Origin of the sequence: Enterobacter cloacae complex sp. IR5458, assembly GCF_049238025.1 — a bacterium.
GTDB classification, from domain to species: domain Bacteria; phylum Pseudomonadota; class Gammaproteobacteria; order Enterobacterales; family Enterobacteriaceae; genus Enterobacter; species Enterobacter kobei.
Genome location: NZ_JBMKIF010000019.1, coordinates 1 through 56120, shown reverse-complemented (window position 1 = coordinate 56120; position 56120 = coordinate 1). Strand labels below are relative to the sequence as shown.

57 protein-coding genes, 3 tRNA genes and 3 pseudogenes are annotated in these 56120 nt (G+C 51.1%); 31 read left to right on the top strand and 32 right to left on the bottom strand.

Translation table 11 applies throughout. The features are described 5' to 3' along the window. Positions 1-122 precede the first annotated feature (122 nt). The 3 genes from ACOTYN_RS16030 to dgcQ all read left to right on the top strand — a co-directional run bounded on the left by ACOTYN_RS16030 (position 123) and on the right by dgcQ (position 3072). On the top strand, positions 123-1037 hold the full coding sequence (locus tag ACOTYN_RS16030) for a DUF808 domain-containing protein (RefSeq protein WP_349675177.1): 915 nt from the start codon (positions 123-125) through the stop codon (positions 1035-1037). Positions 1038-1115: 78 nt separating this feature from the next. Next, positions 1116-1298 (top strand): YodC family protein, encoded by a 183-nt coding sequence (locus ACOTYN_RS16025; RefSeq protein ID WP_008500307.1) that lies wholly within the window; start codon positions 1116-1118, stop codon positions 1296-1298. A 73-nt stretch (positions 1299-1371) separates the two neighbouring features. After that, positions 1372-3072 carry a cellulose biosynthesis regulator diguanylate cyclase DgcQ gene (gene dgcQ, locus ACOTYN_RS16020; RefSeq protein WP_071922095.1) on the top strand — a complete coding sequence of 567 codons (1701 nt, stop codon included), beginning with the start codon at positions 1372-1374 and terminating at the stop codon, positions 3070-3072. Here the strand turns inward: dgcQ and ACOTYN_RS16015 are convergent. Further along, the gene (locus tag ACOTYN_RS16015) at positions 3057-3857 is read right to left on the bottom strand and encodes a mannosyl-3-phosphoglycerate phosphatase-related protein (RefSeq protein ID WP_045135289.1); all 801 of its coding nucleotides are present in this window, start codon (positions 3855-3857) and stop codon (positions 3057-3059) included. The two genes, dgcQ and ACOTYN_RS16015, sit on opposite strands and share 16 nt — an antisense overlap. Before the next feature lie 301 nt (positions 3858-4158). Beyond that, the gene (gene yodD, locus ACOTYN_RS16010) at positions 4159-4386 is read right to left on the bottom strand and encodes a YodD family peroxide/acid resistance protein (RefSeq protein WP_014884403.1); all 228 of its coding nucleotides are present in this window, start codon (positions 4384-4386) and stop codon (positions 4159-4161) included. A 129-nt stretch (positions 4387-4515) separates the two neighbouring features. Here yodD and dsrB point away from each other — a divergent pair, with 129 nt between their 5' ends. After that, complete coding sequence (dsrB, locus tag ACOTYN_RS16005) at positions 4516-4704, top strand: protein DsrB (protein ID WP_013097741.1); 189 nt, start codon at positions 4516-4518, stop codon at positions 4702-4704. Between the two features lie 102 nt (positions 4705-4806). On the opposite strand, the gene rcsA is transcribed toward dsrB, so the two are convergent. From rcsA to fliF, 14 genes and pseudogenes are all read right to left on the bottom strand, one after another. Further along, complete coding sequence (gene rcsA, locus ACOTYN_RS16000) at positions 4807-5430, bottom strand: transcriptional regulator RcsA (protein WP_008500313.1); 624 nt, start codon at positions 5428-5430, stop codon at positions 4807-4809. Between the two features lie 278 nt (positions 5431-5708). Then, positions 5709-6510: pseudogene (gene fliR / locus ACOTYN_RS15995) on the bottom strand (flagellar biosynthetic protein FliR). Positions 6511-6517: 7 nt separating this feature from the next. Beyond that, on the bottom strand, positions 6518-6787 hold the full coding sequence (fliQ, locus tag ACOTYN_RS15990; RefSeq protein ID WP_008500315.1) for a flagellar biosynthesis protein FliQ: 270 nt from the start codon (positions 6785-6787) through the stop codon (positions 6518-6520). 9 nt (positions 6788-6796) lie between these two features. Beyond that, positions 6797-7534 carry a flagellar type III secretion system pore protein FliP gene (fliP, locus tag ACOTYN_RS15985; RefSeq protein ID WP_014884401.1) on the bottom strand — a complete coding sequence of 246 codons (738 nt, stop codon included), beginning with the start codon at positions 7532-7534 and terminating at the stop codon, positions 6797-6799. Beyond that, entirely contained in the window at positions 7534-7908 is a 375-nt protein-coding gene (fliO, locus tag ACOTYN_RS15980; protein WP_014884400.1) for a flagellar biosynthetic protein FliO, read from the bottom strand. The genes fliP and fliO overlap by 1 nt, the downstream gene beginning before the upstream one ends. A gap of 2 nt (positions 7909-7910) precedes the next feature. Beyond that, positions 7911-8324, bottom strand: a complete 414-nt coding sequence (gene fliN, locus ACOTYN_RS15975; RefSeq protein WP_014884399.1) for a flagellar motor switch protein FliN — start codon at positions 8322-8324, stop codon at positions 7911-7913. Further along, positions 8321-9325 (bottom strand): flagellar motor switch protein FliM, encoded by a 1005-nt coding sequence (gene fliM / locus ACOTYN_RS15970; RefSeq protein WP_014884398.1) that lies wholly within the window; start codon positions 9323-9325, stop codon positions 8321-8323. Before fliM ends, fliN begins: the two co-directional genes overlap by 4 nt. 4 nt (positions 9326-9329) lie before the next feature. Further along, positions 9330-9800: a flagellar basal body-associated protein FliL gene (fliL, locus tag ACOTYN_RS15965; protein WP_014884397.1), complete on the bottom strand. Its 471-nt coding sequence runs from the start codon at positions 9798-9800 to the stop codon at positions 9330-9332. A 106-nt stretch (positions 9801-9906) separates the two neighbouring features. Beyond that, positions 9907-11136: a flagellar hook length control protein FliK gene (fliK, locus tag ACOTYN_RS15960; RefSeq protein ID WP_071922096.1), complete on the bottom strand. Its 1230-nt coding sequence runs from the start codon at positions 11134-11136 to the stop codon at positions 9907-9909. Then, positions 11133-11576, bottom strand: coding sequence for a flagellar export protein FliJ (gene fliJ / locus ACOTYN_RS15955; protein WP_014884395.1), 444 nt, complete (start codon positions 11574-11576; stop codon positions 11133-11135). Before fliJ ends, fliK begins: the two co-directional genes overlap by 4 nt. A 21-nt stretch (positions 11577-11597) precedes the next feature. Further along, the gene (gene fliI, locus ACOTYN_RS15950; protein ID WP_014884394.1) at positions 11598-12968 is read right to left on the bottom strand and encodes a flagellar protein export ATPase FliI; all 1371 of its coding nucleotides are present in this window, start codon (positions 12966-12968) and stop codon (positions 11598-11600) included. Continuing rightward, positions 12968-13675: a flagellar assembly protein FliH gene (fliH, locus tag ACOTYN_RS15945; protein WP_071922097.1), complete on the bottom strand. Its 708-nt coding sequence runs from the start codon at positions 13673-13675 to the stop codon at positions 12968-12970. Before fliH ends, fliI begins: the two co-directional genes overlap by 1 nt. After that, on the bottom strand, positions 13668-14666 hold the full coding sequence (gene fliG, locus ACOTYN_RS15940; protein ID WP_008500327.1) for a flagellar motor switch protein FliG: 999 nt from the start codon (positions 14664-14666) through the stop codon (positions 13668-13670). Before fliG ends, fliH begins: the two co-directional genes overlap by 8 nt. Further along, positions 14659-16338: a flagellar basal-body MS-ring/collar protein FliF gene (fliF, locus tag ACOTYN_RS15935; RefSeq protein WP_023330812.1), complete on the bottom strand. Its 1680-nt coding sequence runs from the start codon at positions 16336-16338 to the stop codon at positions 14659-14661. Before fliF ends, fliG begins: the two co-directional genes overlap by 8 nt. A gap of 228 nt (positions 16339-16566) precedes the next feature. Here fliF and fliE point away from each other — a divergent pair, with 228 nt between their 5' ends. Further along, complete coding sequence (gene fliE / locus ACOTYN_RS15930; protein WP_014884391.1) at positions 16567-16881, top strand: flagellar hook-basal body complex protein FliE; 315 nt, start codon at positions 16567-16569, stop codon at positions 16879-16881. 72 nt (positions 16882-16953) lie between these two features. Further along, positions 16954-17367 (top strand): lipoprotein YedD, encoded by a 414-nt coding sequence (gene yedD, locus ACOTYN_RS15925; RefSeq protein ID WP_014884390.1) that lies wholly within the window; start codon positions 16954-16956, stop codon positions 17365-17367. A 93-nt stretch (positions 17368-17460) separates the two neighbouring features. On the opposite strand, the gene amyA is transcribed toward yedD, so the two are convergent. The 4 genes from amyA to fliD all read right to left on the bottom strand — a co-directional run bounded on the left by amyA (position 17461) and on the right by fliD (position 21270). Next, entirely contained in the window at positions 17461-18948 is a 1488-nt protein-coding gene (gene amyA, locus ACOTYN_RS15920; RefSeq protein ID WP_045135352.1) for an alpha-amylase, read from the bottom strand. 97 nt (positions 18949-19045) lie between these two features. After that, entirely contained in the window at positions 19046-19417 is a 372-nt protein-coding gene (gene fliT / locus ACOTYN_RS15915) for a flagella biosynthesis regulatory protein FliT (RefSeq protein ID WP_014884388.1), read from the bottom strand. After that, positions 19417-19827, bottom strand: a complete 411-nt coding sequence (fliS, locus tag ACOTYN_RS15910) for a flagellar export chaperone FliS (RefSeq protein ID WP_047027682.1) — start codon at positions 19825-19827, stop codon at positions 19417-19419. The genes fliT and fliS overlap by 1 nt, the downstream gene beginning before the upstream one ends. Before the next feature lie 30 nt (positions 19828-19857). Beyond that, positions 19858-21270, bottom strand: coding sequence for a flagellar filament capping protein FliD (gene fliD / locus ACOTYN_RS15905; RefSeq protein ID WP_071922098.1), 1413 nt, complete (start codon positions 21268-21270; stop codon positions 19858-19860). 268 nt (positions 21271-21538) lie between these two features. On the opposite strand from fliD, the gene ACOTYN_RS15900 reads away from it, so the two are divergent. From ACOTYN_RS15900 to sdiA, 8 genes are all read left to right on the top strand, one after another. Then, the gene (locus ACOTYN_RS15900) at positions 21539-23179 is read left to right on the top strand and encodes a FliC/FljB family flagellin (RefSeq protein WP_071922100.1); all 1641 of its coding nucleotides are present in this window, start codon (positions 21539-21541) and stop codon (positions 23177-23179) included. A 163-nt stretch (positions 23180-23342) separates the two neighbouring features. Further along, the gene (locus ACOTYN_RS15895) at positions 23343-24062 is read left to right on the top strand and encodes an RNA polymerase sigma factor FliA (RefSeq protein WP_014170714.1); all 720 of its coding nucleotides are present in this window, start codon (positions 23343-23345) and stop codon (positions 24060-24062) included. Between the two features lie 54 nt (positions 24063-24116). Continuing rightward, the gene (gene fliZ / locus ACOTYN_RS15890) at positions 24117-24668 is read left to right on the top strand and encodes a flagella biosynthesis regulatory protein FliZ (protein WP_045269606.1); all 552 of its coding nucleotides are present in this window, start codon (positions 24117-24119) and stop codon (positions 24666-24668) included. Between the two features lie 86 nt (positions 24669-24754). After that, positions 24755-25552, top strand: coding sequence for a cystine ABC transporter substrate-binding protein (gene tcyJ / locus ACOTYN_RS15885; protein WP_332957402.1), 798 nt, complete (start codon positions 24755-24757; stop codon positions 25550-25552). A 109-nt stretch (positions 25553-25661) separates the two neighbouring features. Beyond that, positions 25662-26648 (top strand): D-cysteine desulfhydrase, encoded by a 987-nt coding sequence (gene dcyD / locus ACOTYN_RS15880; RefSeq protein WP_332957400.1) that lies wholly within the window; start codon positions 25662-25664, stop codon positions 26646-26648. Positions 26649-26669: 21 nt separating this feature from the next. Then, positions 26670-27338 carry a cystine ABC transporter permease gene (gene tcyL / locus ACOTYN_RS15875; protein ID WP_332957398.1) on the top strand — a complete coding sequence of 223 codons (669 nt, stop codon included), beginning with the start codon at positions 26670-26672 and terminating at the stop codon, positions 27336-27338. Beyond that, a complete protein-coding gene (gene tcyN / locus ACOTYN_RS15870; RefSeq protein ID WP_176260790.1) occupies positions 27335-28087 on the top strand; it encodes an L-cystine ABC transporter ATP-binding protein TcyN in 753 nt (250 codons plus the stop codon). Before tcyL ends, tcyN begins: the two co-directional genes overlap by 4 nt. 221 nt (positions 28088-28308) lie before the next feature. Continuing rightward, positions 28309-29031 (top strand): transcriptional regulator SdiA, encoded by a 723-nt coding sequence (sdiA, locus tag ACOTYN_RS15865; RefSeq protein WP_176260791.1) that lies wholly within the window; start codon positions 28309-28311, stop codon positions 29029-29031. Between the two features lie 66 nt (positions 29032-29097). Here sdiA and ACOTYN_RS15860 read toward each other — a convergent pair whose 3' ends face one another. Next, positions 29098-29322, bottom strand: coding sequence for a DUF2594 family protein (locus ACOTYN_RS15860; RefSeq protein ID WP_014832453.1), 225 nt, complete (start codon positions 29320-29322; stop codon positions 29098-29100). Between the two features lie 25 nt (positions 29323-29347). Then, positions 29348-29416 (bottom strand): annotated as a pseudogene (locus ACOTYN_RS15855) (hypothetical protein); the annotation flags it as partial. 370 nt (positions 29417-29786) lie between these two features. Here ACOTYN_RS15855 and uvrY point away from each other — a divergent pair. The 6 genes from uvrY (at position 29787) to ACOTYN_RS15825 (ending at position 33323) form a co-directional block, all read left to right on the top strand. Continuing rightward, positions 29787-30443, top strand: coding sequence for a UvrY/SirA/GacA family response regulator transcription factor (gene uvrY / locus ACOTYN_RS15850; RefSeq protein WP_332957397.1), 657 nt, complete (start codon positions 29787-29789; stop codon positions 30441-30443). Further along, the gene (gene uvrC, locus ACOTYN_RS15845; RefSeq protein ID WP_332957396.1) at positions 30440-32272 is read left to right on the top strand and encodes an excinuclease ABC subunit UvrC; all 1833 of its coding nucleotides are present in this window, start codon (positions 30440-30442) and stop codon (positions 32270-32272) included. The genes uvrY and uvrC overlap by 4 nt, the downstream gene beginning before the upstream one ends. A 56-nt stretch (positions 32273-32328) precedes the next feature. After that, entirely contained in the window at positions 32329-32877 is a 549-nt protein-coding gene (gene pgsA, locus ACOTYN_RS15840) for a CDP-diacylglycerol--glycerol-3-phosphate 3-phosphatidyltransferase (protein ID WP_008500348.1), read from the top strand. Between the two features lie 152 nt (positions 32878-33029). Further along, positions 33030-33105: transfer RNA gene (locus ACOTYN_RS15835), tRNA-Gly, on the top strand. A gap of 46 nt (positions 33106-33151) precedes the next feature. Continuing rightward, positions 33152-33225, top strand: a tRNA-Cys gene (locus ACOTYN_RS15830). A gap of 11 nt (positions 33226-33236) precedes the next feature. Continuing rightward, positions 33237-33323 (top strand) — tRNA-Leu (locus tag ACOTYN_RS15825). A gap of 241 nt (positions 33324-33564) precedes the next feature. Here the strand turns inward: ACOTYN_RS15825 and ACOTYN_RS15820 are convergent. Further along, a complete protein-coding gene (locus ACOTYN_RS15820; protein ID WP_049017464.1) occupies positions 33565-34305 on the bottom strand; it encodes a hypothetical protein in 741 nt (246 codons plus the stop codon). 80 nt (positions 34306-34385) lie between these two features. On the opposite strand from ACOTYN_RS15820, the gene ACOTYN_RS15815 reads away from it, so the two are divergent. From ACOTYN_RS15815 to ACOTYN_RS15795, 5 genes are all read left to right on the top strand, one after another. Next, positions 34386-35588: a site-specific integrase gene (locus tag ACOTYN_RS15815; RefSeq protein WP_001721489.1), complete on the top strand. Its 1203-nt coding sequence runs from the start codon at positions 34386-34388 to the stop codon at positions 35586-35588. Between the two features lie 376 nt (positions 35589-35964). Next, the gene (locus tag ACOTYN_RS15810) at positions 35965-36336 is read left to right on the top strand and encodes a hypothetical protein (RefSeq protein ID WP_228037377.1); all 372 of its coding nucleotides are present in this window, start codon (positions 35965-35967) and stop codon (positions 36334-36336) included. Positions 36337-36361: 25 nt separating this feature from the next. Then, positions 36362-36877: a hypothetical protein gene (locus tag ACOTYN_RS15805; protein ID WP_104726895.1), complete on the top strand. Its 516-nt coding sequence runs from the start codon at positions 36362-36364 to the stop codon at positions 36875-36877. Positions 36878-36964: 87 nt separating this feature from the next. Continuing rightward, positions 36965-37399, top strand: a complete 435-nt coding sequence (locus tag ACOTYN_RS15800; RefSeq protein WP_021536921.1) for a DUF2787 family protein — start codon at positions 36965-36967, stop codon at positions 37397-37399. A gap of 699 nt (positions 37400-38098) precedes the next feature. Continuing rightward, the gene (locus tag ACOTYN_RS15795) at positions 38099-38491 is read left to right on the top strand and encodes a hypothetical protein (protein ID WP_113787988.1); all 393 of its coding nucleotides are present in this window, start codon (positions 38099-38101) and stop codon (positions 38489-38491) included. A gap of 62 nt (positions 38492-38553) precedes the next feature. On the opposite strand, the gene ACOTYN_RS15790 is transcribed toward ACOTYN_RS15795, so the two are convergent. From ACOTYN_RS15790 to ACOTYN_RS15750, 9 genes are all read right to left on the bottom strand, one after another. After that, positions 38554-39015, bottom strand: a complete 462-nt coding sequence (locus ACOTYN_RS15790; protein WP_021536924.1) for a hypothetical protein — start codon at positions 39013-39015, stop codon at positions 38554-38556. A 170-nt stretch (positions 39016-39185) separates the two neighbouring features. Beyond that, positions 39186-40073 (bottom strand): GTPase family protein, encoded by an 888-nt coding sequence (locus ACOTYN_RS15785; protein WP_049017468.1) that lies wholly within the window; start codon positions 40071-40073, stop codon positions 39186-39188. Then, complete coding sequence (locus tag ACOTYN_RS15780; protein ID WP_021536926.1) at positions 40066-40473, bottom strand: hypothetical protein; 408 nt, start codon at positions 40471-40473, stop codon at positions 40066-40068. The genes ACOTYN_RS15785 and ACOTYN_RS15780 overlap by 8 nt, the downstream gene beginning before the upstream one ends. After that, entirely contained in the window at positions 40466-41392 is a 927-nt protein-coding gene (locus ACOTYN_RS15775; RefSeq protein WP_023314385.1) for a helix-turn-helix transcriptional regulator, read from the bottom strand. The genes ACOTYN_RS15780 and ACOTYN_RS15775 overlap by 8 nt, the downstream gene beginning before the upstream one ends. 262 nt (positions 41393-41654) lie before the next feature. Then, positions 41655-44255, bottom strand: a complete 2601-nt coding sequence (locus ACOTYN_RS15770) for a DNA polymerase (protein ID WP_049017469.1) — start codon at positions 44253-44255, stop codon at positions 41655-41657. A 59-nt stretch (positions 44256-44314) separates the two neighbouring features. Further along, positions 44315-44917 carry a hypothetical protein gene (locus ACOTYN_RS15765; protein WP_049017470.1) on the bottom strand — a complete coding sequence of 201 codons (603 nt, stop codon included), beginning with the start codon at positions 44915-44917 and terminating at the stop codon, positions 44315-44317. Positions 44918-44941: 24 nt separating this feature from the next. Next, positions 44942-45130: a helix-turn-helix transcriptional regulator gene (locus ACOTYN_RS15760; protein WP_049017471.1), complete on the bottom strand. Its 189-nt coding sequence runs from the start codon at positions 45128-45130 to the stop codon at positions 44942-44944. Between the two features lie 138 nt (positions 45131-45268). Beyond that, complete coding sequence (locus tag ACOTYN_RS15755) at positions 45269-46390, bottom strand: tyrosine-type recombinase/integrase (RefSeq protein WP_049017472.1); 1122 nt, start codon at positions 46388-46390, stop codon at positions 45269-45271. A gap of 148 nt (positions 46391-46538) precedes the next feature. After that, positions 46539-47666: a hypothetical protein gene (locus ACOTYN_RS15750; RefSeq protein ID WP_049017473.1), complete on the bottom strand. Its 1128-nt coding sequence runs from the start codon at positions 47664-47666 to the stop codon at positions 46539-46541. Positions 47667-47996: 330 nt separating this feature from the next. Here ACOTYN_RS15750 and ACOTYN_RS15745 point away from each other — a divergent pair, with 330 nt between their 5' ends. The 6 genes and pseudogenes from ACOTYN_RS15745 to ACOTYN_RS15720 form a co-directional block, all read left to right on the top strand. Beyond that, entirely contained in the window at positions 47997-49520 is a 1524-nt protein-coding gene (locus tag ACOTYN_RS15745; RefSeq protein WP_049017474.1) for a type I restriction-modification system subunit M, read from the top strand. Next, positions 49510-50754, top strand: a complete 1245-nt coding sequence (locus ACOTYN_RS15740) for a restriction endonuclease subunit S (RefSeq protein ID WP_049017475.1) — start codon at positions 49510-49512, stop codon at positions 50752-50754. The genes ACOTYN_RS15745 and ACOTYN_RS15740 overlap by 11 nt, the downstream gene beginning before the upstream one ends. Next, the gene (locus tag ACOTYN_RS15735) at positions 50751-51434 is read left to right on the top strand and encodes a YecA family protein (protein WP_000779013.1); all 684 of its coding nucleotides are present in this window, start codon (positions 50751-50753) and stop codon (positions 51432-51434) included. Before ACOTYN_RS15740 ends, ACOTYN_RS15735 begins: the two co-directional genes overlap by 4 nt. A 52-nt stretch (positions 51435-51486) precedes the next feature. Next, positions 51487-54771 carry a type I restriction endonuclease subunit R gene (locus ACOTYN_RS15730; RefSeq protein WP_049017476.1) on the top strand — a complete coding sequence of 1095 codons (3285 nt, stop codon included), beginning with the start codon at positions 51487-51489 and terminating at the stop codon, positions 54769-54771. Beyond that, the gene (locus ACOTYN_RS15725) at positions 54768-55523 is read left to right on the top strand and encodes a M48 family metallopeptidase (RefSeq protein WP_113787987.1); all 756 of its coding nucleotides are present in this window, start codon (positions 54768-54770) and stop codon (positions 55521-55523) included. The genes ACOTYN_RS15730 and ACOTYN_RS15725 overlap by 4 nt, the downstream gene beginning before the upstream one ends. An 86-nt stretch (positions 55524-55609) precedes the next feature. Beyond that, positions 55610-56120: pseudogene (locus ACOTYN_RS15720) on the top strand (IS1 family transposase); the annotation flags it as partial.

Below are 56120 nucleotides of genomic sequence, written 5' to 3'. Positions count from 1 at the left end.
TGCTGGCGAGCCCTTTAATTGTGTAGTTGATGTGAATTTTTTGTTGACGTGAGGTGCCTGTTTCCGCGTTTGCGCTTTTGCTCCATACTATTCACTTAATTACCAAAAAAAGAAGGATCACGATTTTGGCAGGAAGTAGCTTATTAACATTGCTGGATGATATTGCCACCTTACTGGATGATATTTCCGTGATGGGGAAACTGGCGGCGAAGAAAACCGCGGGTGTGCTGGGGGATGATTTATCGCTTAACGCTCAACAGGTGAGCGGTGTACGGGCTAACCGCGAACTGCCGGTGGTGTGGGGCGTGGCAAAAGGCTCGTTTCTGAATAAAGTGATCCTGGTGCCGCTGGCGCTGCTGATCAGTGCATTTATTCCCTGGGCTATCACGCCGTTGCTGATGATTGGCGGGGCATTTTTATGCTTTGAAGGCGTGGAGAAAGTCCTGCACTCCTTCAGCGCACGCAAGCATAACGACACGCCGGAGATGCGCCAGCAGCGTCTGGACGCGCTGGCCGCGCAGGATCCGAAAACCTTCGAGCGCGATAAAGTCAAAGGCGCCATTCGGACCGACTTTATTCTCTCGGCAGAGATCGTCGCCATTACGTTGGGCATTGTCTCCGATGCGCCGCTGCTCAATCAGGTGTTGATCCTCTCCGGCATCGCCATTCTGGTCACCGTCGGCGTGTACGGTCTGGTCGGATTGATCGTGAAGCTGGATGATATCGGCTACTGGCTGGAGGAGAAATCAAGCGCGGTGGCAAAAGGCATCGGTAAAAGCTTACTGACGCTGGCACCGTGGTTGATGAAGAGCTTGTCGGTGGTTGGCACCCTGGCGATGTTCCTGGTGGGGGGCGGTATTGTGGTCCACGGCATTGCTCCGCTGCACCATGCGATCGAACAGTTCTCCTCGGCGCAGGGGAGCGTGGTGGCCGCTATTCTGCCGACGCTGCTTAATCTTGTGCTGGGCTTTATCGTTGGCGCTATCGTGGTGGCGGCGGTGAAACTGGTCGAAAAAATGCGCGGTTCTGCGCACTAATTGTTACCTGTTGTGGTATGCAAAAAGACTATTCCTCGTCTAAATTGAAACAGTTTCACCCTGATACAGGAGGCAGGTATGGTCTTTTTGGTCAGTGATGAAGTTAAGCCTAAGAAAGGTGGCCCACGTATGATTGTCACAGGCTATTCCAGCGGAATGGTGGAGTGTCGGTGGCACGATGGCTATAGCATCAAGCGGGAAGCATTTCGTGAAGATGAGCTTCAGCCGGGCGACGGGCAGCACAAGCGGGACAAGGCTTAATCACATAACGCCCGGCTTTGCCGGGCGTTTTTATCTCATGTACCGGGTGTAAGGCAGTAATCAGGGAGTGTGTGTGCAGCGCGATACCTTTGTTGTAAAACAATCTTTTCTGCAATGGCTGCATAAGCGTAGCAATCCGGGGTTAATCGTTAATCTCTGTTTTCTTGTCGTCCTTGTCTTTTCCACCCTCCTGACCTGGCGTGAGGTGGTGGTCCTGGAGGAGGCGTATATCTCCAGCCAGCGTAACCATCTCGAAACGGTCGCCACGTCGCTGGACCGTCAGCTGCAGTACAGCGTGGACAAAATGCTGTTTTTTCGCACCAGCATGCATGATGCCTTACAGACCCCCCTGGGGTTTGATGTCCTGCACGATGCGGTGTCTCGTTTTAGCGCCGTGCGGACGGATGAAACCTGGCAGCTGGCCGTTGATAAAAAACGCACCCTTCCCCTGAACGGCGTGTCAGATGCCTTCGTTGCAAAGTCCACGCTCCTTAACCGTGATAGTGAGCGTATCAGTAATGAGATTTCTGCCGCGCTGGAAGTGGGGTATTTACTGCGCCTGGCCTCGTCGGGTGTGCAAAGTGAAGAGCGGATAATCTACGTTTCCCGCGCGGGGTTTTATCTTTCGACAGACACGCCTGACATGGCTGACGATATCAGCGCCCGCTATTACTTTCTGGTGACTCAACCCTGGTTTACCTTACACTCAGAACGCCACAATCGCGCGCGCGCGGTGCGCTGGTTTATTTCGGCGCCGTCGCCCTGGAGCAATGGGGAGCGCACGATAACGGCGAGCGTGCCCATCTATTTTGAGCATTACTGGTATGGCGTGGTAGCGATGGATTTCTCCATACACACCATGAAACGCCTGCTGACTGAGGCGACGCAGGACCGGACGGAGGGCGAGTATCAACTGTATGACACGCGTCTGAACATGATTGCCACGTCAGAAGTGGACGGCAGTCAGGTGAACCGCTTTGACGAGGTTGAAACGGCGCAAATTGCTCACGCGATTGAGCACGACACCCGAGGCGGTATTCGCCTTGGAAGCCGTTTTATTAGCTGGGAGCGACTCGATCATTTTGACGGGGTGATCTTACGCGTTCATACGTTGCACGAAGGCGTACAGGGTGACTTTGGCAGTATCAGTATTGTGCTGGCCCTGCTGTGGGCGCTCTTTACCGCCATGCTGCTTGTTTCATGGCTGGTCATCCGCAGGATGGTCAGCAATATGTACACCCTGCAGCACTCCCTGCAGTGGCAGGCCTGGCACGATCCCCTCACGCGTCTGAATAACCGCGGCGCGCTGTTTGAGCGCGCAAAAGTGATTGCGGAGAACTGTCGACAACAGGGTCAGCCGTTTACGGTGATACAGATCGATCTTGACCATTTCAAATGCATTAATGACCAGTATGGGCATCAGGCGGGTGACAAAGTGCTGTCCCATGCCGCAGGGTTGATTGCCAGCGTGCTGCGCAAAAATGACGTTGCCGGGCGCGTGGGCGGGGAAGAGTTTTGCGTCGTCCTGCCGGGGAGCAGCCTGGAAGAGGGGAGAAGGGTCGCGGAGCGCATCCGGTCACGCATCAATAGCAGGGAGATCCTGGTGAAAAAGAGCACGACTGTACGCATCAGCGCCTCGCTGGGCGTCGCCAGCGCGCAGGAAAAAGAGAACTATGTTTTTGAACAGCTGCAGTCTGCCGCGGACGACAGGCTGTATCAGGCCAAGCAGAGCGGGCGTAACCGGGTGTGCTGGAGCGATCAGGAGAAAAAGTGATCCATCCCTTCCCGCCAGCCTAAGGGACCGCTCTGCTGCGTGTGATAAGCCCGTTCAGGGCTATCATTCTGTAGCGTAATGCCCTGGCGGTTTATGCTTTTAATCACCACGGCGAAGTCGACGCTGTCCAGCAGCGGCGCATCGTTTGGGCCATCCCCCAGCCCCAGAGTGGTGGGGACACAATCTTCTTGCTCGCGGTACTGCGCAATCAGCCAGTTAACCGCCACGTCTTTACCGCAGCGTGCATCCAGAATGTGCCAGAAACGGGCCCCCTGTAAACATTTCAGACCCCTTTGCGCCAGCGCCTCTTCAAAGCGGACCATTGCGTCGTCGGTATCACGCCAGATGAGCGTGACAGAGGCGTCGTGTTTGCGTGCGAGCGCCGCACGGTAGCGCGTCAGCCCGGTCCATTCGCTGATGACGCGTTCGTTCACGTCATCAAACGTGACGAATTTAAAGCCTGCCTGCTGGCGGATTTGCTCAATAAGCGGATGAATTTCCCGATGCGTCATCCCTGTGATCTGGCGCTGCCCCCTCTCCCAGCGCACATCAGGCTGAATGACCGCGCCGTTCTCAGCAATAAAAGGTAACCCCTCCAGGCCCAGATCCTGTTGGATATCCAGCATCTCTGCGGCACTCTTGCTGCTGCACAGAATCACCGGCACCTGATAATCCTGCAGTTTGTCCAGCCATGGCATAGCGGGTTGCCACTCGTAGGTATGAATGTCCAGAAGCGATCCATCCAGATCGGAAAAAACCAGCAGGGGACCCTGAAGTGAAAGCATGATGACTCCTGAAAGCGCACGCGCCTCTACCTAAGAATATTCTTAAAAAAATACTGAAGGGAAAACCGTCTTTATAAGACGCGATTCAGCCAAAGCCGCATTCACCGTGCGTTATTGCTCATAACAAAAATGATTATGTTAAAAATATTATATTCGCCGTAAGAATATATGCTTGTCAGACAAAATCGTTGGGGATAGTGTGGTTTGTACATCAGATTTCCTGGTGTAACGAATTTTCAAGTGCTTCTTGCATAAGCAAGTTTTGATCCCGGCCATCCCCATGACCGGGATTTTTTTCGCGCTATCGATTGGCTTCAGACACGCTAAAGTCGTGTATATCAAGCTCGAAGGCCTCCGCCAGTTCGCGGTAGGTATGGTAATCCCTCCCGTTCACCATCACCCTCTCGGAATCATCCTCTGCACGACGTACTTCGGATTCACTGATCTCATTGATGGCGGCCAGCAGGGCATCGACATCCACTTCGACTTCGCGCTTGATGGTGTCGCTATACGCTTTGTTGGTCTTCATTACGGGGTACCTCATATAAACGTGTCCACGGTTAAGTATAGACCGCACACAAAAACGGCATTCGCATCCGTCAGCGATGTCAGCGCATGCGTTTTGTTCTACACTGGCTCAAAACCAGAGGAGGAATGTATGAAGGTCAACGATCGGGTTACCGTTAAAACGGACGGTGGGCCGCGCCGCCCGGGGGTGGTACTGGCAATTGAAGAGTTCAGTGAGGGGACAATGTACCTGGTATCACTGGAAGACTACCCGCTCGGCATCTGGTTTTTTAATGAACTGGGGCATCCGGACGGCATTTTTGTCGAAAAAGCGGAGTAACACAGCGTCGGGTGGCATTGCGGTTGCCCGACAACGCCCACATAAGCAAAAATCTCTGGCCTGGCCAGAGATCAAAGGTAGGGTGCAAAGGGGTTTAAGCCACTAACGCATGTTGACGAAAATCCCGTTCGTCACATTATCGGTCAAACGTACCACGTGATAGATCACTTGCTTATTATGCGTTTTAATTTTCCTTTTAATATTTCCTTTATGTGATGAAACGGTTTTTGCTTTAATATTCATCTGGTCAGAGATCTGAATAGTTCCTTGTCCTGCCATCCACATTCGCAGCATACTTGATTCAGTCCTGCTTAATGATAGGGTGGGTAAGTTAACCGCTCCTACATTTTTAACTTCTTTATTCAAATAATCACCCAGAATGTCATCCAGCGACTCGGGCTTAATCGACTTAGAACTGATCAATAAATTTTTACGGACCAACAAATACTCATCGAAATGGATATTCGCGATCGCCATAAAAACAATAAACAGAGTTTTTGGATGCTGATTAATGATTTGCTTAATGTGCTGACTGTTGGCTGGATCGTGAATGAAACAGTCCTCATTAATAAACACCACGCCTGGTTTTAGTTCGTCACAAGCGGCTGCGAGTTCGTCAACGGTGTGTGCATCGTTGATGTCTCTCTTTCTTACCCCTCTGCTTGCCAGGTACCCGGTTAACCCTAGCCGGGTGTAGCTGCATAAATCCATAATGATCGTTGACATGGCATACCCTCACTCAATGCGTAACGATAATTCACCATCTGCCTGAGAGCTCAAAACAGCCATACGGGATGGAAAAAAATAATAAACCTGTGAGCATGACAAAGACTTTCAGGCGGACTCACTATCCCGTAAAGTTACGTATAATTTGCCAGGAATCTTCTTAAAGTAAAGTAAATATTAAGTATTGTGAGGTGGTTAGAAACAATTAAACCCCGTCAGATATATCCTGGAAGATGTTTTTCATGTTTTATTTTAGGAATATCCTCAGAAAGACAATATCAATCGTGAGGACTATTATTTACGTGGCAGCTCGCTGACAATATCTGCTAACAGATTGAATATCTCGCCGAATAAGTGTTCACAGAAGGGGGCGATAAGGGGCATCAGTAATGACATTAATAAAATTCCGACCGTCAACGTCAGCGGAAAACCGATCACAAAGATGGAGAGCTGCGGTGCCATGCGGTTCAACAGACCTAATGCCAGGTTGACGGTCAGGAGCAGGGTGATAATCGGCAACGCCAGCATCAGGCCGTTGAGGAAGATCAGCCCCGCCGCGCGGGTGAGCGCGAGAAAGGCATTGCTGTTGACCGGGTTTTCACCAATCGGCAGCGTATGAAAAGTATCCACCAGCATGGAGATAAGCCACAGATGACCGTTAAACGACAGGAACAGCAGCATGGCGAGCAGATCGATAATGCGCGCCAGCACCGGCATATTGAGGTGGCTGCCGGGGTCAACAAACGTGGCGAACGATAAGCCCATCTGCAGGCCAATCAGTTCCCCGGCCGTGCGAACGGCGGCAAAGGCGAGCTGCATGGTAAAGCCTACGGCAACGCCAATCATCACCTGCTGTAATGCCACCCACACCGCATTCGCCGAGAAGATCGGAATATCCACCGGGGGAAGGGAAGGGGCGACGATGATGGTGATGATAATGCCCAGCCCCACTTTGACACGCTTGGGGATCGATTTCTCGCTGAAAATCGGGGCGGTGGTAATCAGCGCCAGAATGCGCAGCATCGGCCAGAAATAGACGCCGAGCCACTGAACCCACTGGTCGCTGGTGAAGTGCAGCATCGTCAGGTCAGCCGATGATATACGGAAGATTGGTAAACAGGTTGCGCATATAGTCCAGCAACAGGTTCAGCATCCACGGTCCGGCCACGATAATCGCCACAAATACGGCGATGATTTTCGGAATGAAGGACAGCGTCATTTCGTTAATCTGCGTGGCGGCCTGCAGAATACTGATAATCAGACCGGTAACCAGCGCGACAAGCAGCAGGGGAGCGGCAACGGCAATGGCGATTTTCATCGCTTCCGTGCCCATCATCATGACCGATTCGGGTGTCATTGCCGTTCCTTAACTGTAAAAACTCTGCGCCAGCGAACTGACCAGCAGCTGCCAGCCATCGACCAGTACAAAGAGCATGATCTTAAAGGGCAGGGCAATGGTTGCGGGCGGCACCATCATCATCCCGAGCGCCATCAGGACGCTGGCGATCACCAGGTCGATAATCAGGAACGGAATAAAGATGGTAAAGCCAATCTGAAACGCCGTTTTCAGCTCGCTGGTGACGTAGGCAGGCAGCAGAACGCGCATGGGTACCGCTTCCGGCCCCTGCAATTCGCCGGTATTGGACAAGCGGACAAAGAGTGCCAGATCCGCTTCGCGCGTCTGGCGCAGCATAAATTCCCGCAGCGGCTGTGCGCCTTTATCCAGCGCCTCCTGCATGGAGATTTTATCTTCGCTGAACGGCTGGTACGCGTCGGTATAAATCTTATCGATGACCGGCGACATAATGAAAAAGGTCAAAAACAGCGCCAGCCCCAGCAGCACCTGGTTTGGCGGCGCGGAAGGGGTACCGAGCGCGTTTCGCAGCAGACCAAAGACGATAATGATGCGGGTGAAGCTGGTCATCATCAGCAGGATGGCCGGGATAAAGGTCAGCGAGGTGATGAATACCAGCGTCTGCACCGGGAGCGACCAGCTCTGACCGCCACCGGCAATGGGCGTTGAGACCAGACCGGGCAGTTGCGCATAAACCGCGGGAGCAAACAGGCCAATGCCCGCAAGCGTAAGGGATAACAAACGGCGCATCAGGATCTCCCGGAACGCTTAAGCAAACTCTTCATGACGGACTGAAAATCCGCAGGGGCTTGTGCGCGCTCCTCCACCGTGACAGGGGCGGGCGGCAGTTTATGTAATACGTTGATGTTCGAGGCGGTGACACCCAAAACCAGACGCGCATCGTCCACCTCGACGATAACCACGCGTTCACGCGGCCCCAGCGTGGTGCTGGCGCTCACCTTCAGGCCGCGGGTGCCGGCGGTTTTACCCGCCAGACCAAAACGCTTCGCCAGCCAGGCGGCGATAAGAATAAAGGCAATAATACCGAACAACGCCCCGCTCACCTGGAGCAGCGGGGAACCGGGAACGGCAGACGGTTGCGATAGTGTTGCCTGGGTTTTCATACTTATCGGCTCAGACGACGCATACGTTCAGACGGGGTGATGATGTCCGTGATACGCACGCCGTATTTATCGGCAACCACCACTACTTCACCCTGGGCAATCAGATAACCGTTGATCAGAATATCCAGCGGCTCACCCGCCAGACCGTCAAGGGCCACGACGGAACCCTGCGTCAGGCGCAGCAGCTCTTTAATGGTCATCCGGGTGCGTCCCAGTTCAACGGTCAGCTTGACCGGGATGTCCATAATCAGGTCGATATCCTGCAGCGTGCCGCTGACGTCACCGCCGCCGAGTTGCTGGAATACCGCATCCGCTGCGCTTTTCGTTGGGGTCGCTTTTTGTTCGTTTAACGCGTCAGCCCACAGATCGTCCAGTGCTCCGCTGTTTTCATCGGACGGATTGTTCATGTCACTCATTTGGGCTGTTCCTCATTCAGCGAATTCAAAATCGGGTTGATCAAGTGCTCAACGCGTAACGCATACTGACCGTTAATCGTGCCGTACTGGCTTGTCAGCACGGGGACACCATCCACATGGGCAATAATGCGGTCGGGTTTGTCTATCGGCAAAACGTCGCCGGGTTGTAATTTCAGGATCTGGGATAACCGCATTGAGATGTCGGCAAAGTTAGCCACCAGCTCAAGCTGTGAGTGCTGGACCTGGCGAACCAGGTTTTCACGCCAGTTCTGATCTTCGTTGCGCGAGTTTTCCAGCGGCGGGTTAACCAGCAGCTCGCGCAGCGGTTCAATCATGCTGAACGGCAGACAGATATTGAACTCGCCGGTCAGGTTACCGATCTCAACGTGGAACGGCGTGTTGACGACGATATCGTTCGGGGAGGTGGTGATATTGGTAAACTTCACCTGCATCTCGGAACGAACGTATTCCACTTCCAGCGGGTTAATCGCTTTCCACGCGTCGCTGTAGGACTCCAGCGCCAGCTTCAGCATGCGGTTGATGACGCGCTGTTCGGTGTGGGTGAATTCACGACCTTCTACTTTGGTCGGGAAACGCCCGTCGCCGCCGAACAGGTTATCCACCGCAATGAACACCAGGCTTGGCGAAAACACGACCAGACCGGTGCCGCGCAGCGGCTTCAGATGAATCAGGTTAAGGTTGGTTGGCACCGGCAGGTTGCGGGCAAACTCGTGATACGGCTGAATGCGGATCGCACCGACCGTGATATCCGGGCTACGACGCAACAGGTTGAACAGCCCCATACGGAACTGACGTGCAAAACGTTCGTTAATGATCTCCAGCGCCTGCAGACGTTCACGTACTACGCGGCGCTGGGTATTCGGATCATAGGGACGAATATTGTCGTCACCCGTTAGGCCCGGTTGCGGATCATCGTTTTTATCGCTGTCGCCGTTGAGCAGCGCATCGATTTCTGCCTGAGAAAGAATACTGTCGCCCATGTCGTTACCGCAGAATGAAGGCTGTATACAGAACGTCAGTGACTTCCTGCTTAGGTTGGCCGTTTACCAGCGGGGTGGCCAGCGTCTCTTTGATGGCGTCGACCAGCTTTTGCTTACCCACGTCGGTGGCCAGCGCGGAGGCGTCCTGACGAGAGAACAGCAGAAGAAGACGGCTACGCACTTCCGGAAGATAATCATTCAGGCGCGCGCGGGTGGCTTCATCCTTCAGGCGCAGCGTAATACCGACATACAGCACACGATCCGCATCACCGAGGTTAACGGTGAAGGTGTCCAGAGGGAAAAAGACCGGCGCCGGCGGCGGTGCGGGTTCGGCTTTGGCGGCAGCGGTTGAAGGTTCCTGCTGCATACGCCAGTAACTATAGCCCGCGGTAGCGCAGGCGGCGAGCGTGATCAACACCAGCAGCGGGATCCAGATGGAACGCTTACTTTTTTTGGTGATAGCGGAGTCTGTCATCTGATACGAGCTTCCTGTTTCGGTACAGCTTAATAAGGTGATTATCCCGTGTCCTGCCGACGTCAAAGCGTGGAAAAGACGGGGATAATCACGCTACCTCTGGCGTTTAGGCGAAGATGTCTACGGTGCTGTTACCGCGCGCCGCGGATTGCAGGGCGGCAGGGGTGGGCAGTAGCTCCTCGCTCTCTTCATTAAATCCGCCGTTGTGACCGGAACGTGAAGCCTGATGCTGCTGCGATGAGGATTGCTGTTGCCCGGCAAAGCTTTCGCTGCTGACGCTGCTCTGAGAGAGCTGAATACCGTTCTCTGCCAGTGACGTCCGCAGGACAGGCAGTGCCGCTTCCAGCGCCGCGCGCACGTGGCTGTGTGCCGAGACCATCTGCAGCTGCGCCTGGTTATCATCCAGTTTAAGCGAGATTTGCACCTGGCCCAGATCTTCCGGGTGCAGGCGCAGCTCCGCAGTCTGTTGCCCCTGCTTAGTGAACAGCGTGATGTGCTGGCTCAGGGACTGCTGCCATTCGTGAGTACCCAGCGGCTGGCTTAACACCGGCGCGGTGGCAACGGTGGCGGCAGGCTGGCTGGTGGCATGACTGGACATGATCGGCGCCAGGGTAGCCGTGGGTGAGGATGATGAAGAGGAACTGGCGAATTCCTGCTTCTCTGCCGCAGCGGCCACGACCGGAGTGACTGGCGCATTGGCGGAGAGATCCGGGCCGTTGTTTTTCGCCTGACTCTGATAAGGTGCGGAAAGCTGCGCTTTATCGTGGTCTCCCGCTGCCGCGTTCAGGGGGGAGTGGCCCGCTGCGTTTGGCGAAAGCGTCGCTGAACTCAATGTTGAGGTTGCGGAAACGCCGTTACTGCCCGCCGCGTGAGGCGTGCTGGTCTGCTGGTGCGGCAGCATTGCCATCAGCGCGCTTAATCCGGCCAGCTCTTCTTCGCTCAGTTCGCTTTTGCTGTCATCCTTGCTGTTGGCCGCATTGAGCGTTTTCAGGGCATCGCCCTTTGACAGCGGCACCAGCCCGGAAATCAGGGTTTCAGGCGTGGCAAGCTGCGCCGTTTCATCGCCACTCAGGGCTGGCTGACGCGCGAGCAGGTCGGCAATTTTGGCCTGCAGCGCGGTATCGCCTTTGGCGTCCTGAGCGACTTTTGACAGCTTACTGCCAGCGGCTTTCAGGTCAGCCAGGGTCAGCGGCGCATCTTTGCCCTTGCCCGTCGCGTCCGTCAGGGCACCCGTCAGCAGGGAGAGAAAGTCTTGCGCACCGTCGGTGCCTTTCCCTGTTTGCATCCCGCCCGACAGGTCGCTGTCGCTCATCAGCAGTTGTTGCAGTGTGATCATTCCGGTTTCCTCATTGATGCGCGCTGGGCAAACTCATCCATTTTTTTCTGATCCAGACGGTTTTCCGCCAGGGTCGCGGCTGCGATCTGCCGGTCCTGTAAGGTTTGCCAGGCCTGCAGCCGCTGTTTTTTCTCACGCCAGAAATTCAGCGCGGTATCGACTTTTTGGGTCCACTGGTTAAGCTGCTGGCGGTGCTGCTCTATCGCCTTCTCCAGCGTCTGGATAAACTGCTGATAGTTAATCCACCGCTGGCTTCCAATGCCCTGGGTCATATCGGTATTGAGGTTGGTGCGATACTCATGCTGATAGTCGATTAACATCTTCAACTGTTCTTCAGCCTGCTGGCACCCGCGTCGCATTGCGCCAAGCTGCAATGCGGCATCATCAACTTCTTTTTCAGCCAGATCTTTCAGCGTTGATAACGCGCTGTTTTGCGCCATGACCTTCGCCCTCCACCTGTGTTACACCTGCGGGAAAATCAGCTCCAGAGCCTGGATTGAATCTTCCCAGTCGGCACGTTCAAAAATACCCTGTTGTAAAAACGCCTCCAGCTGCGGCCACAGGCTAATCGCTTTGTCGAGCATAGGATCGCTGCCTTTGGCATACGCCCCCACGCTGACCAGATCGCGGTTGCGCTGGAAGCTGGAGAGGAGTTGTTTAAAGTTACGCACGCGGGCGTAATGCTTCTCGGTGATCAGCGCCGTCATTGCGCGGCTGATGGATGCTTCAATATCAATCGCCGGGTAGTGTCCGGCTTCAGCCAGACGACGCGATAACACAATATGACCGTCGAGAATGGCGCGCGCGGAGTCGGCAATCGGGTCCTGCTGGTCATCGCCTTCGGTCAGTACCGTATAAAATGCAGTGATGGATCCGCCGCCGCTGATGCCGTTCCCTGCGCGTTCAACCAGCGCAGGAAGTTTGGCAAAGACCGAAGGCGGGTAGCCTTTGGTGGCCGGTGGCTCACCGATAGCCAGCGCAATTTCACGCTGCGCCATCGCGTAGCGGGTGAGGGAGTCCATGATCAGCAGCACGTGCTTGCCGCGGTCGCGGAAATCTTCGGCAATACGGGTGGCGTAGGCGGCACCCTGCATACGCAGCAGGGGTGACACATCCGCCGGGGCGGCGATAACCACCGAACGGGCCCGGCCTTCCGCACCCAGAATGTTTTCGATGAAATCTTTGACTTCACGGCCACGCTCACCAATCAGCCCAACGACGATCACGTCGGCCTGGGTATAACGCGCCATCATGCCGAGCAGGACCGATTTACCCACGCCGGAGCCGGCGAACAGACCCATACGTTGTCCGCGTCCTACCGTGAGCAGGGCGTTAATCGGCCGTACGCCGGTATCCAGCACATGCTCGATAGGGGTACGCTGCAGGGGGTTAAACGGCTGGGTGATCAACGCCCCGGTTTCGGTGGTGTCCGGCGCGGGCAGGCCATCCAGCGGTTTCCCGCTGCCGTCGAGCACGCGGCCGAGCAGGGCCGGACCAAGCGGCAGCTGTTTCCCGCTTTGCAGGCCGTCGCCGCTGATGTTTTTCGCGTAGACGCGGGCGCCGGGGAGAATACCTTCCACCTCTTCAAGCGGCATCAGGAACAGTCGCTGACCGTTAAACCCAACCACTTCGCTTTCGACTTCACGCGTTTCCTGACCATCCTGACGCTCAATCACACAGGTTGCGCCCAGCGGAAGCTGCAGGCCGGTGGCTTCCAGTACCAGACCGGTCGCGCGCGTCAGTCGTCCATAACGACGAACGGATGGCAGCTGCGCCATCTTCGTCTCAAAGTTGTCGAGCGTGTTGAGCCAGCGGGTGAGGCGTGCGGTCATCAGACGACTCCCGGTGCCGCCAGGCGGCACAGTTCCTGCCAGCGAGTGGCGACGCTGGCATCCAGGTCACCTTCGTCGGCAGAGACTTTGCAGCCGCCGTGGTGTAACGACGGATCGCCGCGCAAACGCCAGCCGTGCAGGCTGAGGGTTGCCCCCAGACTCTCTTCAACGCGCTGCAGATCGTCCGGGTGAACGCGCAGCTGCGGTTTGCCGCTGAACAGCGGCTCCTGCTGCAAAAGCCCCTGAATCTGTTTGATCAGCGCCGCGTTATCCACCACAGGCGTCTGGCCAATGACCTGACGCGCAGCTTCCAGCGCCATCTGCATCAGACGTGACGCAATCACGCTGTCCAGCGCGTCCAGCGTGTGCTGGAACTCGCTGACCAGCTGCTGCATGCGGGCGTGGATCGGCGCCTGCTGCTGACGCGCCTGGTCGATACCGTGCTCTAATCCTTTCGCCAGACCTTCCTGATAGCCCAGATCGTGACCTTTCTGGCGGCCTTCATTCAGACCGGCAGTGTAACCTTGCTCATGCGCCTGCATTTGAAGCTGCGCCAGCATCTGCGCTTGCTTCTCCTCCTCGCTCAGCTCGGGCTGCCCGACGTCGACGTCAGGCTCTGCGGGTGAGACCTTCGCGGGCGTGAATTCAGAAAGGGGAGGGGCCAGATCGTCTGGCGTCCAGCGCTTCCACGACAGCTCATTAGACATAGGTGTCGTCTCCGCTGCCAATCACCATCTCGCCGGTTTCCGCCAGACGACGAACGATAAGCAGGATGGCTTTCTGTTCGTTCTCCACCTGAGACAGACGAACCGGACCGCGGTTGGCAAGGTCGTCGCGCAGTATATCCGCCGCACGCTGAGACATGTTGCGCAGGAACTTCTCGCGCAGCGGCTGTTCGGCACCTTTGAGGGCGATAAGCAGCGATTCGGAGTCCACTTCCTGGAGCAGGCGCTGGATGCTGCGATCGTCCACTTCGACCAGGTTTTCGAACAGGAACATCTCGTCGATAATTTTCTGTGCCAGCTCGCCGTCGAATTCGCGAACCGCGGTAATAACCGCTTCTTCCTGCTGCGTTTTCATCAGGTTGATGATTTCCGCTGCCGTTCTCACGCCGCCCATTTTGCTGCGCTTGAGGTTCTGACCGTCGAGCAGGTTGTTCAGTACTTCGGTCAGCTCCGCCAGCGCGGCCGGCTGGACGCCACCGAAGGTTGCGATACGCAGCATCACATCGTGACGCAGACGCTCTTCGAACAGGGCCAGAATATCGGCTGCCTGACCCCGTTTGAGGTGGACAAGGATGGTGGCGATAATCTGCGGGTGCTCGTCGCGAATAAGGTCGGCGGCACTCTGCGGCTCCATAAAGTTAAGCGTTTCGATCCCGCTGGCGGTATCGCGCGTTTCCAGAATGTCTTCCAGCAGGCTGGCGGCACGCTCTTCGCCCAGCGCCTTGACCAGGACGGAGCGCAGGTAGTCGTTGGCGTTGACGTTGAGCGCGGCAAACTGTTCGGCTTCCTGCTCAAATTCCGACAGCACTTCGGTCAGCTGTTTATTGGAGATCTGACGCACGTTGGCCATGGCCGCACTGAGGATTTGCACTTCCCGCTGGGAGAGGTGCTTAAACACCTCTGCCGCGCGGTCTTCGCCAATGGTCATCAGCAGGATGACGCTTTTATCGGTGCCTGTAAGCGTATTACTCATGTTCGTTACCCATCCACTGGCGGATGACCAGCGCCACGACGCGCGGATCGTTATCTGACATTTCGCGAATGCGCTGGCTCATCACTTCGGCGCCCATGCGCTGGTTAGCCCGACGCTGCTGCATCTGCTCATCTTTGCTGAGGCGAACTTCAACCGCTTCTTCCGTTTCCTGACGCGTAGACATCTGTTCGCGAGCGGCTTTTTCTGCTTCAGCACGACGCTGGAGCTGTGGACGAACGCCCTTACGCCACAGCAGCCACGCGACAATCAGCACCAGCAGCCAGCGTCCTGCGGACATCAGCTGGTCGATAAACGCCTGCTGTTGCCAGAACGGCAGTTCACCGCCGGTCTCTTCAACCGCGTTGAACGGCGAGTTCACCACGTTAAGGGTGTCGCCACGCTTCTCGGAGTAGCCCATCGCTTCGCGGGTCAGGTTTTCAATCTGCTTCATCTGCTCGGCGGTTAACGGCAACGGTTTGCCATCCGCCAGCGTTTTGTAGTTCACCACCACCGCAACAGAGAGACGCTGAATATCGCCCACGTTGAGTTTAGTGTGGCGGATCGTCCGATCCACTTCGTAGTTTGTGGTTTCGTTACGGCTACTGGTGCGTGGACCGGCGTTACTGGTCGTTGAGGTGGTCTGCTGATTATTTTGCTGACCGTTCTGCTGATTGGCCGGCGGCGTGGAAATCGGTGCCGCGTTTGCCGGAGCCGGCTGGTTAGAGAGCGCACCCGGCACGCCGCCAGGGTAGGCGCCGCCCACCTGTTCGCTGGAGTTGATCTGACGCGAGCGCATCACCGCCTGAGCCGGATCGCCGTTCGGGCTGTATTGCTCTTCGGTTTGTTCTTTATTAGAGAAGTCAATCTGCGCGGTCACCTGCGCATGCACGTTGCTGTTACCGACAACCGGGCCGAGGATCGCTTCAATGCGACGCTGGAGACGGTTTTCTACGTCTGCGGCATATTTCAGCTGCGCGTCGTTCAGGTCACGCCCGGCGGTATTGGATTGGGTCAGCAGGTGTCCGCTTTGATCGACCACCGTCACGTTACCCGGTGGCAGACCGGCGACGGCGCTGGAGACGAGATGCGTCACCGCGCTGATTTGCCCTTCGTCCAGCGCGCGACCAGGTTCGAGGTTCACGGTCACGGAAGCTGAAGGGGATTTCTGTTCACGAACAAATAAAGAAGGCTTAGGCATCGCCAGATGCACACGGGCACTCTTCACCGGGCCTAACGTTTCAATGGTGCGGGCAAGCTCACCTTCCAGCGCACGCTGGTAGTTCACCTGCTCGCTGAACTGGCTGATACCGAACTTTTCCTGATCCAGCAGTTCAAAACCGACCGCACCGCCCTTCGGCAGGCCCTGCTGAGCCAGACGCAGACGCAGCTCGTGGACCTTATCAGCAGGCACCTCAAGGGCACCGCCGTTATCGGCAAAGCGATAAGGGATGTTCATCTGGGTAAGCTGGGTGACGATGGCACCGCCATCCTGATCGGAAAGGTTGCTATAGAGCGTGCGGTAATCAGGGCTTTTTGCCCATAAAACCATCGCTACAAGGATGGCAATAGCGGCAGCGCCTGCCACGATCAACGGGATTTTAGGATTCGCGCGAAGGCGGTTCATCCACTCGAGTGATTTATTTTGCGGCGCTGTCGATGCTGTTGCACTCATTGCGCACCTCTTAAATCCTGGTGGTTTACGTTATTCGTGTAGAGAAACAAAACTGACTCCCGGGTCGGCAAACACGACAAAAGTTCCATATTGATGGCCCTGCCATTATTTGATGATTCCGGATTTTCTATGCGTCAAATAACCTGGTTTTTTCACGCTATTTACCGCCATTATCTTATTGACAAGCTGTTAGTCTTGACCGCGTAAAAAACCATCCAGGGGAGAGTCATGGCTATACAGGGCATTGAAGGGGTAATCAGTCAGTTGCAGGCAACGGCGATGACGGCCCGTAATCAGAATGTGGCAGAACAACAGCCGACCATCAGCTTTGCGGGGCAACTGCATGCCGCTCTTGACCGTATCAGCGATACCCAGACCGCGGCGCGTACCCAGGCGGAGAAATTCACCCTCGGTGAGCCGGGCGTGGCGCTGAATGATGTGATGGCCGATTTGCAGAAAGCCACGGTTTCCCTCCAGATGGGGATTCAGGTGCGAAATAAACTGGTGTCGGCGTATCAGGAAGTGATGGGCATGCAGGTTTAAGCCCTTTATCTTCGCTGGCAGCCGCAGCGCTTTAATGCCACAATATTTTTTTCTTCGAAAGCAGGAAAGATGATGAAAAAAATAGCAATTGCTGGCGCGCTGCTGGCACTGACCGGGTGCGTACAGGTCGATAACTATCAGGATGTGATTAAGCATCCTGTCCCGGCGCATCTGGCGGGATACTGGCAGTCAAAAGGACCGCAGAGTAGCCTGGTCAGTCCTGAAGCGATTGCCACGCTGGTGGTGACCGAAGAGGGCGATACGCTGGACTGCCGCCAGTGGCAGCGTGTGATTGCCGTGCCGGGTAAAATCATGCTGCGTTCAGACAGCTACTACAACGTTACCCGCAAGCTGGATATCTATCCGCTGGAGCGCGATGGCGCGACGCTTGAGTATGACGGGATGGAGTTGCAGAAGGTTGACCGCCCAACGGTGGAATGTACTGATTACCTGAGCAAAAACCCGCTGGAGAGTAAACTACCGTAGCCGTTTGTTGCCGGGTGGCAGCTTCGCCTGGCCCGGCCTACAAAAGTACCGTCCCGTAGGCCGGGTAAGCGTCAGCGCCACCCGGCATTGTTTCTACAGCGCATCTTCTATTACCCAAACGCTGACACTCCCTCCATTACAGGTAAAGGTGCCTTCGCCATCTGCCGCGGTGGTGACCGTTTCTTCGCGATTGCCGAGGAAATCACGCCACGTTTTGTCGCCGTAATTTTCCCCAAGGCAAATCACTTTCTCGCCGTCGTCGCCGTTCGACATCACTACCACACAGCCGGGATCGTCTTCCGTACCGCTGCGGCTGAAGGCGATGCAGTTAGGATGGTCAAAAAACAGGGTCTGCACGCCGTGGGCAAAACGCTGCCGGGCGAGGATCAGTTCGTGAAGCTGCTCAATGACCGGCATGTCGATGTGGTAGGTCTCGCCATCTCCACCCGTATCGTCATAGCTCGCCCCGAAGAGATCCGGATAAAACACGCTCGGCACGCCGTTTTCCCGCAGCAGGATCAACGCATATGCCAGCGGTTTAAACCAGGCTTCTACCGGTGCTTCCAGCGCCTGCAAAGGTTGGGTGTCGTGGTTAGCGACGAGAGTGACCGCATGGAACGGATCCGCCTCCACCAGCGTACCGGTGAAGATCTGGCTCATGTCATAATCCCGTCCCTGACGAGACGCTTCGTGGAATTTCATCTGCAGGGGAGCATCAAAGAGCATGGTTTTACCGTCGACCTGGTCAATATAGGCCTGCAGCTTATCCACCTCATGGGACCAGTATTCCGCCACAATAAACAGCGGCTGGTCAGCGACGTCCTGGACGTGCTCAATCCACTCTTTATAAAACCAGGCGGGAATATGCTTGACGGCATCCAGACGAAAACCGTTGCAGCCCGTCTGTTCCATGACCCAGCGGGCCCAGTATTTGATCTCTTCGGTGACCGCGTGATTGCGAAAATCAATATTCTCGCCCATCAGATAATCGAAGTTACCCATCTCATCATCAACCTGATCGTTCCAGCCTTCGCCGGTGTAGTCGTTGACGATTTTAAAAATGCCGTCTTCATCCGGGTTTTCAATATGGTCCACGCCGCTGAAGCATTTGTAATCCCAGACGAATTGGGAATATTGCCCGGCCCGGGCAGGGAAGGTATAGCGGGTCCAGGCTTCACACTCAATGATTTCATCATCAATTTGCGTGCGGTCCTGCTCGTTCACGCGCTGAACGCGGACAGGTTCTTTCTCGTCTGCCCCCATCTTGTGGTTCACCACGACGTCCAGCAGCACGGCGATATCATTGCTTTTCAGCGCCTCAATGGCCTCCAGCAACTGCGCTTTGTCACCGTATTTCGTGGCAATACTGCCTTTCTGGTCAAATTCGCCGAGATCGAACAGATCGTATGAGTCATAGCCAACCGAATACCCGCCGGACGCACCTTTATACGCGGGGGGAAGCCAGATCATATTGATGCCGATTTCATTAAGATTAGGGGCTAACGCCGTGACTTCGCGCCACAATTCACCGCCAGCAGGGTAATACCAGTGAAAACATTGTAAAAGTGTTGGGTTGCGCATGCACCATCTCCATGAGGTCGCGAGACTCAAGTATGGCGCAGGTTTGGCAGAAATGCTGGCGTACGAAACGGTTAATGCTCGTACGCCAGTAAAATGGCTAACTGATATCGCTATTACTTTGCGGAACCAGGACATGGCCGCCTTGATTACCGTAGGTGGAGAGAACGGTTTTCTGGATGGAGGATTGCCCAACTAGCTTCGCCAGCTCATCCATTCTGGCTTGCAGCAATGTTTTTACCTGGCCTTCGTTGTCCAGGATCACCCGCAGCGTCGGGCGAAGCTGCTCCTGAATCTGCATCGAAGGTTCACTTTCCTGAGTGAGACGAGCCAGTGAGTGCACCGCATTAACATAGTCGGTTTCACAGATGATCAGATCATCCCATAGCCCCTGCCGGGCCAGTCGCAACATCAACTGGCTCTGCTCAAGGAGTTGCTGATAAAGGGTATAGAGCTGCGGTGCATTACTCATTAGACGGCGTCCTGGACAAGAGTTGGAATACCTGCTGCCTCCTTCCATCCATCCGCAATATTGCGCAGTAAATTCTCCACCTCTTCGATGGCACTGGCATCATTGCGAAGGTTGGCCTGCAGAAGTCGACGAACCATATAGGCATAGAGAGCTATCAGGTTCTGTGTTAGCTCGTCTTTACTCTCTTCATCCAATCCGACCTTCAGGCCATTTTCGATGATATTAATCGCTTTGGAGAGCGCCAGTCCTTTTGCCGGGATATTGCCGTCTTGCAGGAACAGACGCGCGCGAACTAGCGCGCTGAGGGCTCCATCAAATAGCATGATAACCAGATGTTGCTGGCTGGCGCTCATCACCGCGCTTTCAACTTCTATTTTTGCGTAGGCTTGCGTGCCTTTTGCGCCGTACATGTTATCCCCCTCGGGTCTGATTAACGGTTACTACTTGTTGGAAGACGTATTTTCAAACTGTTGTGTTAGGTAGCTGCTGGTGGAGTTCAGGGAGTTCATCATGACGTCCAACTGCGTAAACTGTTCTTTATAACGTGCTACCATAGTGTCGATGCGATCGCTGGCTGCGTTATATTGCTTGGTTAAATTGTTAAGCGTTTTGCTGACGCCATCTTTGGCGGCCTGAATGATGCCGGTGCTGGAAAGCCAACCTGTCAGGTTTGTACCCACGGAGGTGGTGATACCAGATGTTTTACCGTCGCCGACCAGCAGATCTTTGATACCGGCCGCGCTGTTTTTCATTGCCTCGTTAAGCTTGTCATTATCAACTTCCAGCTTGCCGGTGCTCGGATCGGTGGTAATCCCCACCTGGGCCAGCGTTTTGATATTGGAACTGGAGAGAGGGTTGTTAAGAACGCTTTTTAACTGGGTTTGAATAGTGCGCAGGGTACTGTCACCTAACAACGCGCCGTTGCTGTTACTCTGTGCGTCTGAGCCTGCATCCACCGCTGTATATTTTGTCAGGCTGCTAAAGGTGTCTTGCAGAGAATTATATGCAGTAACCCAGTCATTAATCGCTTTGGTTGCTTTGCTGGTGTCGTTGGTGATGGTTAATGTCTGGTTGCCGCTCGTAATATCATTCAGATTTAGCGTGATATCTTCCAGCGCATCGCTGATTGTGTTACTGCTGTTTTCAATGTCGACGTTGTTTACCTTCAACATTGCATTTTGCGCGTTAACGCTTTCCAGCATGCCGTTGCTGGCATCACCTTTCGTGCCGTTGTAACCCATAAAGGATTGCAGCGCCGAATCGCCGCTGACGCTGATGGTCATCGCATTGTCTTCGCCAGTCTCTTTAGAGGTAATGGACAGACGATACTCACCGTTTCCAACGTTAATAATACTGGCGCTTACGCCCGCATCCGCTTTATTGATTGCGTCGCGGATGCCGGTCAGAGACGAGTTTGCTGCGCTGATATCAATAGTGACGGGTTTCTTATCGCCGCCCTGCTGAATGGTGATCTTGCTGTCCGCGGTTGCAATCGCCGATTTGCTGTCGCTTTGCGTTTTAGATGTGGTCAGCGTTTGGGCCTGAGCGAGCTGCGACACGCTAATGGTGTATTTACCCGCGATTGCGCTGCCGGTGGTGGTTGCGCTAAACGCCGTTGAGCTGCTGACAGTGGTGGTTGCAGTAAAGAGGTCCGCTTTACTTAAAGCAGTATTCGCCGTCTGGAAGGACTCCAGAGCACTTTTCAACGTGCCGTAGGCGCTCAGTTTTGCTGTGTAGGAAGACTGCTGTTTAGTGATTGGCGTTAACTGAGCCTTCTGTGCAGCGGTAAGACTATCCAGAATGTCTCCTAACTGCAGACCTGAGCCGACTCCCAACGTAGAAATACTTGCCATATTTATTCCTTAATGTAACGACACGTAGAACGAATAGTGGGGTTATCGGCCTCAACTCAGGAAAGTTTACGGTTAGATTCTTTTTTTTAATGGCGAGAATAGCGCTAATAGAGAAGAGTATTTCTGTGGCTAAAAAAAATGATGCGATCCTGAAAAAAATTCTAAAGGTTGTTTTGGACCAGACGATAACACCTTTGACGGCGATGAAGCCGAAGGGTGGAAACCCAAATCTAATCCACAGATTTGATGAACAACAGGAAACGAAATCATGGCACAAGTCATTAATACCAACAGCCTCTCGCTGATCACTCAGAACAACATCAACAAGAACCAGTCTTCAATGTCTACTGCCATTGAGCGTCTGTCATCCGGTCTGCGTATCAACAGCGCAAAAGATGACGCAGCTGGCCAGGCGATTGCTAACCGCTTCACCTCTAACATCAAAGGTCTGACCCAGGCTGCACGTAACGCCAACGACGGTATCTCCGTTGCGCAGACCACTGAAGGCGCACTGTCTGAAATAAACAACAACTTACAGCGTATCCGTGAACTGACCGTTCAGTCCTCTACTGGTACTAACTCCCAATCTGACCTGGACTCCATCCAGGACGAAATCAAATCCCGTCTGGATGAAATTGACCGCGTATCCGGTCAGACCCAGTTCAACGGCGTGAATGTGCTGGCAAAAGACGGTTCCATGAAAATTCAGGTTGGCGCGAACGATGGTCAGACCATCACTATCGACCTGAAACAAATCGACTCTAATACTCTGAAACTGAGCGGTTTTAACGTTAACGGTAAAGGTGGCGTAGCCAACGCAGTTGCAACTGCTGCTGATATGACCGCTGCTGGCTTTACTTTAGCTGGTAATACGTATACAGGTTCTGCAGGCTTTAAAGCTGCATCTTCTGCCGACGTATTGGGTAGCCTGGCAAATGGTGCAACCGTCACCAGTACTGGCACTGTTGCTGATGGTCTCTCAGGTGCAGCAAATACCTACACCTACGATAAAGCAAACGACAAGTTTACTTTTGGTGTAACAGGCGCAACCTCTGCTCAGGTTCTGAGCTATCTGAACCCAGCTGCGGGCGATACTACCTCAGCTACCGTTACTATCGGTACAACTAAACAAGACGTCATTATTGCTAAAGACGGTACTTTAACCGCTAAAGATGATGGTGCCGCTCTGTATCTGGATACTACCGGCAACCTGACCAAGAACAGCGCGGGTACCCCACCGGTTGCAACACTGGCTGGTCTGCAGGCTAACGGCGGTGGTACTGCGATTGCTTCTTCTATCACCACTGCATCTGGCGAAACCCTGACTCTGACAGGCGGTACGGCTGGTACTATCGATGTTACCAATGCCTCTATCAGCGCTGACAAACTGCAGAGCGGTGCCGCTGCAGCAGGTTACACCACATCTACCGGCTATACCGTTGATAACGCCGGTGCTGTTAAAAGCGGTGCTGCCGATGTTTATGTTGATAATGACGCTGCATTGACTACCACAAATACAGCTACTTATTTCGTTCAGACTGATGGCTCTATCACCAATGGTTCTGGCAAAGTTGCGCATAAAGATGCAAATGGTAAAATCACCACCGACGCTCAAACTGCTACCACTACCACTAAGGACCCACTGAAAGCCCTGGACGACGCTATCAGCTCCATCGATAAGTTCCGTTCTTCACTGGGTGCTATCCAGAACCGTCTGGATTCCGCGGTGACCAACCTGAACAACACTACCACCAACCTGTCTGAAGCGCAGTCCCGTATTCAGGACGCCGACTATGCGACCGAAGTGTCCAATATGTCTAAAGCGCAGATCATCCAGCAGGCGGGTAACTCCGTGTTGGCTAAAGCTAACCAGGTTCCTCAGCAGGTTCTGTCTCTGCTGCAGGGCTAATCGCCTGATAATGCTCAAACCCCGCTTCGGCGGGGTTTTTTATTTAGCGCTATTCGCATAACCCCCCAAATAACCCCTCATTTCACCCACTATTCACCCAATTGAAACCCCTGCAGAATCGGATAATCATGCCGATAACTCAATTAACGCAGGGCTGTTTATCGTGAATTCACTCTATACCGCTGAAGGTGTAATGGATAAACACTCGCTGTGGCAGCGTTATGTCCCGCTGGTGCGTCACGAAGCATTGCGCCTCCAAGTGCGTTTGCCGGCGAGCGTGGAACTTGACGATCTGCTACAGGCGGGCGGTATCGGGTTATTGAATGCAGTTGACCGATACGACGCTCTGCAAGGAACGGCATTTACGACTTACGCAGTTCAGCGTATTCGTGGTGCGATGCTGGACGAACTGCGCAGCCGTGACTGGGTGCCGCGAAGTGTTCGCCGCAACGCCCGCGAAGTGGCGCATGCGATGGGGCAGCTGGAACAGGAACTGGGACGCAACGCAACGGAAACCGAAGTGGCGGAACGTCTTGGCATTGCTGTTGAAGAGTATCGTCAGATGTTGCTCGATACCAATAATAGCCAACTCTTCTCTTATGACGAGTGGCGCGAAGAGCATGGCGATAGCATCGAGCTGGTGACGGATGAACACCAGCAGGAAAACCCGTTACACCATTTAATGGAAGGGAATTTACGCCAGCGCGTAATGGAAGCGATTGAAGCGCTGCCTGAACGCGAACAGCTGGTGTTGACCCTTTATTACCAGGAAGAGCTTAATCTCAAAGAGATTGGCGCTGTTCTGGAGGTGGGGGAGTCGCGGGTGAGCCAGTTGCACAGCCAGGCCATTAAACGCTTACGAACCAAGCTGGGTAAGTTATAGGTGATTTTTTCACCCGAAAAATGCCGCACAACGTATTGACAACCAGGAGTTATCATGACGGTGCAGCAATCAAAAAGACGGCCTTTAAGCCGCTACCTGAAAGACTTTAAACACAGCCAGACGCATTGCGCCCACTGTAAGAAACTACTCGATCGTATCACGCTGGTTCGCCGTGGCGAGATCGTGAATAAAATCGCGATCTCTCGCCTCGACACGTTGATGGACCAAGCGGCGTGGCTCGAAGAGCAGAAAGAGTGGGTGGCGCTTTGTCGTTTCTGTGGCGATCTCCACTGCAAAGAGCAAAGCGACTTCTTCGACATTATCGGCTTCAAACAATTCCTGTTTGAACAAACGGAGATGAGCCACGGCACCGTGCGCGAATATGTGGTTCGCCTGCGCCGCCTTGGACAGCATCTGACCGTTAACAACATCTCTCGCGATCTGCTAAAAACCGGTTATCTGGATGAGAATCTGGAGCCGTGGCTGCCTGCCACCAGCACCAACAACTACCGTATTGCGCTGCGCAAGTATGCGCAATATAAGGTACAAATGCCGGGTGCGATGAAGCAGAAAGGCCACGCCGGAACAACTTCTGATATATATTAAAAAAGAATAAGATGTAGCGCAGTCGCCTTTGACGTCGCAGGCGATTTCTCTACACTACGTAAAAATTCTACGCTATCGGGGTATTTATGAAATTAGCACTTCTGGGTCGTCAGGCGTTGATGGGCGTTATGGCCGTGGCGCTGGTTGCGGGTATGAGCGTGAAAACGTTCGCTGCAGAAAATCTGCTGAACAAAGTAAAAGAGCGTGGAACGCTGCTGGTGGGGCTGGAAGGAACCTATCCTCCGTTCAGCTTCCAGGGCGACGACGGCAAACTGACCGGTTTTGAAGTGGAATTTGCCGAAGAACTGGCAAAACACCTCGGCGTGAAAGCCTCCCTGAAACCGACAAAATGGGACGGTATGCTGGCATCGCTGGATTCCAAACGCATTGACGTGGTGATTAACCAGGTGACCATTTCTGACGAGCGTAAGAAGAAGTATGACTTCTCCACGCCGTACACCGTGTCCGGTATTCAGGCGCTGGTGAAGAAAGGTAACGAAGGCACCATCAAAACCGCGGCCGACCTGAAAGGCAAAAAAGTGGGTGTCGGTCTGGGCACTAACTACGAAGAGTGGCTGCGCCAGAACGTTCAGGGCGTGGACATCCGTACCTATGATGATGACCCGACGAAATACCAGGATCTGCGCGTAGGCCGTATTGACGCCATTCTGGTGGACCGCCTGGCCGCGCTGGATCTGGTGAAGAAAACCAACAACACTCTGGCGGTTGCCGGTGATGCGTTCTCTCGTCAGGAATCCGGTGTTGCGGTCCGTAAAGGTAACGAAGACCTGGTGAAAGCGATCGACGCTGCGATTGCTGATATGCAAAAAGACGGCAGCCTGAAGGCGCTCTCCGAGAAGTGGTTCGGCGCAGACGTCACCTAATAAGTCTTTGACGTGAAAAAAGGCGCTTTTAAAAGCGCCTTTTTTATTTCTTACGCGTCTGCGTGCATAATGAAAAATATCACATTTTGTCTGAGTTACCGGAGAACCCATGTCACTACAGAATTTAACGCGCTTTCCCCGCCTGGAGTTTATCGGCGCGCCGACTCCGCTGGAGTATCTGCCGCGATTTTCTGATTACGTAGGACGCGATATTTTCATTAAGCGCGATGACGTAACGCCGATGGCGATGGGGGGCAACAAGCTGCGTAAGCTGGAGTTTCTGGCCGCGGATGCTCTGCGTGAAGGGGCGGACACGCTCATCACCGCCGGGGCAATCCAGTCCAACCACGTTCGTCAGACGGCGGCAGTCGCGGCGAAGCTTGGTCTCCATTGCGTGGCACTGCTGGAAAACCCGATTGGCACGCGGGCAGAAAATTATCTCACCAACGGTAATCGTCTGTTGCTGGATCTGTTTAATGTGCAGGTGGAGATGGTCGATGCGTTGACCGACCCGACTACCCAGCTCGACGAACTGGCTACGCGCCTCGAAGCGCAGGGTTTTCGTCCTTATGTTATCCCTGTCGGCGGTTCGAATGCGCTGGGCGCGCTGGGTTATGTGGAAAGTGCGCTGGAGATCGCGCAGCAGTGTGAGGGGGCGGTGAGCCTCTCCTCCGTGGTTGTCGCGTCTGGCAGTGCGGGCACGCACGCCGGGCTGGCGGTGGGGCTGGAGCAGCTGATGCCCGAGGTGGAACTGATAGGCGTGACGGTGTCCCGCAGCGTTGCGGATCAGAAGCCGAAAGTGGTCACGTTACAGCAGGCGGTGGCAGAGCAGCTGGCGCTTAAGGCAAAAGCCGATATTCTGCTCTGGGATGACTATTTTGCGCCGGGCTACGGCACGCCTAATGAAGAGGGGATGGAGGCGGTTAAACTGCTGGCGCGCCTTGAGGGTATACTGCTTGATCCGGTCTATACGGGTAAAGCGATGGCCGGGCTTATAGATGGCATTACGCAGAAACGCTTTAAGGATGAAGGGCCGATTTTATTTGTGCACACCGGCGGGGCGCCCGCGCTGTTTGCTTATCATCCTCATGTCTAAAAATCAGGTCGAAAAATAATAATGCAAGAAAGTACACAACTGGTTATTGATTCCCTGCCGTATCTGCTGAAAGGTGCGGTATTTACGCTCCAGCTGAGTATTGGCGGGATGTTCTTCGGCCTCGTGCTGGGCTTCGTGCTGGCCTTAATGCGTATGTCGCCCATTCTGCCGGTACGCTGGCTGGCGCGCTTCTATATCTCCGTGTTTCGCGGTACGCCACTTATTGCTCAGCTCTTTATGATCTACTACGGTCTACCGCAATTCGGTATCGAGCTGGATCCGATCCCGGCGGCGATGATTGGCCTGTCGCTCAATACGGCGGCCTATACCTCTGAAACCCTGCGCGCGGCAATCTCGTCCATTGATAAAGGTCAGTGGGAAGCGGCGGCCAGTATCGGGATGACGCCGTGGCAAACATTGCGTCGCGCTATTTTGCCGCAGGCAGCGCGTGTGGCGCTTCCGCCGCTGAGCAACAGCTTCATCAGCCTGGTCAAAGATACCTCCCTGGCCGCAACGATTCAGGTGCCTGAATTGTTCCGTCAGGCGCAGCTTATTACCTCGCGCACCCTTGAAGTCTTCACCATGTATCTGGCTGCCTCGCTGATTTACTGGGTGATGGCAACGGTGTTGTCTGCTCTGCAAAACTATTTTGAAAACCAGCTTAACCGCCAGGAGCGTGATCCAAAATGAGTGCTATCGACGTTAAAAACCTGGTGAAAAAATTCCATGGTCAAACGGTGCTCCACGGGATCGATCTGGAAGTGGAGCAGGGCGAAGTGGTGGCGATTATCGGGCCGAGCGGGTCGGGAAAAACGACGCTGCTGCGCAGTATTAACCTGCTTGAACAGCCGGAAGGGGGCACCATCCGGGTCGGGGAGATTACGATTGATACCGGTAAATCCATCAGCCAGCAGAAAGGATTAATTCGCCGTCTGCGTCAGCATGTTGGTTTTGTGTTCCAGAACTTCAATCTTTTTCCGCACCGCACGGTACTGGAAAACATTATTGAAGGGCCGGTCATCGTAAAAGGTGAGCCAAAAGAGGACGCGACGGCGCGTGCCCGCGAGCTGCTCGCTAAAGTTGGGCTGGCAGATAAAGAGACCAGCTATCCGCGCCGCCTGTCAGGAGGCCAGCAGCAGCGCGTGGCGATAGCGCGTGCGCTGGCGATGCGCCCTGACGTGATCCTGTTTGATGAACCGACCTCCGCGCTCGACCCCGAGCTGGTGGGCGAAGTGCTGAATACCATTCGCCAGCTGGCACAGGAAAAGCGCACGATGGTCATCGTGACCCATGAAATGAGCTTTGCTCGTGACGTGGCGGACAGGGCCATTTTCATGGATCAGGGGCGGATTGTGGAGCAGGGGCCGGCGAAAAGTTTATTTGCGGATCCTCAACAGCCGCGAACCCGCCAGTTCCTTGAAAAATTCCTCATGCAGTAGCATTTTTGTCCTTATTTGCTCCGGAAATCTTTTCTGGAGCAAATTATTCTCCCTGTTGCCCCGGGCGTCTGCTTTTTTATTCCACCCTACGCAGATAAGCCTTATCAATAGTAAAGTTAATTGTGCTATTGCCGATATTTTGTGGTTAGAAATAAGTTTTATGTGTTAGGTTATATTCACCATAATAATGATTATCTTTTCAGAGGCTTCTTTTAGTAAGTATGAAGGATTCAGACTTTTTCACCTGGCGACGGGATTGCTTCCTCCGGTTTCAGGAATTGACCTGTGCCGACGAGGTATATCAGGAACTTCAGCGACAAACGCAGGCGCTCGAATTCGATTATTACGCGCTCTGCGTGCGCCATCCTGTGCCATTTACGCGACCCAAGATCTCGTTGCAAACCACTTATCCAAAGCAGTGGATGGCGCAATATCAATCCGCGAACTATTTCGCGATTGATCCGGTTTTAAAGCCGGAGAATTTCATTCAGGGTCATCTTCCCTGGACTGACGCATTATTCGCAGATGCGCAGGAGTTATGGCATAACGCACAGGATCACGGTTTACGCACGGGAATAACGCAGTGTCTGATGCTGCCTAATCACGCGCTCGGTTTCCTCTCGGTTTCCCGTACGAGTGTGCAGGATGTGCCGTACAGACAGGAAGAAATAGAACTACGGTTGCAAATGCTGGTGCAAATGGCATTAACCACGCTGTTGCGTTTTGAAGATGGGATGGTGATGCCGCCTGAGATGAAATTCAGCAAGCGTGAGCGGGAAATTCTGAAATGGACTGCAGAAGGGAAGACGTCAGCGGAAATAGCGATCATTCTCTCCATTTCAGAGAATACGGTTAACTTCCATCAGAAGAATATGCAGAAAAAATTCAATGCACCCAACAAAACCCAGATTGCTTGTTACGCGGCGGCAACGGGACTGATCTGATTAGAGAGTACGTTCTGCGTGACAGACGAGCGGACGGCTGAATGCAGTGCATCCAGCCGTTTTTTGTTACTGGCGGTACGCTTGTTTAATTTGCTTAACGGTGTTTGCAAATACAGCCGATTCCGCCTGGTCTTCCATCTGCGCGATTTGCTTTTCCATTTTAATGATCACACGACCAGCATCAGCCTGGCCCATCGCCTGCAGCATCAGCGTCAGCAGTGCTTTCAGGCAGTTTACTTCCTGTGCCAGTTCCTGGTTATTCTCCGCAGTGGCAAATTCAGGTGTGCTCATTTATTTTCCTCATTATTAAACGGCGCTAAAGCGCGACGACGAAAGTCAAGGCGGCGGAGTATACCACAAGCTGTAGCAAAAAATGCAGCGGTTGTTTTTCGTACTTTTACTGCGCTGTTTATTTGCGTAAACTCCGCCAGGCGGTAGACTGATGCCCTGGTATGACTATTAATTGTTTATGAGTGGTTTGCTTACCGTTAATTATTGTTACAAAAATCTGAAAACTGTTTTCCCCGAGGAAAAGGAGCAAGGTTTTTGTAACTTTTTGAATACGGATGCTTAAAAAAAAGCGCAAAAGCCCTGATGGCAAGGACTCTCTTTCCACGGACTGTACAGGCTAATTTCCAAAAACGAGAGCAAAATCGAATAGCCGATTTTTTAACGTTTTAATCTTGTGAGGAAAACCGTTAATATAAACCAAATTATCACTCAGTAGCGTTATCCCTATTCTGGAGACATTTCCTTTGATCAACGTCCTTCTTGTTGATGACCACGAACTGGTGCGCGCAGGGATACGACGCATTCTTGAAGATATAAAAGGGATTAAAGTTGCCGGAGAGGTGTGCTGTGGGGAAGATGCCGTAAAATGGTGCCGCACAAACTCCGCCGATGTGGTGCTGATGGATATGAACATGCCCGGCATCGGTGGCCTTGAGGCAACGCGCAAAATTGCGCGTACCTTCGTAGATACCAAAGTCATCATGCTGACCGTGCATACTGAAAATCCACTGCTTGCGAAAGTGATGCAGGCGGGTGCGGCCGGTTACCTGAGCAAAGGTGCCGCTCCGCAGGAGGTCGTCAATGCCATCCGCTCCGTGTTTGCCGGGCAGCGTTACATCGCCTCTGACATTGCGCAGCAGATGGCATTGAGCCAGATCGAACCCGAGAAAAACGAGTCCCCGTTTGCCAGTTTGTCTGAGCGCGAATTGCAGATTATGCTGATGATCACGAAAGGTCAGAAGGTAAATGAGATCTCGGAACAGCTGAACCTCAGCCCGAAAACGGTGAACAGCTATCGTTATCGAATGTTCAGTAAACTGAACATTCATGGTGATGTTGAACTGACTCATCTGGCCATCCGACATGGTTTATGTAATGCGGAGACGTTGTTAAGTCAGTGAGTGATGTGTTCGATTCAAAAGCATTTCTGAAAACGGTAACCAGCCAGCCTGGCGTCTATCGGATGTATGACGCTGGCGGTACGGTTATCTATGTGGGGAAGGCGAAAGACCTTAAAAAACGCCTTTCCAGCTATTTTCGCAGCAACCTTGCCTCCCGTAAGACTGAAGCGCTGGTCTCTCTCATTCATAATATTGATGTCACCGTCACGCATACTGAAACCGAAGCCCTGCTGCTTGAGCACAATTATATAAAGCTCTATCAGCCGCGCTATAACGTGCTGTTGCGGGACGATAAATCCTATCCGTTTATCTTTCTCAGTGGCGATACCCATCCGCGTCTGGCGATGCACCGTGGTGCAAAACACGCGAAGGGGGAATATTTTGGTCCTTTCCCGAATGGCTATGCCGTGCGGGAGACGCTCGCACTGCTGCAAAAAATCTTCCCGATTCGTCAGTGCGAAAACAGTGTCTACCGTAACCGCTCGCGTCCGTGTCTGCAGTACCAGATTGGACGCTGCCTGGGCCCCTGTGTTGCCGGGCTGGTCAGTGAAGATGAGTATGCCCAGCAGGTGGAGTATGTACGCCTGTTCTTGGCCGGAAAAGACGATCAGGTGTTAACCCAGCTGATCGCGCGGATGGAAAAAGCCAGCGCCGCACTTGAGTTTGAAGAGGCCGCACGGATCCGTGACCAAATTCAGGCGGTGCGCCGGGTCACCGAGAAACAGTTTGTCTCGAATACCGGTGACGATCTCGACGTTATCGGCGTCTCCTTTGACGCCGGAATGGCCTGTGTTCACGTGCTGTTTATCCGCCAGGGCAAAGTACTCGGCAGCCGCAGCTATTTCCCTAAAGTGCCTGGTGGCACCGAGCTGGGGGAAGTGGTGGAAACCTTTGTCGGCCAGTTCTATCTACAGGGAAGCCAGATGCGCACGCTCCCCTCGGAGATCCTGCTCGATTTCAACCTTGACGATAAAACCCTGCTGGCCGATTCGCTTTCCGAGCTGGCGGGCCGTCGGGTCAACGTACAAACCAAACCCCGCGGCGACAGGGCGCGTTATCTGAAGCTCGCGCGGACCAACGCGGCGACGGCGCTGACCACAAAATTGTCTCAGCAATCGACGGTCAGCCAGCGGTTAACCGCGCTGGCAACGCTACTGAAGTTGCCGGAAGTGAAACGTATGGAGTGTTTCGATATCAGCCATACGATGGGCGAGCAGACGGTAGCATCCTGCGTCGTTTTTGATGCTAATGGCCCGCTTCGCGCCGAGTATCGACGCTACAACATCACCGGCATTACGCCGGGAGACGACTATGCCGCCATGAATCAGGTGTTGCGTCGTCGTTACGGTAAAGCAATTGAAGAGAGCAAGATCCCGGATGTGATCCTGATTGACGGTGGTAAAGGCCAGCTTGGCCAGGCGAAAACGGTATTTGAATCACTCGACGTTGAGTGGGACAAAAATCATCCGCTGCTGTTAGGTGTGGCGAAAGGGGCCGATCGTAAGGCGGGTCTGGAGACGTTGTTCTTCGAACCGGAAGGTGAGGGCTTCACTCTGCCGCCAGACTCTCCGGCGCTGCATGTTATCCAGCATATTCGCGATGAATCGCACGACCATGCTATCAGCGGGCACCGTAAAAAACGGGCGAAGGTGAAAAATACCAGTACTCTGGAAACCATTGAGGGCGTCGGGCCAAAACGTCGCCAGATGCTGCTGAAGTATATGGGCGGATTGCAAGGATTACTCAACGCCAGCATGGAGGAAATTGCAAAAGTGCCGGGTATTTCGCAAGGGCTGGCAGAAAAGATCTACTACTCGTTGAAACATTGAGGGCTCTGTAGCAACATAGAGCTAAATTTTACTGACAACAAATAGTTACCGTCACTATGCAATATAATATCCCTACGTTGCTCACTCTCTTTCGTGTTGTACTCATTCCGTTCTTCGTGCTGGCGTTTTATCTGCCGGTTGTGTGGGCACCTTTTGCCTGCGCACTGATCTTCCTTATCGCAGCGGTAACGGACTGGTTTGATGGCTATCTGGCGCGTCGCTGGAATCAAAGCACTCGCTTCGGCGCGTTTCTCGATCCGGTAGCGGATAAGGTCATGGTTGCTATCGCGATGGTGCTGGTGGCTGAACACTATCATACCTGGTGGGTGACGCTGCCTGCGGCAACCATGATCGGCCGTGAAATCATCATTTCTGCGCTGCGTGAGTGGATGGCGGAGTTGGGTAAACGCAGCAGCGTGGCGGTCTCCTGGATCGGGAAAGTGAAAACGACCGCACAGATGGCGGCGCTGGTCTGGATGCTCTGGCGTCCAAACGCCTGGGTTGAGTGGGCGGGAATTGGTCTGCTGTGGGTAGCGGCAGTGCTGACGTTGTGGTCAATGCTGCAATATTTGAACGCTGCGCGCGGGGATTTGCTTGATCAGTGATCGTTTCGCCGTAATTTTCAGCAAACGATCCAGGGAAGCAAAAAATAACGTTGACTCATAACGTCATATCAGTAGAATGCAACGCATCGAACGGCGGCACAGCAAGCCGGACGATAATGAAATCAAGTGTTTAGAAGTTGACTTGATGACATGCGGGAATAGCTCAGTTGGTAGAGCACGACCTTGCCAAGGTCGGGGTCGCGAGTTCGAGTCTCGTTTCCCGCTCCAGATTAAAGACATGCGCAGTAGCGGGTGTCAGTTAGAAAAGTTTTACGGCGCGTTAGCAAAGCGGTTATGTAGCGGATTGCAAATCCGTCTAGTCCGGTTCGACTCCGGAACGCGCCTCCACTTTCTTCCCTGGCCGGATGGTGGAATCGGTAGACACAAGGGATTTAAAATCCCTCGGCGTTCGCGCTGTGTGGGTTCAAGTCCCACTCCGGCTACCATGGGAAAAAGCAGAATAATGAAAGCAATAAGCAGTGTCGTGAAACCACCTACGGGTGGTTTTTTTGTGCCTGAAATTCATGTCCTGTGCATATCCTGTGCTCACGGGGTGCAATGAGCTGCAATCTCCAGCCTGGCAATGCCGAATCGAACGTGTCGCCTCCAGCATAGAGAACCAGGTCGCTTTGCCTGTTTTCCGGTACTCTTCCGGGAAGGGGGGCCTGCTGAGCAAACTGTAATGTTCTAGCCACCCCGAGTACGAAGTTGCTTAATTCGTGCAATCACCTCTTCTCTGTACTTCTGGTGTCCGCGCATAGCCCTTGGATGGGCAATTCTGAAACAGATTGTATTACCTGTTTTGAACTCCCATAGCTTCCCCGAAATGACTGAAGAAGTCTCATAGCCGCCTAGCTCAGTAAGCACCTGTTTTATGATGTAGTCTGTTCTCCGTGCTCCGGATGCAAAGATGATGAAATCAGGCTCAAGGTGTTTAATTTGTACCGCCAGCAGCTTCAGCGAGGCTAATATGACTTCCTGCACTTCATTTTGAGGGCGATTGAGAGGGGTCAGTCCGTCGTAATCCCACGCCAGTAGATTGGCATACACGATAGCCTGAGGAGGAATATTAAGCTCCCGGGCCAGCCTGAAATGATATTGCGTGAAGCGGCTACGTGATTTGAGGTTGGTGGTGCCATAATTTTGTACCGGAAGATGTTTCCTGTAACGATCTACAGCTTCTTCAACCACCTGCCCGATGGTGACGTCAGGCATAAGTCCCAACACCCGTGATATCGTATTCTTACCATTCAGCGTATTCCAGCCTGCGGTTTCACGTCCAACCAGCATGATTTTTACCGGTGAATGCCAGTATTCTTCAAACGGCACGGGTAAAAAGACGCCTGAGTATTTATCTTCATTCAGGTTAAATGACTGGGCGTCAACTTCCTGTAATATCCGTTTGTACGCGTCTAATAGCCTTTCCATTCTTCAATCCTGCCCCGTAATAAAAATACCTTCAGATATATATTATTTTCATGATATCAATCAGATACATGAGGATAAATATGCAAAAATCCTTCCGATTCACCAATTCATCCATCAAAGCCCTTCCGGCAAACACAGATACCCGATCTACAGAGCTTGAGGTATCTGATACCGAGGTCATTGGCCTCAAATGCCTCTCAGGTCGAACGGGTAACAAACGTTTCCTCCTGCGATACACATTCCACGGTACCAAAAAAAGTATCAGTATTGGCAGATTCCCTGAAATTGATGTGGGGACAGCCCGTCAGATAGCCCGCCGTCACAAGGAGGCGATTGCACTGGGAAATGACCCTAAGGCAGAACGCGATAATTATCGTGCTATGCCAACGCTTAGTGAGTTTTTTCACCAGACCTATGTTCCGTTCATCAAACGCCATAAAAAGTCCTGGGATAAGGATGTTCAGCGTTTCACGCAATACATTGAACCTCGTCTGGGGAAGATACGTTACTGCGACCTTCGGGCCCGGGAAATCCAGCAGGTGCTTTTCGACATGCTTGAGGGTCGTATTCACGGCCAGCAGTATGCACCGTCTACCTGTAACAGGGCACTGGCTATTCTGAAAACTATGGGGCGTTATGCGCTACGACAGGATGTCCTGGAGAAGAATGAAGCCGATAAGATCCCTTTGCTTAAGGAGAATAATCAGCGGACGCGCTTTTTTGACGCCGATGAGATCAGAAGGATCCTCGACGCTGCGGCACGATACCCCAATAAGGCAGCCGGGGGACTGATAGCCATGCTGCTGTTAACCGGTACACGCAAATCAGAAATGCTGAATGTCATGCACAAACATATTGATCGGGATAACAGGTCGTTATTCATTCCTTATACTAAGAATGGTCGCAGCAGAACTGTGTATCTCAGTGATGTTGCATTATCCATTATTGATTCGATCCCACGGGCTGGCAGCAACCCCTATCTGTTTGCCGTAAAAGATAATGGAAAACCAATATCAGAACCCCGGTGGGCCTATGAAAAAATACTGGCAGAGTGCGGGATAGATAAAAGTGAAGTCTGTTTCCACACTACGCGCCATTCCGTCGCATCATTACTTGTCTCCAGCGGACAGTACAGTCTGTATGACGTTAAAGCCCAGCTTGCGCATGCCAGTATTCAGAGTACGGAGCGCTACGCAAAACTGACACCAGAGCGAATGCGTCAGACCGGGCAGGGTGTTACCGACCTTCTTTTACCCCCCGTAGCTACCAGTAAAGAACAGTGATTTTTGCATCTCTTAAACGTGGAGAATGATTATGCCGTTAAAGTGCCCTAAGTGCGGTAGTCGGAATACAGTCACAGAAACTGCCGGAAATATAGCAAAGGTGACTCGCGATGACCGGTTTCTGACATCGACATCCGGTTATATTAGCCCGGAGCAATTACCAGAATTGCTTAAAGAAATCATCAGGGCGATACAGCGTCTATTTGGATTCCTTGAACAGCGTGAAAGAAATAATGCGCCAGTGCTTATCTGCAAGGATTGTGGATATTATGAAAGAATATAGATGACCACTGAAGGCAATTCCAGATTCTTTACCCTGTCTATGTAACCCCGATACTTAAAACGTATCGGGTTTTTTGTTTATGAGGATTATTCAATGAAATTTATCTCGAACTGGCAAGACCTGCCGTCGCTCCTTCTTCCCGATTCAGTTATGACTGTCTTGAGAAAAGAACTGATACTTCCATTTGATGATGAACTTTCCGCAATGAATTTTTGGGGCGAGGTGGGTGTAACATTAATGTACATTGAACCCGGTGATGTTCCCGAAGATATTAAACGACACGTACTGGATGTAATTCATCATTTAATTGCAAACCCTGAGTTCGTGGTCCATCTGACAGATGAATATTACTTGATGCTATCAATTACAGAAGATAATGGAAATGGTATTTATCTGTTGTTTCATCCCAATTGTCCTTTGAAGGGGATTGACACATTAATGTCTATGGCGGAATCCCGTCTGTAAATCAGATTAAAATCAGGAGATGAAAATGAGAAAATCAAAGTTAGGGAAAAATAATAATGAACACGAGAAGCTGGAGTTAAATAATGATTTAAGTGATATTGAAAAAGGTATCACTGAAGATGGCCAAATATTACCTGAAGAGAGTTATAAGCTGCTAATTGAATCAGGTCAGGCGGAAAAAATCAGCCCTAAAGCCAGCGGTATTCTGACATGGCAACTGGCTATGTCTGAAACGGATAATGAACTTTATCTGCGTCTTCTGGCAAATGGCAGCGGAGGATTGTTCTCTAAGGACTGGATTTCACTTTCTAAAATTGAAAGTGTGCTCGAAGTACAACCAACGACGGGCTTCACATCTGGTGTATTCAGACCGCTGTTTAAAGGGGCTAGTGCCAATAATGCTGGTTTTCTGGCTGCTGTTCTACGCTCGCCAGATATATGCCTGCTGGAGGCGCATCCGGAGAAATTATTTACGCATGTTTTATATGCTGACTGGCGGGTAAGACTGAAAACACTCAGCAAAATTGGTGATCGAGAATAGATCTCGGAGGATTAATTCTTTATCCGTACGTTCATACAACCAGAAACAGCTACTCACCACCATTCATCTTTTTCAGGAATATTCATTATGCAAACCCAGTATGTCTTAAAACAGGCAGGATTATCGCTGCCTGTCACTAAATTATTTCAGCAGCACATCGTTACGCTTCTGGCAGAACAATCTCAGCAAACATCGGTCAGGGCAGTAGTCATTAATTTTCGTGACCCGGACTACAGTGCAGAATCCGGCGGATTTCATCCGGTTGAAATGCGGTTCATCCGCCAGGATAACGAATGGTATTTCGATTATGTCACAGACTTTAGTTACATGGGACGAGTCTATCCGGAGCTGGAAAAGGAAATGGACTTTTGTTGGTCAGGTCAATACGTCTTCCATTATCTGGCTGGGGATATTTCACTGGCGGCAGAGAGGAATGAACTCTGGTCCTTATGGGAGGGTAATTTTATGGATTACCTGTCTATGGGGATTTACCGGGTAACGGTAACTGTGGAAAGTTGTTGACCTGTTATGAACAGGAAGAAAACGGGCATCTTTGTAATCCTCTTCATGCGCAGTACATCGCAGCATGATGATGATACTGGTTGTACCGGACCGTTCGCATAAACATGTGCAGACACGGGGGATCTCAGATCCCTCGTGGTTTTACCAACATTCCCCCTAAATGACCAATCAGGGGGATGTCTGTTAATCATTACCCCAACGGACGTTTTACACCCTTAAAATTATGTAGATATTACAGTTGGTTAGACGCAATTGTGAGTGAGGGTTCTTAATTTCAAATCCATAAAGGTACGGACTATGCACCGAACACGAGGCGAGAAAATAGCCGAGAGACTGGGATGGATCTTACTTCAGCTTTATACGGGCAATACCCTGTCAGTCGATGACATTTGCCAGCAGTTTTCCGTGTGCCATCGCACAGGGCAGCGTGACTTATTGAGAGTGGAAACCGTAACAGAGGTGATTGCACCCGGCAAAGTGCGACTGGCCCCTCTGATAAGAGAGCGCGTCAGACAGGGTATCTGAGGGTTTTTTATTAATGCCAGATAATACAGACCGTCTGAAAGCAGATATTTTTGGAACCCCCTAAGAACGAGGTATCGAAATATTTTTATCAACCAGGACATAACCTGTCCCTCCCTCATATTACCCTTCGTCTGAAATATATATCACACGCATAATTTACCGAGGTTTCATATCATGAAAAAGATTGTTATTACATTTTTTGTTATAGGATTTTCTACCACCTCGTTTGCAGCCAAAATATCGCTTGAAACGGCAGGGCTCTGCTATGAAGCGACCCGACAATCAACAAAAATGGCCATGCTATTAGACCCGGACGCTGCTGAATATAAACAACTCAATAACAATACGAAAGAGTTATTCGGAACGCTGTCGGGGGGCGTGGGAGAAAAGGATTCAAAGAAAATACGGGATGCCTGGAAAACCGTCCTGGATAATGCCGGAATGGAAGGTCGCATGGCTAAATCTGATGGATATCGGGAAATGAACCGATATCCACAGGAGGTGATTATGCAGGAAGCCAATAAATGTGTCCGTCTGGCTCTTAAAGCAGGACTTGTTAAACTCTGAGTCCTTAAGAATAATATCGGGAGCATAAGCTCCCGTATTCTTCAGGCACAATATAATGCCAGTCAGATTTTTCGTTTTTCCAGATGACACTGATAAGATGTTCCACCTTGGTCGGCGATAAACCAGTCTACCGCTTCTCCCGTAAGTCTGTTAATCGAGACATGTGATACACCCCCCCAATTTTTTTTATCTCTTGAACCCTCGATCACATACTCTATTTTTTCATCAGTGATTATGGGATGTACAACCCGGAACCAGGTATCATCCCGTCCTTGTGGTTCGCCATCAATATCAACAATTACGGCTTCAGTAAACCAGGAAGTACTTTTCCCGTTAGCAACACACGTACTACCTGAATTGGCACTTATGTTGAAACAGAGTTTGTTTTGTGACAAATAGGGGCTCGGCCAAATACTTGCAGAGTCATCCCCACTTTTGTCTTTAGGGCTGCACGCAATAAGGGATGATTCAGCCAGGGCAGGCAAGCTTACGAGTAGGGATAACGCAAGATATTTAAATTTCATGGGGGGAGATGTCCTTATAGGTGGTTCTGCTTCCAGGTGCAAAGCTAAACCACCATTCTTAGCTTTACAGATATAATTTGAAAACCTTGTGGGATCTTCGGGTTAGGTTGTGTCTCTTAACCTGAGATAACTTACACGGGAGCCATCGCCCCCGCTATGTTTTTATATATTCAGCCGAAAATCCAGTTCCAGGCCTTTTTTAATCCACTGACTACGGCCTTTTTGGCGGCTTTTACGACCACGCGCAAAGGCACTGGCAGGGTATTATCAATAATATCATCAAGAACGCGATCAACGGTATAACCAAATCCTTCCGTTGCCTCTTCTGTAACTGTACGGGTTTTGTGCTCGTCTCTCACCTGAGAAGCGACGCCGCTTTGAGCGTGCTTTGGGAGCGCACGAACCATTGCCTCCACCAAATGGGTCACATTGTATCCCTCACTGGCGGCGACAGCGATCACCGGATGGTCAGTAAACCCAAATCGCTGTGTGATATATGCTTCTTTATCGAGGATATTTTGCATCTGGGATGGAGAAGGCCGGGCGTTGACAACATCCCACTCACGGAATGGCTCAATTTTGTCGACCTGATTAAGCACAAACAGTGTTTTAGCCTCACCGCCAGCAGGGGCCAGCACATTTTTGTAGAAATGTTCATCCGCAGAAAAGGCGCGATCATCGCCTTTAATCACCCAGAGAACCAGATCCAGCTGTGGTAACAGATCACGATAAAGTTGTTCATATTCAGCGTCACGCTCAGCATTTTCGCCCACACCCGGAATATCAATCAACCGCACTGAGCGTTTGCCAAACTGGATGCGCATTTCCTGCGTTTCACGGGTACAGGCGGCGACATCGCTGACTGCACAAATATCACCCTTAAAAATCGCATTACATAAGCTGGACTTCCCGGCTCCGGTCTTTCCCATAATGCCAATGACCGGCTCATAACTGATAACGTCATTGATGCGTCGGGCAATACTGTCCCTGATATTTTCAGGTAATATTTCAAGAGCATCCTTCACAGGATTTCGATTTTTAGTTTCTGTATTATTCATCTTGAGCACCATTCTCCATTCTCGCTTTAATTAACGCACACTCGTAATAAGAAATAATTACTTTTAGCAAGGCATTCACTTTTTCCAGATCACGGGGTGCCGCGTAACCGACGATCCCTTTTTTCATAGGGCTGAAGCGTTCCTTGCGGGAAAGGTTCATTGCGGCCAGTTGATCATCAATACCGTGCATTAACAAATGACCGTTTTCACCAGCACTGAAGTGATTGCAAATCATCTCGGCATGCCTGAGTAGGTTTTCGGGAACTACATTGAATGGCGCGTCAAGCCAGGCTTTAAGATGCGCATTCTGTTCATTATCATTGGCGTCAAGAAGACCGCTGAGTAAGTCCGTTGCTATGTTTTCGAAAAAATTCTCGAGCGCTTTTTCATCTTTATTCATTAGAGGTATCTCCGGTTGATTCCGTACTTTCATTCTGCTCGTATCGTTTCAGGGCAAGGCGTATGTCTTGCGTAACCTGATTACGAATCGATGCTGGTTTTAGAACTTCAACCTCGGGCATCCAGTATTTGATGAGAGGGATAATTTGGCCGAAGTGAGCCACCCGTGAAATCACGAGCAAATCACCGCTTGCGGAAGTGTGAATAATTTCCTGACCCGGCAACAGCGCGCGGCGCAAGAACCACGGGGCTACACGTGCAGAAACTGACATCAGTACTTCAGTAAGCTCTGCGCCATACCAGATACTTTCCGCATTCTCGATTTGCAGATGAATTTCCGGCGACATGGCAAATGACATGTTACTGGGGAGAACCTGTTTCATCGCTGAAATGACGAAACTTTTCAGCACTCCTCCCTCAATGGCAGCGAGATACCAGATCCCTCTGTCACTGACGAGACGATAGGGTTCAATGGCGCTGTAACTTTTCGCTTTATACATAAAGCTTATTTTTTTGCTGCCGCGAATCGCGTCTGACAATGTATTCAACGTAGACATAAAAACCCCACAATTTTCGTAGGGACGCTGTTTGATCAGAAACGGATTATTTTCGGCATTGCCCAGCAATATGCCTAACAGGCGGTCATCCCAGCGTGGAAATAACCCTTCAATACCCAGAATACGCGTAAAGCGGCGCAAGTCAGTATTGCTGCGCTGTCCCAGAACACCAACGGGAAGATGATATTTCTTACCACTGCGAAGAAGGTTGAGATAAGCCAGCCGCTGCGTAAGATCACGCCGGATGGTCTTATCACAGACATTAAACTCTTCAGCGAGCCCACTCACCGTGACTGATTCACCGTTGTTAAGGCGAGTCAGTATCAATCCAAGGCGATACCCAAGTTTGTCATGCTTATCCATTCAGGCATCCAATCAATTGAAGCTGGAAGGATATTTTCAGCAGGGTGCTGGACAAGATGAGTCCAGGCTGAAGCAGGATTTCTAAAAAATAAAAACCATAAAATTCAGTGATATATTTTCTGTATGTTTTTTGTGGACTCAACCTGTCCATGTTGTGGTGGTTGCGGGAAGCAGCTTTATTACCGGTGCCTCATTACCCCCAAACAGTAAAGCCCACGACTGGGAGAGTGGGCTTAGCAAACAGGTATTCAGCGTGAAGGATTTACAACACTGCCGAGGGCAATGCGAAGCCGGGATATACCAGCTTTATAAGGTCCATCAGGCGATTCATTCGGGCAGTCAGGGAATCAAAGATAATGGGTGGGAGCTTAGCCCGACCTGCATTTTTTACATCGCTGGGTGTCACAGAGTAGCCTGCCTCGACCAGCCATGCAGCTATCTCAACACTGGTTTGTCGCTTTCTGTCGTCCGGCGTGAGCCCCCATTGATGTTGAGCCAGGGCCCGCAGGAAAAGGCGAACAAGGACGTCATCGCTTCGATTTTGTCCTACTTTCAGTTTCAGAGGGGTAAAAACGTTTCTGCAATAGAGAAAATCACACCAGTCTTCCCAGTCAGCTTCATCTTTCAGGCTGTGTGTCTGCCGCCAGTCATCGAAAAGTTGGCGTTGCTTAAGTGCCTGGGCTATATCATTCCACGGACGGGAATACATCAACAAATGTCCATCATTCATGGTGGGGGCGATCAGTTGGCGCTTAAAGTCGAACTCCAGATTTAACCGGATATCCGACTCAACTGCGACAAGGTCGCTTTCATTCAACCACATATCACGGGTTGAAATGAGAGATCCCCTGCGAAGCTTCTGACCCGGAGCCCTGTTAAGATAGAGGTCCACCATATAGCGGTTATAGTCGTCGCGGGGAATATCAGCAGGGGGTTTAACTCCTGCACGGGCGTGTACGATTGGGTAGCCTGCAAGTTCTTTATAGGTCAACTGCCCCCGGGTTTTCATGGCGACAAGTTGCCGGACCTGATGTTTACAGGTCAGCATAGACGAGCCCGGATCCGCAATGGCGCATAACGCCTGAAAACGTGATGATAACGGGCCAGACATATCGATATTCTCGATAGCGGAATCCGTCAGAAAACCATCTGTAGTCACACTGACCACTGTTGCATTCGGCGGGAGTGCATTCATCAACTCGCCCACCACCGCGCGGACAAATCCCGTGACATGTGCAGCAAAAAATGGCTGGGTGACTGACGAAGGCGGCAGAGGGCTGTTCAGCCCTCGGGCGGTATCAAATGCAGTCTTTGCGTGAAGACCCTGAGCGAGTTTTCCGTACAGTGAATTTCCGATCTCTTTCCAGAATTTCTCCTCCAGAGACCCTTTATCATGGCGATTACGATTTTCGCGTACCTGTTGCACAAAGGGTAAAAACACGGAGCATGCTGGTTCTGCCGGTGATGAGGAATCATTAGATTTATACTGACGCCAGGGGATGATAATACCGTGCTGAATAGTCATTTCCGCACCCAGAGACAGAGCGAGGGCCATTTCCGGGGCGGTCGCCCATGACTCACCCGTCAAAGGGAAAAACAATCCGTACTGGTCGGTTCTGACGGGCAGGCAGGGGTAGCGTACCGTGTCGGGGAATCGAAAACTGACCAGCCCAAATCCCATGGTATGCCCGCAAAATTCCTCAGGATTTTGGCTCTGGTAAATATTATCGTAATCAGGCTGCAAAATATCTAACAGCCCGGTGGTGTAAGCGCCTGCTAAATCGTAGTCATACCATTGGCTTTCAGGGGTAATGCCCATCATGAAGCATTCATTTCGACCGCCGTGATAGCAGTTGATGGCGAACGTCTCATAGAGTTCCCTTGCGGGTATACTCTGCGTCGATTTTAACGTTCTGAATCCCTGAGTGTCCGGGTTCCAGCGCTGGCGCGATTCCGTCCAGGTTCCCATACAGACTTCAGGAGTCTGGCCGCTTTCCTTAATGGTTTTGAGAAACCGGGAAACAGCCATCGCACCAATCGTAGTGGGGACGCGCTCAATCAGCAGACTTTCAGTGCAGAACGATTTCACCTGTAAGGCATAGCGCACGGCAATTTCGGCATCACGAACTGCATAGGCCTCGAAACCGCGTCGATCGCCTTTTAAATACTGGCGCATATCGCTGATTGAATAAGGTGCTGGAATGGTTAGTTTCGGCAGGCCAAGTAATTCACCACATTCCGTCAGTCCCATACCGCCCGGAGTGATCAACAAGGTATCGGTAAACGTTACATTGCTGCAACGGGACGGGCTGGTCCGCTTATCAAACATGATTAGGCTGTTTTTTTCACGACGAGTTTCGACTTCATCAAAATCAATACCGTAGCGGTTTTTAAAACTGCTGACTGTACTGCGAATTCCTTTCAGCAATATTTTGTGATCGCTCCAGAAATCGGCAAACGAGGCAACATCAGCCCGCAGGAAATGAGCATACAGCGTAATCGAACCCGGCCATTCGTTAATCTGCTCATTCTTCAATAGTGGCGTCAGGGTTTTCGCGAGAAAGTTTTTCAGCGACAGGCGATCTTTTTTGTGGGCGCTGGCGGGGTACAGGATTCCGGGAACACCCGTTCCATCAGGCAGCACGACATAGCTCTGATAAGACAGAATGTCGTTTTGCTTTGTATGTGGGTTATAGACATATTCAGTATCAAAGCCGATATCTAGATGTAGCTCGCTGCTGACGTCCAGTCGATTTTTTGACTTTTGAGGTATTAACGGAAAGTTATCAAGTGTTTTAGCTGACCGGGCGACAGGTTGCGTCACTCCCGCCGCATCTGCGAGCAGTGCATTCATGTCAAACATTGGGGCTTCTCTTATTCAGGTGAGCGGTGCCATTACTGGCACCGAGAAGTAAGGGGAAATCAGACGAGGGCTGTACGAATCTCAGAAAACAGTTGTTCTTTTTGTTCTTCGTCTTTCGTTGCTACGAAAGATACGAAGTTATCGTTGACTTTAATGACGACGCCGTTCGGGGTCTTTTCGACCATCGGCAAGAGTCGCGAGGAGAGAAGACAATTAGCATGCAACCAACGAAAGCCCATTCCTTCAAATTCGCGACCACCAAGAGTGGTAGCCAGTTCCTGAAATGCCTCATCAAGAGTGTCAGATTTGGCTGATTCACTGACTAGTGTTCCGCCATAACGGTTAGTGAGCGTCAGGATAGCCCGCTCTGCGTTCTGGAACAGGCTGACGCCGTAGACGAACTTAAGTCGGGCAATGCAGTTATTACCCCGGTAGACTGCCTCTTCAGGCAGGTTACTTTCGAAGTTGCGGGCATAGGTGTTAAACGCAGTTTTCGCTGCTTCATCCGTATCAAAAGACTCGGTGTGCAGCAGGCGGCACGCCCGACTAATAAAATTGAGGCGGTTTTCAACGAGACTGATGCTGATGACATCAGAGACAGGGATAAGTATGTCGCTGGCGTTAACCAGGTAGTCAAAGCTGAGTGTTTTTGAGGTTTTCATTGTTTTTACTCCTTGAAAGTCAAATTAGCGCGAAGTTTGTGTATTTGTGATGTGCTGTTTTTCCCAGGCTTCCACCTCAGCAATGGGAAAACGGATCGCACGTCCCAGCCGGATGAACGGAGGGAGCTTGCTCGGGTTACGGGTCACGTCGCTAGCAATAGAGCTGGGTGAAACGCCCCAGCGGAGAGCAAGCTGTTTGCTATTTATGTACATATCAGGGCTCCTCTGAGCTAAAAGTCGTTAGGGTTTTATCAGTCACTGCCGGGCCCTGCAGTGGTGTGCTCTAACCATACGAGCTGCGCAGTTTGATTACACGCCATAAAACTCACAGCTCATGCTGTCAGATTTGCTTTATTTAAATGTATCAACAACTTGTGATACTACCGCCTGAGAGTCTGCTGCATTATGAAAGGCATACCGGCGGGTGGCCGTGAGTGAATGGTGATTCAGTAAACGGGAGGCCATGGCGATATCGCTGGTTGCCTGTAGCACGCGGGTGGCAAACGTCCGGCGAAGGTCATGCATGCGCAGGTTTTGTACGCGAGCATCCCGACAAATCCGGGTAAAGGTTTCACGCGGATAGCTCAACTGGCGAGTCGTGTCGGTAATGCGCGGGAAAATCCAGGTCGTGCTGAGTGCCAGTTGTGCTTGTCGCTGAATAATAGCCACTGCGGGATTTGCAAGCGGGCAGGTGAATGGGTGCCCTGATTTCGTATCCGGGAGAAGCAACTGCTGAGCATCGGGATGCCAGTATTCCCACTTCAGGGTACAAACTTCACCAATACGCATACCGGTATAGAGTGCGAGCAATATGGCATCAGCAGCGGGCGTATTCAGGGCCTCAGCGGCAGCAATAAATAATGGAATTTCAGTGGCAGAAAGTGTGCGATACCGGACGTTGTTCTCTTTCAGATAACGAACGTGGGTCATCGGAGAATGATTTATCCATTCAGCGCGTACAGCCAGAGAGCATATCTTCGAGAGCAGAGCCAGAAGGCGGTTTATTGTTGCCGGGCTTAATTTCGGTCGTAGGCCAGCGGCGAATTTTTCGATTTCCCCTGGGGTGATATGACAGAGGCGACGCTTCCCCCAGAAGGGTCGGATATGGCGATTGAGCTTCGATAGCTCAGACTGTGGACTTTTCTTATATAACTGCATATCAGGAATCCACAACTCGTTGATAGCCTGTTCGACGGTATGACGGCGGGACTGTATGGCCAGGCGTTTTTTATTACCAAGCCGAATCATAGTGTTCAGACGGGCATCTTCAATATCGAGATGTGGGAACGTCCCAAGCGTTTCATAAATACGCTGATTGTTGATGGTCGCCCGAAACGCGAGCGTGATTTGATTGGGATAGACCAGCGCCCTCAGATGGGGGCAGTGAATATCGCGGTATTCCTGGCAGCCAGTCGTCGGATGCGGCAGTTGCTGAAGTGATTTGGTGCTGAAACGCAGGTCAATAATGGACATCGTAGTTCTCCTGTGAATGTGTATCAGGAAAAATACGATGTCAGATGAGCTAATAGCGAGTTGTCATTTTCACAGTTCATCATTTCAATTTAGAACTGTATTTTTTATCTACAGATGAACTTTCTCTGCGGGTCGTGACGCTATGAGTTCATTTAGTCTGAGCAAGTGATAGTAATCGGGTGACATATTCATTTTTGCTGAGGCGACCCACATCGTTAATCTTTGAAGGTAGTCCCAGAGCTGTCGATTTTAGATCTAATAATCCTTTAACGGTTTTACTTTTACCTTCAAGGAAAAGGATGATTTCTTTGGCTGTGGGTTTCCATTCTGGGAAGATAAGCAGTGCAATGTAAATATATGCTTTGTATAAAATCTGGTTTATGTTTTTTTGGATCCCTGTCAGGTTTTCTTTGTTTCTGGGGATGGTTTCATCAATAACAAATCGGTCAGGATTAGTTAATGTAATTGCATTGTCTTTTTCATTAATAAAGTGTTGCATGACCTCATGGGGTAACATTGCAAGAGTAATCAATTGAAACATGGCGGGGTGGTTGAGGCATTTATCTTTAATAAGCCCGGAGTTTTTCATCTTATCTAATATTTGCAATAGAAAGTGAAAATAAAATTCATCACAAAGTCTTGCAAAGAAAAGGAGGGCAGTATCCTGGGGTTCCAGATTTGAAATTTTCGGGAGTGAATTAGTGAAATCGGAGGATTTGATATAGGTTATGATTTTTCTGCGGGAAATTTTGAGTGCTTTGTTATGAATGTGCATCGAAAACTTACCATTCCAGATGTAGGGTTTGTTACTTTGATACGTTTTTTCATCTACAAGTGTATCAAGAATATTTAGCAATGTGAGAATCGGATTTGTTGGTTCGTCGGTTGCCTTATTCAGTAATTCTTCCAGGAATGCATCAGCTTCCTTTAAAACATTGCCCGGAATTCTATTTTGTTTAATGGAGTTAAGGCCGTAGATATTAATGGTCAGTACGTCGAACTCCTTACGTTGTAGTTTGCACCATTTTTCAAGGTAATCAGTATACTGAAAAAAATTAATATAATTGGACAATAATGCGGAGGGCGCGAAAATCTCGATAGAGGCTAATGAGGGGCGCATCTTACGCGTGCCATCTGGTTGCTCTTGTGTCATCAGGTGTAGTAAATCGCCCTCAGTGAAAATTTCGGATAATTTTTCAATATCATTCTGATACTTAGCGAGCAGTTGAGCATTTTTAGGATGTCGGTCAGGATGTTCAAGGTCGTTTTCAAACATAATGTGCCTCGTTTATTTAGGGCAGATCCCCTTTACAGAAGGAGGTTTGCAAGGTAGTGCTTTGATTACAAGAGCATGAGTAGGTTATTTACCCCAACGGCAGTTTTACACCATAGCTTACATCGAGTCTATCCTGCTAATAGTATTAGAATTTATAAGCTTGTAAGCATAAGGGCGTCCGTAAGTTATCTGTCAGTATCAATTGGACAATTCCCTTCAAGATACCGCGATTCTGGTGTGTCCAGGGGCGTGTCTTGAGGTATCATTTAACGCAGTTTTTTACGATGCAATGCCCTGCATCGCAGGCTTTTCTTCAGACTAGGATGATTCATGAACGACAAAATCAGTCAGGACACGATCAACAAAGCCCTGTGGGCCGCGTGTGATACGTTCCGTGGCACCATCAGTGCTGATACCTATAAAGACTTTATCCTTACCATGCTGTTCCTTAAGTACATTTCGGATGTCTGGCAGGATCATTACGATGAATATAAAAAACAGTATGGTGATGCACCAGAACTCATTGAAGCCATGATGGCGAATGAACGTTTCGTATTGCCGAAAAGCGCCAGTTTCTATGCGCTGTATGAACGTCGTCATGAACCGGGCAATGGTGAGCGCATCGACCAGGCTCTGCATGCGATTGAAGAAGCTAATGGCACCAAACTGAAAGACGCCGGGAAAAGCGTGTTCCAGGATATTTCGTTTAACACCGATCGCCTAGGTGAAGAAAAACAGAAGAACACCATCCTGCGCCAGCTGCTGGAAGACTTTGCGGGTGAAAATCTTAACTTGAAGCCGAGTCGTGTAGGTACGCTGGATGTCATTGGTAATGCTTACGAATATCTGATAAAAAACTTTGCCGCCAGCGGTGGGCAGAAAGCGGGGGAATTCTATACCCCGCCGGAAGTCTCAGACCTGATTGCTGAACTGCTCGATCCGCAGCCCGGTGATACCATCTGCGATCCGGCCTGTGGTTCCGGTTCGTTGTTGATGAAGTGCGGACGTAAAATTGTCTCCGGGCATGACAGCCGTAACTATGCCTTGTTCGGTCAGGAAGCGATTGGATCTACATGGTCGCTAGCGAAAATGAACATGTTCCTGCATGGCGAAGACAACCACAAAATCGAGTGGGGCGATACCATTCGTAACCCGAAGCTGCTCGATAAAAATGGCGACCTGATGCTGTTTGATATCGTGACCGCTAACCCACCGTTCAGCCTCGATAAGTGGGGCCATGACGAGGCCGAGAACGATAAGTTTGGCCGTTTTCGTCGCGGTGTACCGCCGAAGACTAAAGGAGATTACGCTTTTATCTCGCATATGATCGAAACCCTGAAACCGGGAACTGGCCGTATGGGCGTAGTTGTGCCACACGGTGTGCTTTTCCGTGGCTCCAGCGAAGGTAAAATTCGCCAGAAACTGATCGACGAAAATTTGCTGGATGCGGTAATTGGTCTGCCGGAAAAACTGTTCTACGGTACGGGGATTCCGGCTGCGATTCTGATTTTCAAAAAGCAGAAAGTTGATGACAAGGTGCTGTTTATCGATGCCAGCCGTGAATTCAAGGCAGGTAAAAACCAGAACCAGCTTAGCGAAGAAAACATTAAGAAAATCGTCAAGACCTACCGTGATGGCGATAACGTCGAGAAATATGCCTATCTTGCGAGCCTGAAGGAAATTCAGGACAACGATTACAACCTTAATATTTCACGCTACGTCGATACCTTTGAGGAAGAGGACGAGATTGATTTACTGGCCGTGCGTGCTGAGCGTGAGCAATTGAAAGCGGAACTGGCGAAGCTGGAAACAGAGATGGCGGGGTATTTGGAGGAGCTGGGTTATGGTGCCTAAGGGGTGGGAGATAAAGCATTTATCGGAGCTGGCTAGTAAGATTAGCGATGGAATTCACAAAACACCACTGTATGCCGATACCTCTGAAATTTATTTCATCAATGGTAATAATCTTAAAAGCGGCTCAATCGTTATTCAAGATTCAACAAAGTGCGTTGATGAAAACGATGCGATCAATCATCGAAAAGATTTGGGTGTTCGTACACTTTTAATGTCTATAAATGGAACGATCGGAAATCTGGCGTACTATCGAGGAGAAAATGTTGTTTTAGGAAAAAGTGCGTCTTATATCAACATAAAGGATAGTGTTAATTTAGACTTTATTTACTACGTACTATCAAGCTCCAAAACTCAAGCATTTTATGAGTCGGAGCTAACAGGGACCACAATTCGTAACTTGTCCATCAAGTCTATCAAATCTACAGAGATCCTCACTCCTCCTCTTCCCGAACAAAAAAAAATCGCCCAAATCCTGTCAACCTGGGATAAGGCGATTTCGGTGACGGAAAAGCTTCTCACCAACAGTCAGCAGCAGAAAAAAGCCATGATGCAGCAATTGCTTACTGGAAGGAAGCGGTTGCGGGATGAGAATGGGGTGAGGTTTAGTGGGGAGTGGGAATATACCATTTTCGGCAACTTGGGTGATACCTATACCGGTTTAACAGGGAAGACCAAGGAGGATTTTGGTGCAGGTAAGCCATATATCCCTTACATCAATATTTTCAAAAATTCCAGAATCGATATTCAAAACCTAGAGTACGTACAGGTTAATGATGATGAGCGCCAATCCGTTGTAAAGTACGGCGATATATTTTTCACTACATCATCGGAGACGCCAGAAGAGGTTGGGATGTCTTCGGTTTTATTGGAAGAGGTTAGTGAGGTTTTCTTAAACTCATTTTGCTTCGGATTTCGATTGAATAACTTCGAGACTCTTATTCCCAAATATGCTCGTTACCTATTCCGTAGTGAACATGTACGCCGTCAAATTTCGACATTAGGTCAGGGAGCAACTCGCTACAACCTCTCAAAAAGGCAATTGATAAAGTTAGAGCTTAAACTCCCCTGTGTTGAAGAACAGCAAAAAATCGCAGCCGTACTTTCTGCTGCGGATGCTGAAATATCCACATTGGAGAAAAAACTCGCCTGCCTGAAAGACGAGAAGAAAGCCTTGATGCAGCAACTGCTGACCGGGAAACGTCGGGTGAAAGTGGATGAGGCGGTTGCCGTATGAAACTGACGAAAAGCGGTCCACTGACTGACCGGGAAATCGACTGGCTGGAAGAAATATTAATGAAGTATGGAATGGATGATTCTGTACTCTGTTTCTCTGAGCTGGATGGATTGCTGACGGCGATTTTATCAGGTCCAAATATGGTTTCACCCAATATCTGGCTGAGTGCTATTTGGGGAGGAGGCGATTATCATCCGAAATGGTCATCTGAGAGAGAGATGGAGCGTTTTGTCAGTCTGTGTTTTCAGCATATGAACGATATCGCTGGTTGCCTTTATGACGCCCCTGAACTGTTTGAGCCGATTTTCAATGAGCGTGAGGTAAAGGGGGAAAAATATACCATTGTGGAAGAGTGGTGTTTTGGTTATATGAAAGGAAAGTCACTGGATGACTGGTCTGGTCTTCCCGGTGAGTTACGGCCTTCTCTGGAAGTGATCGCTCTTCATGGCGTGGAGAAGAATTTTCCTGTACTTGAGAAAATGACCGGAGAGCAGTTTGAGAAAAGTATTTCCCTTATTCAGCCTGCTGCACTGGCACTTTATCAGTACTGGTTGTCAGTGAGAATGTCAGAGGCATCATCCCGGCCTGTTCCAGTGAAGGGGGCAGAAAACATGCCCGGGCGAAATGACCCGTGTCCGTGTGGCAGCGGTAAAAAATTTAAGAAGTGCTGTCTGCATTGATGAATCTTCATGTGACCAGTAGCGAGTAGCGCCAGAAAGAAAAGGATTAATGATGAACCAGACGTACACGCCAAAATTCCAGGAAGAATACAGCGCCAAAATCCCGGCACTGACGTTACTGACCAGCCTTGGCTGGACGTTTTTATCCCCGAAACAGATTATGGACTGCCGGGGCTATAAACAGGACGAGGTGGTGCTACGCCCGATTCTGCGTGAAGTGTTGTCGGAGCGTTACTTTATGGTGGGCGGTAAAACATGCCGCTTATCGGAAAAAGCGCTGGATAACCTGATATCACAGGTCTGTTCTCCGGCGCTGAATGAAGGGCTGCTGAAAGCCAATGAGCGGATGTATAACCATCTGCTTTACGGGATCGCCGTTACGGAGTTTGTCGATGGCAAAAAGGTGAACCCCACCATTGCGCTGATTGACTGGGAACATCCGGAAAATAACCAGTTCCACTTTACTGAAGAATTTACGGTATTGCGGTCAGGTGGTGTTGAAACCCGGAGGCCAGATATTGTCTGCTTTGTTAATGGTATCCCGCTGGCTGTTATTGAAGCGAAAAGCCCGGCTGGTCATGGCAAGAAAGGGCCAACCATTGACGAGGGGATATCCCAGAGTATCCGCAACCAGTTCAACGATGAAATCCCGCAGCTGTTTGTCTACAGCCAGTTATTACTTTCGATTAACGGTCATGACGGGCGCTACGGTACATGCCATACGCCAATGAAATTCTGGGCGGCATGGCGCGAAGAAGATATTACCGATCCGCAGATGTATGCGCTGCGCAACCATCAGTTATCGACTGAACAAATTCATGCGTTGTTTGATCATCGTCCTTCAGTCGATCTCAAATGGTATCAACAGTTAATCGATGGGGGGGAACTGGCAGTCAGCGGGCAGGATAAGCTGCTCATCAGTCTGCTTTCACCGGAACGTCTGCTGGAGATGACCCGCTTCTTCACCCTGTTTGATAAAAAAACCGGAAAAATTGTCGCCCGCTATCAGCAGGTGTTCGGGATTAAAAGGCTGCTGGAACGCATAAGCACCCGCAGACCGGACGGGGGCAGAGAAGGTGGTGTGATCTGGCATACCACGGGGTCCGGTAAATCGTACACCATGGTGTTCCTCAGTAAGGCGCTGATTCTTCATGACAGCCTGAAGCAGTGTCGCATTGTGGTGGTGACGGACCGTGTCGATCTTGAAGGGCAGCTCAGCGGCACTTTCGCTTCTGGTGGCGAACTGGCCGGAAAGGATGATAAGGCCAAAGCAATGGCGACCTCTGGCCAGAAACTGGCACAGCAGATTGGCTCTGGTAAAGAACGCATTATCTTCACCCTTATCCAGAAATTTAACTCAGCGACAAAATTGCCTGAATGCGTCAATACCAGCCCCGACATCATCGTTCTGATTGATGAAGGACACCGTAGCCAGGGGGGTGAGAACCATGTTCGTATGAAACTGGCTCTGCCGAACGCCGCCTTTGTTGCGTTTACCGGTACGCCATTGCTGAAAGAAGATAAGACCACCAATAAATTCGGGCCGATTGTCCACGCTTATACCATGCAGCGGGCGGTAGAAGATCAGGCCGTGACGCCTCTGCTCTATGAGGAACGTATTCCTGATCTTGAGGTAAACGACCGGGCAATAGATGCCTGGTTTGACCGTATTACCGATGGATTAAGCGAAGCGCAAAGAGCCGACCTTAAGCGTAAATATGCCCGAAAGGGTGAGGTTTACAGTGCAGATGACCGCATCCGGCTGATCGCACTCGATATCGCCATGCACTTCTCGAAGAATATTGATGAGGGGCTGAAAGGCCAGCTTGCCTGCGACAGCAAGATTTCCGCCATCAAATATAAAAAGTATCTTGATGAAGCCGGGTTGTTTGAGTCAGCAGTAGTTATCAGCCCGCCGGATACCCGGGAAGGGAATACCGAAGTGGATGAAAGCAAACTGCCGGAAGTGACTAAATGGTGGAAGGATAACGTCGGCACGCAGGATGAGTCCGTGTATACCCGCAATATCATCAGTCGTTTCGATACCGATGATAAGCTTAAATTGTTGATTGTCGTCGATAAACTGCTCACCGGGTTTGATGAACCAAAGAATACCGTGCTGTATATCGACAAGCCGCTTAAATCCCATAACCTTATCCAGGCGATTGCCCGGGTAAACCGACTGCATCCACTGAAAAAGTTTGGCCTGCTGATAGATTATCGCGGCATTCTGGCTGAACTGGACACGACTATCGGCAAATATCAGGACCTCGCCTCCCGAACTCAGGGCGGATACGACATCAAAGATATTGACGGGCTGTACAGCGCCATGAGCTCTGAATACAAGCGTCTACCGCATCTGTATAACCAGCTGTGGGCCATATTTGCCGGTGTTAAAAACAAAAATGATACTGAGCAGTTACGTGCGGTACTGGTGCCTAAAATGGAAGAACGTGACGGAGAGATGGTCGATATCCATCAGAAAACCCGTGATGATTTCTTCGAGGCGTTAACGGCCTTTGCCGGATGCCTGAAAGTGGCACTGCAGTCCGCTACCTTCTTCACCGACAAGAGCTTTACGGAACAAGACCGAAATCTCTATAAAGAAACCGTAAAACAGATGTCCAGCCTTCGCCAGTGGGCAATGCAGGTAAGTGGAGAGCAGGTCAATTATGACGACTACGCCGAGCAGGTGAAAAAACTGCTGGATAAGCATGTCACTGGCGTTGAGGTTCGTGAACCGGATGGCGTGTATGAAGTAGGTAAAATGGGCAAGAGCGAAAAACCCGAAGAGTGGGATAACAATAAAACCCGCAATGAAACCGACATCATTAAAACCCGTGTGACGAAGATGATTGAGCAGGAGCTGCGTGATGACCCGTACGCTCAGGAGGCATTTTCCAGACTCCTGCGCATGGCTATCGAAGAAGCAGAAAAACTGTTCGACCATCCACTAAAACAGTATCTCCTATTCCGGGAGTTTGAAGAAAAAGTTGAAGCCCGTAAGCTCAGCGACATCCCGGATGCACTGGCGGTGAACAAGTATGCTCAGGCGTATTACGGTGTATTTAAAAAAGAGCTACCTGAGGTTTTTGCGGTAAACGATGTTCAGGTGCAGGAGAAGTGGACGAAGCTAGCCTTTGAGGTGGACAGCATTATCGTCAAAGCAGTAGCAGAAAATTCCCTGAACCCTCAGGATATAGAGAAAGCGGTCAAGACAAATCTTTTACCTCTGCTGTTTACGTCCTGCCGGGAGATAGGGGCTGGAATGATCCAGGTGAACCGTATTGTGGAAACTATCATCCAGATACTGCGCGTTGGTTTGATGAAATCATGAGTGAAAAAGAGTCGCCAGCAGTGAAAGCGTTACGCATTGTTTATGGTGATGAGGTCATCACCGTACAGTGTGTTCCGCGTCAGGTCGTAAAGGGCAGGGTGCTCATCAAGGTTTATCCGGACTGCCGGGTTGTGGCCTCTGTACCGCCTGAAACACCGGAGCACGAGGTATTGTCTGCGCTGAAAAAACGTGGGCGCTGGATATACCAGCAACTGCGTGATTTCAGGGAGCAACAGACACACATTGTTCCGCGTCAGTATGTCAGCGGAGAAAGCCATTATTATCTCGGTAAGCAATATCAGTTGAAAGTGACAGAAGACGCTACTGTGCCGCAACGAGTGATAATGTTGCGTGGGCGTCTGGAAGTGACTGTCAGACACAAATCGGCAGAAAAGATTAAAGCCTTGCTGGCTGAATGGTATCGGGAACGTGCCAGAGATGTTTTTCAGCGCAGGCTTGATTTACTGATTCCGCAGACCCTTTGGGTCAGTGAGCGTCCTCCGATACGTCTGCGGGCGATGCAAACGCAATGGGGCAACTGTTCAGCAAAAGGCTGTCTGACCCTGAATCCATGGCTGGTTAAGGCATCCTCAGAATGTATCGATTATGTCTTGCTACATGAGTTATGTCATGTTGCTGAGCACAACCATAGTGAGGAGTTTTACCGCTTGATGGGGCAGGTTATGCCGGGGTGGGAAAAGGTCAAGAAGCGACTGGATGGTATGGCTGGGATGTTGTTGGCAGATATGTAGTTTCTAACTTATTCCAATGGGCTCATTTGTCGGTGATGCTGCCAACTTACTGATTTAGTGTATGATGGTGTTTTTGAGGTGCTCCAGTGGCTTCTGTTTCTATCAGCTGTCCCTCCTGTTCAGCTACTGACGGGGTGGTGCGTAACGGCAAAAGCACCGCCGGACATCAGCGCTATCTCTGCTCTCACTGCCGTAAAACATGGCAACTGCAGTTCACTTACACCGCTTCTCAACCCGGTACGCATCAGAAAATCATTGATATGGCCATGAATGGCGTCGGATGTCGCGCCAGTGCACGCATTATGGGCGTTGGCCTCAACACGGTTTTACGACACTTAAAAAACTCAGGCCGCAGTCGGTAACCTCGCGCATACAACCGGGCAGTGATGTGATTGTCTGCGCTGAAATGGACGAACAGTGGGGCTACGTCGGTGCTAAATCACGTCAGCGCTGGCTGTTTTACGCGTATGACAGGATACGGAGGACGGTTGTGGCGCAAGTATTCGGTGAACGCACGTTGGCCACGCTGGAGCGTCTACTGAGCCTGCTGTCGGCCTTTGAGGTCGTGGTATGGATGACGGATGGCTGGCCGCTGTA

Coding starts and splice junctions, on each gene's coding strand:
- ACOTYN_RS16025 (WP_008500307.1), top strand. CDS start 1,116: ATGGTCTTTTTGGTCAGTGATGAAGTTAAGCCTAAGAAAGGTGGCCCA.
- ACOTYN_RS16015 (WP_045135289.1), bottom strand. CDS start 3,857: ATGCTTTCACTTCAGGGTCCCCTGCTGGTTTTTTCCGATCTGGATGGA.
- yodD (WP_014884403.1), bottom strand. CDS start 4,386: ATGAAGACCAACAAAGCGTATAGCGACACCATCAAGCGCGAAGTCGAA.
- dsrB (WP_013097741.1), top strand. CDS start 4,516: ATGAAGGTCAACGATCGGGTTACCGTTAAAACGGACGGTGGGCCGCGC.
- rcsA (WP_008500313.1), bottom strand. CDS start 5,430: ATGTCAACGATCATTATGGATTTATGCAGCTACACCCGGCTAGGGTTA.
- fliQ (WP_008500315.1), bottom strand. CDS start 6,787: ATGACACCCGAATCGGTCATGATGATGGGCACGGAAGCGATGAAAATC.
- fliP (WP_014884401.1), bottom strand. CDS start 7,534: ATGCGCCGTTTGTTATCCCTTACGCTTGCGGGCATTGGCCTGTTTGCT.
- fliO (WP_014884400.1), bottom strand. CDS start 7,908: ATGAAAACCCAGGCAACACTATCGCAACCGTCTGCCGTTCCCGGTTCC.
- fliN (WP_014884399.1), bottom strand. CDS start 8,324: ATGAGTGACATGAACAATCCGTCCGATGAAAACAGCGGAGCACTGGAC.
- fliM (WP_014884398.1), bottom strand. CDS start 9,325: ATGGGCGACAGTATTCTTTCTCAGGCAGAAATCGATGCGCTGCTCAAC.
- fliL (WP_014884397.1), bottom strand. CDS start 9,800: ATGACAGACTCCGCTATCACCAAAAAAAGTAAGCGTTCCATCTGGATC.
- fliK (WP_071922096.1), bottom strand. CDS start 11,136: ATGATCACACTGCAACAACTGCTGATGAGCGACAGCGACCTGTCGGGC.
- fliJ (WP_014884395.1), bottom strand. CDS start 11,576: ATGGCGCAAAACAGCGCGTTATCAACGCTGAAAGATCTGGCTGAAAAA.
- fliI (WP_014884394.1), bottom strand. CDS start 12,968: ATGACCGCACGCCTCACCCGCTGGCTCAACACGCTCGACAACTTTGAG.
- fliH (WP_071922097.1), bottom strand. CDS start 13,675: ATGTCTAATGAGCTGTCGTGGAAGCGCTGGACGCCAGACGATCTGGCC.
- fliG (WP_008500327.1), bottom strand. CDS start 14,666: ATGAGTAATACGCTTACAGGCACCGATAAAAGCGTCATCCTGCTGATG.
- fliF (WP_023330812.1), bottom strand. CDS start 16,338: ATGAGTGCAACAGCATCGACAGCGCCGCAAAATAAATCACTCGAGTGG.
- fliE (WP_014884391.1), top strand. CDS start 16,567: ATGGCTATACAGGGCATTGAAGGGGTAATCAGTCAGTTGCAGGCAACG.
- yedD (WP_014884390.1), top strand. CDS start 16,954: ATGAAAAAAATAGCAATTGCTGGCGCGCTGCTGGCACTGACCGGGTGC.
- amyA (WP_045135352.1), bottom strand. CDS start 18,948: ATGCGCAACCCAACACTTTTACAATGTTTTCACTGGTATTACCCTGCT.
- fliT (WP_014884388.1), bottom strand. CDS start 19,417: ATGAGTAATGCACCGCAGCTCTATACCCTTTATCAGCAACTCCTTGAG.
- fliS (WP_047027682.1), bottom strand. CDS start 19,827: ATGTACGGCGCAAAAGGCACGCAAGCCTACGCAAAAATAGAAGTTGAA.
- fliD (WP_071922098.1), bottom strand. CDS start 21,270: ATGGCAAGTATTTCTACGTTGGGAGTCGGCTCAGGTCTGCAGTTAGGA.
- ACOTYN_RS15900 (WP_071922100.1), top strand. CDS start 21,539: ATGGCACAAGTCATTAATACCAACAGCCTCTCGCTGATCACTCAGAAC.
- fliZ (WP_045269606.1), top strand. CDS start 24,117: ATGACGGTGCAGCAATCAAAAAGACGGCCTTTAAGCCGCTACCTGAAA.
- tcyJ (WP_332957402.1), top strand. CDS start 24,755: ATGAAATTAGCACTTCTGGGTCGTCAGGCGTTGATGGGCGTTATGGCC.
- dcyD (WP_332957400.1), top strand. CDS start 25,662: ATGTCACTACAGAATTTAACGCGCTTTCCCCGCCTGGAGTTTATCGGC.
- tcyL (WP_332957398.1), top strand. CDS start 26,670: ATGCAAGAAAGTACACAACTGGTTATTGATTCCCTGCCGTATCTGCTG.
- tcyN (WP_176260790.1), top strand. CDS start 27,335: ATGAGTGCTATCGACGTTAAAAACCTGGTGAAAAAATTCCATGGTCAA.
- sdiA (WP_176260791.1), top strand. CDS start 28,309: ATGAAGGATTCAGACTTTTTCACCTGGCGACGGGATTGCTTCCTCCGG.
- ACOTYN_RS15860 (WP_014832453.1), bottom strand. CDS start 29,322: ATGAGCACACCTGAATTTGCCACTGCGGAGAATAACCAGGAACTGGCA.
- pgsA (WP_008500348.1), top strand. CDS start 32,329: ATGCAATATAATATCCCTACGTTGCTCACTCTCTTTCGTGTTGTACTC.
- ACOTYN_RS15820 (WP_049017464.1), bottom strand. CDS start 34,305: ATGGAAAGGCTATTAGACGCGTACAAACGGATATTACAGGAAGTTGAC.
- ACOTYN_RS15815 (WP_001721489.1), top strand. CDS start 34,386: ATGCAAAAATCCTTCCGATTCACCAATTCATCCATCAAAGCCCTTCCG.
- ACOTYN_RS15810 (WP_228037377.1), top strand. CDS start 35,965: ATGAAATTTATCTCGAACTGGCAAGACCTGCCGTCGCTCCTTCTTCCC.
- ACOTYN_RS15805 (WP_104726895.1), top strand. CDS start 36,362: ATGAGAAAATCAAAGTTAGGGAAAAATAATAATGAACACGAGAAGCTG.
- ACOTYN_RS15800 (WP_021536921.1), top strand. CDS start 36,965: ATGCAAACCCAGTATGTCTTAAAACAGGCAGGATTATCGCTGCCTGTC.
- ACOTYN_RS15795 (WP_113787988.1), top strand. CDS start 38,099: ATGAAAAAGATTGTTATTACATTTTTTGTTATAGGATTTTCTACCACC.
- ACOTYN_RS15790 (WP_021536924.1), bottom strand. CDS start 39,015: ATGAAATTTAAATATCTTGCGTTATCCCTACTCGTAAGCTTGCCTGCC.
- ACOTYN_RS15785 (WP_049017468.1), bottom strand. CDS start 40,073: ATGAATAATACAGAAACTAAAAATCGAAATCCTGTGAAGGATGCTCTT.
- ACOTYN_RS15780 (WP_021536926.1), bottom strand. CDS start 40,473: ATGAATAAAGATGAAAAAGCGCTCGAGAATTTTTTCGAAAACATAGCA.
- ACOTYN_RS15775 (WP_023314385.1), bottom strand. CDS start 41,392: ATGGATAAGCATGACAAACTTGGGTATCGCCTTGGATTGATACTGACT.
- ACOTYN_RS15770 (WP_049017469.1), bottom strand. CDS start 44,255: ATGTTTGACATGAATGCACTGCTCGCAGATGCGGCGGGAGTGACGCAA.
- ACOTYN_RS15765 (WP_049017470.1), bottom strand. CDS start 44,917: ATGAAAACCTCAAAAACACTCAGCTTTGACTACCTGGTTAACGCCAGC.
- ACOTYN_RS15760 (WP_049017471.1), bottom strand. CDS start 45,130: ATGTACATAAATAGCAAACAGCTTGCTCTCCGCTGGGGCGTTTCACCC.
- ACOTYN_RS15755 (WP_049017472.1), bottom strand. CDS start 46,390: ATGTCCATTATTGACCTGCGTTTCAGCACCAAATCACTTCAGCAACTG.
- ACOTYN_RS15750 (WP_049017473.1), bottom strand. CDS start 47,666: ATGTTTGAAAACGACCTTGAACATCCTGACCGACATCCTAAAAATGCT.
- ACOTYN_RS15745 (WP_049017474.1), top strand. CDS start 47,997: ATGAACGACAAAATCAGTCAGGACACGATCAACAAAGCCCTGTGGGCC.
- ACOTYN_RS15740 (WP_049017475.1), top strand. CDS start 49,510: ATGGTGCCTAAGGGGTGGGAGATAAAGCATTTATCGGAGCTGGCTAGT.
- ACOTYN_RS15735 (WP_000779013.1), top strand. CDS start 50,751: ATGAAACTGACGAAAAGCGGTCCACTGACTGACCGGGAAATCGACTGG.
- ACOTYN_RS15730 (WP_049017476.1), top strand. CDS start 51,487: ATGAACCAGACGTACACGCCAAAATTCCAGGAAGAATACAGCGCCAAA.
- ACOTYN_RS15725 (WP_113787987.1), top strand. CDS start 54,768: ATGAGTGAAAAAGAGTCGCCAGCAGTGAAAGCGTTACGCATTGTTTAT.